At 72.0% G+C, this 55,937-nt stretch carries 51 protein-coding genes and 1 pseudogene (2 of these 52 only partly in view); 16 read left to right on the plus strand and 36 right to left on the minus strand.

What is annotated here, in order from left to right; genetic code table 11:
* The 7 genes and pseudogenes from ACFQ53_RS06110 to gatC form a co-directional block, all read right to left on the minus strand.
* On the minus strand, window positions 1–673 hold the 5' portion of the coding sequence (locus tag ACFQ53_RS06110; protein ID WP_377856830.1) for a pyridoxal phosphate-dependent decarboxylase family protein. It extends 941 nt beyond the left edge of the window; only the first 673 of its 1,614 coding nucleotides appear in the window; the start codon lies at window positions 671–673; its stop codon lies beyond the left edge, outside the window.
* Window positions 674–863: 190 nt separating this feature from the next.
* Window positions 864–1,397, minus strand: a complete 534-nt coding sequence (locus ACFQ53_RS06115; RefSeq protein WP_377856833.1) for a DUF664 domain-containing protein — start codon at window positions 1,395–1,397, stop codon at window positions 864–866.
* An 82-nt stretch (window positions 1,398–1,479) separates the two neighbouring features.
* Window positions 1,480–1,770: pseudogene (locus tag ACFQ53_RS06120) on the minus strand (type II toxin-antitoxin system RelE/ParE family toxin).
* Window positions 1,767–2,000: a type II toxin-antitoxin system ParD family antitoxin gene (locus ACFQ53_RS06125; protein ID WP_377856836.1), complete on the minus strand. Its 234-nt coding sequence runs from the start codon at window positions 1,998–2,000 to the stop codon at window positions 1,767–1,769. Before ACFQ53_RS06125 ends, ACFQ53_RS06120 begins: the two are co-directional and overlap by 4 nt.
* A gap of 144 nt (window positions 2,001–2,144) precedes the next feature.
* The gene (gene gatB / locus ACFQ53_RS06130) at window positions 2,145–3,656 is read right to left on the minus strand and encodes an Asp-tRNA(Asn)/Glu-tRNA(Gln) amidotransferase subunit GatB (RefSeq protein ID WP_377856839.1); all 1,512 of its coding nucleotides are present in this window, start codon (window positions 3,654–3,656) and stop codon (window positions 2,145–2,147) included.
* Window positions 3,656–5,209: an Asp-tRNA(Asn)/Glu-tRNA(Gln) amidotransferase subunit GatA gene (gatA, locus tag ACFQ53_RS06135; RefSeq protein WP_377856842.1), complete on the minus strand. Its 1,554-nt coding sequence runs from the start codon at window positions 5,207–5,209 to the stop codon at window positions 3,656–3,658. The genes gatB and gatA overlap by 1 nt, the downstream gene beginning before the upstream one ends.
* A 2-nt stretch (window positions 5,210–5,211) precedes the next feature.
* Window positions 5,212–5,508 (minus strand): Asp-tRNA(Asn)/Glu-tRNA(Gln) amidotransferase subunit GatC, encoded by a 297-nt coding sequence (gene gatC, locus ACFQ53_RS06140; protein ID WP_377856845.1) that lies wholly within the window; start codon window positions 5,506–5,508, stop codon window positions 5,212–5,214.
* Window positions 5,509–5,567: 59 nt separating this feature from the next.
* Between gatC and ACFQ53_RS06145 the strand changes: the two genes are divergently transcribed.
* A complete protein-coding gene (locus tag ACFQ53_RS06145) occupies window positions 5,568–6,428 on the plus strand; it encodes a class I SAM-dependent methyltransferase (protein WP_377856848.1) in 861 nt (286 codons plus the stop codon).
* Between the two features lie 48 nt (window positions 6,429–6,476).
* Here the strand turns inward: ACFQ53_RS06145 and ACFQ53_RS06150 are convergent, their stop codons facing one another.
* Window positions 6,477–7,367: a GNAT family N-acetyltransferase gene (locus ACFQ53_RS06150; RefSeq protein WP_377856850.1), complete on the minus strand. Its 891-nt coding sequence runs from the start codon at window positions 7,365–7,367 to the stop codon at window positions 6,477–6,479.
* A 110-nt stretch (window positions 7,368–7,477) separates the two neighbouring features.
* Here ACFQ53_RS06150 and ACFQ53_RS06155 point away from each other — a divergent pair, with 110 nt between their 5' ends.
* The 4 genes from ACFQ53_RS06155 (at window position 7,478) to ACFQ53_RS06170 (ending at window position 10,987) form a co-directional block, all read left to right on the plus strand.
* Complete coding sequence (locus tag ACFQ53_RS06155; RefSeq protein ID WP_239201423.1) at window positions 7,478–7,663, plus strand: hypothetical protein; 186 nt, start codon at window positions 7,478–7,480, stop codon at window positions 7,661–7,663.
* Between the two features lie 141 nt (window positions 7,664–7,804).
* Entirely contained in the window at window positions 7,805–10,060 is a 2,256-nt protein-coding gene (locus ACFQ53_RS06160) for a RecQ family ATP-dependent DNA helicase (RefSeq protein WP_377856854.1), read from the plus strand.
* A 58-nt stretch (window positions 10,061–10,118) separates the two neighbouring features.
* Window positions 10,119–10,406 (plus strand): hypothetical protein, encoded by a 288-nt coding sequence (locus ACFQ53_RS06165; RefSeq protein WP_377856857.1) that lies wholly within the window; start codon window positions 10,119–10,121, stop codon window positions 10,404–10,406.
* Between the two features lie 29 nt (window positions 10,407–10,435).
* The gene (locus ACFQ53_RS06170; RefSeq protein ID WP_377856860.1) at window positions 10,436–10,987 is read left to right on the plus strand and encodes a GNAT family N-acetyltransferase; all 552 of its coding nucleotides are present in this window, start codon (window positions 10,436–10,438) and stop codon (window positions 10,985–10,987) included.
* A gap of 18 nt (window positions 10,988–11,005) precedes the next feature.
* On the opposite strand, the gene ACFQ53_RS06175 is transcribed toward ACFQ53_RS06170, so the two are convergent.
* Both ACFQ53_RS06175 and ligA read right to left on the minus strand, forming a co-directional pair.
* Window positions 11,006–11,872: an RCC1 domain-containing protein gene (locus ACFQ53_RS06175; RefSeq protein ID WP_377856863.1), complete on the minus strand. Its 867-nt coding sequence runs from the start codon at window positions 11,870–11,872 to the stop codon at window positions 11,006–11,008.
* A 12-nt stretch (window positions 11,873–11,884) separates the two neighbouring features.
* A complete protein-coding gene (gene ligA / locus ACFQ53_RS06180) occupies window positions 11,885–14,368 on the minus strand; it encodes an NAD-dependent DNA ligase LigA (RefSeq protein ID WP_377856866.1) in 2,484 nt (827 codons plus the stop codon).
* A gap of 163 nt (window positions 14,369–14,531) precedes the next feature.
* Between ligA and ACFQ53_RS06185 the strand changes: the two genes are divergently transcribed.
* The gene (locus ACFQ53_RS06185) at window positions 14,532–15,185 is read left to right on the plus strand and encodes a GNAT family N-acetyltransferase (RefSeq protein WP_377856869.1); all 654 of its coding nucleotides are present in this window, start codon (window positions 14,532–14,534) and stop codon (window positions 15,183–15,185) included.
* A gap of 582 nt (window positions 15,186–15,767) precedes the next feature.
* Window positions 15,768–17,390 (plus strand): DUF222 domain-containing protein, encoded by a 1,623-nt coding sequence (locus ACFQ53_RS06190; RefSeq protein ID WP_377856872.1) that lies wholly within the window; start codon window positions 15,768–15,770, stop codon window positions 17,388–17,390.
* A 236-nt stretch (window positions 17,391–17,626) separates the two neighbouring features.
* On the opposite strand, the gene ACFQ53_RS06195 is transcribed toward ACFQ53_RS06190, so the two are convergent.
* On the minus strand, window positions 17,627–18,544 hold the full coding sequence (locus tag ACFQ53_RS06195; protein ID WP_377856875.1) for a LysR family transcriptional regulator: 918 nt from the start codon (window positions 18,542–18,544) through the stop codon (window positions 17,627–17,629).
* Window positions 18,545–18,615: 71 nt separating this feature from the next.
* Between ACFQ53_RS06195 and ACFQ53_RS06200 the strand changes: the two genes are divergently transcribed.
* From ACFQ53_RS06200 to ACFQ53_RS06215, 4 genes are all read left to right on the plus strand, one after another.
* Complete coding sequence (locus ACFQ53_RS06200; protein ID WP_377856878.1) at window positions 18,616–19,779, plus strand: YeiH family protein; 1,164 nt, start codon at window positions 18,616–18,618, stop codon at window positions 19,777–19,779.
* A 105-nt stretch (window positions 19,780–19,884) separates the two neighbouring features.
* Complete coding sequence (locus ACFQ53_RS06205) at window positions 19,885–20,820, plus strand: alpha/beta hydrolase (protein WP_377856881.1); 936 nt, start codon at window positions 19,885–19,887, stop codon at window positions 20,818–20,820.
* The gene (locus ACFQ53_RS06210) at window positions 20,817–22,316 is read left to right on the plus strand and encodes an alcohol acetyltransferase (protein WP_377856884.1); all 1,500 of its coding nucleotides are present in this window, start codon (window positions 20,817–20,819) and stop codon (window positions 22,314–22,316) included. Before ACFQ53_RS06205 ends, ACFQ53_RS06210 begins: the two co-directional genes overlap by 4 nt.
* A complete protein-coding gene (locus tag ACFQ53_RS06215) occupies window positions 22,313–22,978 on the plus strand; it encodes a DUF6320 domain-containing protein (RefSeq protein ID WP_249479405.1) in 666 nt (221 codons plus the stop codon). Before ACFQ53_RS06210 ends, ACFQ53_RS06215 begins: the two co-directional genes overlap by 4 nt.
* Window positions 22,979–23,034: 56 nt before the next feature.
* Here the strand turns inward: ACFQ53_RS06215 and ACFQ53_RS06220 are convergent, their stop codons facing one another.
* From ACFQ53_RS06220 to ACFQ53_RS06260, 9 genes are all read right to left on the minus strand, one after another.
* The gene (locus ACFQ53_RS06220) at window positions 23,035–24,162 is read right to left on the minus strand and encodes a hypothetical protein (RefSeq protein ID WP_377856888.1); all 1,128 of its coding nucleotides are present in this window, start codon (window positions 24,160–24,162) and stop codon (window positions 23,035–23,037) included.
* Between the two features lie 32 nt (window positions 24,163–24,194).
* On the minus strand, window positions 24,195–25,274 hold the full coding sequence (mnmA, locus tag ACFQ53_RS06225) for a tRNA 2-thiouridine(34) synthase MnmA (RefSeq protein WP_377856890.1): 1,080 nt from the start codon (window positions 25,272–25,274) through the stop codon (window positions 24,195–24,197).
* Window positions 25,275–25,405: 131 nt separating this feature from the next.
* Window positions 25,406–26,596 (minus strand): cysteine desulfurase family protein, encoded by a 1,191-nt coding sequence (locus ACFQ53_RS06230; RefSeq protein WP_377856893.1) that lies wholly within the window; start codon window positions 26,594–26,596, stop codon window positions 25,406–25,408.
* Window positions 26,574–27,620, minus strand: a complete 1,047-nt coding sequence (locus ACFQ53_RS06235) for a hypothetical protein (RefSeq protein ID WP_377856896.1) — start codon at window positions 27,618–27,620, stop codon at window positions 26,574–26,576. Before ACFQ53_RS06235 ends, ACFQ53_RS06230 begins: the two co-directional genes overlap by 23 nt.
* Window positions 27,617–28,660 (minus strand): VWA domain-containing protein, encoded by a 1,044-nt coding sequence (locus ACFQ53_RS06240; protein WP_377856899.1) that lies wholly within the window; start codon window positions 28,658–28,660, stop codon window positions 27,617–27,619. Before ACFQ53_RS06240 ends, ACFQ53_RS06235 begins: the two co-directional genes overlap by 4 nt.
* Window positions 28,661–28,675: 15 nt before the next feature.
* Window positions 28,676–29,698 (minus strand): hypothetical protein, encoded by a 1,023-nt coding sequence (locus tag ACFQ53_RS06245; protein ID WP_377856902.1) that lies wholly within the window; start codon window positions 29,696–29,698, stop codon window positions 28,676–28,678.
* On the minus strand, window positions 29,689–30,198 hold the full coding sequence (locus tag ACFQ53_RS06250) for a hypothetical protein (protein ID WP_249479398.1): 510 nt from the start codon (window positions 30,196–30,198) through the stop codon (window positions 29,689–29,691). The genes ACFQ53_RS06245 and ACFQ53_RS06250 overlap by 10 nt, the downstream gene beginning before the upstream one ends.
* The gene (locus ACFQ53_RS06255; RefSeq protein ID WP_249479397.1) at window positions 30,185–31,081 is read right to left on the minus strand and encodes a DUF58 domain-containing protein; all 897 of its coding nucleotides are present in this window, start codon (window positions 31,079–31,081) and stop codon (window positions 30,185–30,187) included. Before ACFQ53_RS06255 ends, ACFQ53_RS06250 begins: the two co-directional genes overlap by 14 nt.
* Window positions 31,082–31,094: 13 nt before the next feature.
* Window positions 31,095–32,156, minus strand: coding sequence for an AAA family ATPase (locus ACFQ53_RS06260; protein WP_377856906.1), 1,062 nt, complete (start codon window positions 32,154–32,156; stop codon window positions 31,095–31,097).
* Between the two features lie 238 nt (window positions 32,157–32,394).
* Between ACFQ53_RS06260 and glgX the strand changes: the two genes are divergently transcribed.
* The 3 genes from glgX (at window position 32,395) to glgB (ending at window position 39,156) form a co-directional block, all read left to right on the plus strand.
* Window positions 32,395–34,743, plus strand: a complete 2,349-nt coding sequence (glgX, locus tag ACFQ53_RS06265; RefSeq protein WP_377856909.1) for a glycogen debranching protein GlgX — start codon at window positions 32,395–32,397, stop codon at window positions 34,741–34,743.
* A gap of 73 nt (window positions 34,744–34,816) precedes the next feature.
* Complete coding sequence (locus tag ACFQ53_RS06270; protein WP_377856911.1) at window positions 34,817–36,862, plus strand: alpha-1,4-glucan--maltose-1-phosphate maltosyltransferase; 2,046 nt, start codon at window positions 34,817–34,819, stop codon at window positions 36,860–36,862.
* A 131-nt stretch (window positions 36,863–36,993) separates the two neighbouring features.
* Window positions 36,994–39,156, plus strand: a complete 2,163-nt coding sequence (glgB, locus tag ACFQ53_RS06275; protein ID WP_377857055.1) for a 1,4-alpha-glucan branching protein GlgB — start codon at window positions 36,994–36,996, stop codon at window positions 39,154–39,156.
* 32 nt (window positions 39,157–39,188) lie between these two features.
* On the opposite strand, the gene ACFQ53_RS06280 is transcribed toward glgB, so the two are convergent.
* The 3 genes from ACFQ53_RS06280 to ACFQ53_RS06290 form a co-directional block, all read right to left on the minus strand.
* Window positions 39,189–40,109: a tetratricopeptide repeat protein gene (locus ACFQ53_RS06280; protein ID WP_377856914.1), complete on the minus strand. Its 921-nt coding sequence runs from the start codon at window positions 40,107–40,109 to the stop codon at window positions 39,189–39,191.
* 148 nt (window positions 40,110–40,257) lie between these two features.
* The gene (locus ACFQ53_RS06285) at window positions 40,258–41,325 is read right to left on the minus strand and encodes a twin-arginine translocation signal domain-containing protein (RefSeq protein ID WP_377856917.1); all 1,068 of its coding nucleotides are present in this window, start codon (window positions 41,323–41,325) and stop codon (window positions 40,258–40,260) included.
* On the minus strand, window positions 41,322–42,791 hold the full coding sequence (locus tag ACFQ53_RS06290; protein WP_377856920.1) for a hypothetical protein: 1,470 nt from the start codon (window positions 42,789–42,791) through the stop codon (window positions 41,322–41,324). The genes ACFQ53_RS06285 and ACFQ53_RS06290 overlap by 4 nt, the downstream gene beginning before the upstream one ends.
* Before the next feature lie 212 nt (window positions 42,792–43,003).
* Between ACFQ53_RS06290 and nucS the strand changes: the two genes are divergently transcribed.
* Both nucS and ACFQ53_RS06300 read left to right on the plus strand, forming a co-directional pair.
* Window positions 43,004–43,726: an endonuclease NucS gene (nucS, locus tag ACFQ53_RS06295; protein ID WP_377856923.1), complete on the plus strand. Its 723-nt coding sequence runs from the start codon at window positions 43,004–43,006 to the stop codon at window positions 43,724–43,726.
* A gap of 23 nt (window positions 43,727–43,749) precedes the next feature.
* On the plus strand, window positions 43,750–45,003 hold the full coding sequence (locus tag ACFQ53_RS06300) for an N-acetylglucosamine-6-phosphate deacetylase (RefSeq protein ID WP_377856926.1): 1,254 nt from the start codon (window positions 43,750–43,752) through the stop codon (window positions 45,001–45,003).
* Window positions 45,004–45,075: 72 nt separating this feature from the next.
* Here ACFQ53_RS06300 and ACFQ53_RS06305 read toward each other — a convergent pair whose 3' ends face one another.
* From ACFQ53_RS06305 to prmC, 13 genes are all read right to left on the minus strand, one after another.
* Window positions 45,076–45,624: a DUF2550 family protein gene (locus tag ACFQ53_RS06305; protein WP_377856929.1), complete on the minus strand. Its 549-nt coding sequence runs from the start codon at window positions 45,622–45,624 to the stop codon at window positions 45,076–45,078.
* A 15-nt stretch (window positions 45,625–45,639) separates the two neighbouring features.
* Window positions 45,640–45,912, minus strand: a complete 273-nt coding sequence (locus ACFQ53_RS06310; protein WP_249479388.1) for a F0F1 ATP synthase subunit epsilon — start codon at window positions 45,910–45,912, stop codon at window positions 45,640–45,642.
* Window positions 45,909–47,384, minus strand: coding sequence for a F0F1 ATP synthase subunit beta (atpD, locus tag ACFQ53_RS06315; protein ID WP_377856932.1), 1,476 nt, complete (start codon window positions 47,382–47,384; stop codon window positions 45,909–45,911). The genes ACFQ53_RS06310 and atpD overlap by 4 nt, the downstream gene beginning before the upstream one ends.
* A gap of 49 nt (window positions 47,385–47,433) precedes the next feature.
* Complete coding sequence (locus tag ACFQ53_RS06320) at window positions 47,434–48,348, minus strand: F0F1 ATP synthase subunit gamma (protein WP_377856934.1); 915 nt, start codon at window positions 48,346–48,348, stop codon at window positions 47,434–47,436.
* 86 nt (window positions 48,349–48,434) lie between these two features.
* On the minus strand, window positions 48,435–50,060 hold the full coding sequence (atpA, locus tag ACFQ53_RS06325) for a F0F1 ATP synthase subunit alpha (RefSeq protein WP_377856935.1): 1,626 nt from the start codon (window positions 50,058–50,060) through the stop codon (window positions 48,435–48,437).
* Between the two features lie 111 nt (window positions 50,061–50,171).
* Window positions 50,172–50,987 (minus strand): F0F1 ATP synthase subunit delta, encoded by an 816-nt coding sequence (locus ACFQ53_RS06330; protein WP_377856937.1) that lies wholly within the window; start codon window positions 50,985–50,987, stop codon window positions 50,172–50,174.
* A 9-nt stretch (window positions 50,988–50,996) separates the two neighbouring features.
* Window positions 50,997–51,545: a F0F1 ATP synthase subunit B gene (locus ACFQ53_RS06335; protein ID WP_249479385.1), complete on the minus strand. Its 549-nt coding sequence runs from the start codon at window positions 51,543–51,545 to the stop codon at window positions 50,997–50,999.
* Between the two features lie 10 nt (window positions 51,546–51,555).
* The gene (atpE, locus tag ACFQ53_RS06340) at window positions 51,556–51,789 is read right to left on the minus strand and encodes an ATP synthase F0 subunit C (RefSeq protein ID WP_152352683.1); all 234 of its coding nucleotides are present in this window, start codon (window positions 51,787–51,789) and stop codon (window positions 51,556–51,558) included.
* A gap of 65 nt (window positions 51,790–51,854) precedes the next feature.
* A complete protein-coding gene (gene atpB / locus ACFQ53_RS06345; protein WP_152352682.1) occupies window positions 51,855–52,691 on the minus strand; it encodes a F0F1 ATP synthase subunit A in 837 nt (278 codons plus the stop codon).
* A 281-nt stretch (window positions 52,692–52,972) separates the two neighbouring features.
* Window positions 52,973–53,452, minus strand: a complete 480-nt coding sequence (locus ACFQ53_RS06350; RefSeq protein ID WP_377856942.1) for a hypothetical protein — start codon at window positions 53,450–53,452, stop codon at window positions 52,973–52,975.
* 57 nt (window positions 53,453–53,509) lie between these two features.
* A complete protein-coding gene (locus ACFQ53_RS06355) occupies window positions 53,510–54,643 on the minus strand; it encodes an MraY family glycosyltransferase (protein ID WP_152352680.1) in 1,134 nt (377 codons plus the stop codon).
* Window positions 54,640–55,686 (minus strand): L-threonylcarbamoyladenylate synthase, encoded by a 1,047-nt coding sequence (locus tag ACFQ53_RS06360; RefSeq protein WP_377856947.1) that lies wholly within the window; start codon window positions 55,684–55,686, stop codon window positions 54,640–54,642. The genes ACFQ53_RS06355 and ACFQ53_RS06360 overlap by 4 nt, the downstream gene beginning before the upstream one ends.
* Window positions 55,687–55,699: 13 nt before the next feature.
* Window positions 55,700–55,937, minus strand: the 3' end of a protein-coding gene (gene prmC, locus ACFQ53_RS06365; RefSeq protein ID WP_377856950.1) for a peptide chain release factor N(5)-glutamine methyltransferase. The gene runs 674 nt beyond the window's last position; 238 of the gene's 912 nt are visible here — the last part of the coding sequence; its start codon lies off the right edge, out of view; it ends in the stop codon at window positions 55,700–55,702.

The raw sequence follows: 55,937 nt of genomic DNA on the forward strand, positions 1-55,937 counted from the left end.
TGGTGAGCACGCGCAGGCGCGGCAGCACGTCGGTCCGCTCGCGGAGATCCGCACGCAGAGCCCGCTCGCGCGCCAGGAACAGCGCCTGCAGGTTGGACTGCGTCCCGCCCGAGGTGAAGACGCCGTCCCCGCTCGCGAATCCGGCGAGGCCCGCGGCCCACTGCACGAGGCGCCGCTCCATGTGCGTCGCGACGAGCGACTGGTCGAAGGTGTCCACGGACGTGTTCACCGCGGCGAGCATCGCCTCGGCCGCGACCGCGGGGAGGACCACGGGGCAGTTCAGGTGCGCGAGGTACGAGGGGTGGTGGAACCAGACGGCGTTCCTCGCATAGAGCGCGTCGGCCTCGGCGAGGGCCGCGCGGTCGCCGATGCCGGAGCCGTCGAGGTCCACGTCCTCGACGAGGCGCTCGAGGGCGTGCCGGTCGGGGCCGACGGAGGGGGCGTCGACGGTGCGGAAGCGTTCCGCGACGGTGTCGACGACCTCGTGGAGGAGGTCGGCGTAGGCGTCGGCCGAGGATTCGTTGAGCAGTGCGGTCGTCGAGGCGGTGGTCGCGGTGGCCGTTGCGGTCGACGCCGCGGGGGCAGTCGCCGCGGAGGGCTGGGCGGGGGGCGCGTCGGCGCCGGCGGAGGCCGGGAGCTCGTGCGCAGAGGTCTGCGGGAGCAGCTGGGACATGGGGGTCGGAACCTTCCTGCCGGTGGGGCGGAAGCTCGCCCCACGGTCGTTGAGGGTTGCCTACCCTAAGCGTGCTCGAGCGACGCCGCGCAAGCAGGCTTCCGGCCCGGATGAGATAGCCGACAGTTCCCGAGCATTGCTCGCCTGGCGAGACGAAAGCGCAGGCAGGGCGGATATTCGCGGTGCCCAATCACGGCGGGTCGTTGCCGACCAGCCCGTCGATCGCTTCACGGACGATCGACGTCTGCCCGGTGTGCAGGAGATTCTCCTCGAGGATGTCCACGAGCCGCCGACGCCGACCGACCTGGTACTCCGGGTCGTCCTGGACCAGCACGTCGAGGCCGCCGTCCCGGACCAGCTCGCTCCACTCCCGGCGGCAGCGTCCGATCGTGCCGTACCAGAGGGCGTAGAGCTCCTCGGGCGGGCTCTCAGCAGCCGTGGTCCATTCCGCGTCGTAAGCCGTCCACGGCTCGGGGCCGGTGGTGGGCGAGCCGGGTGCGCGCCCGGCCGCCGAGGCGGTCCACATCTCCTCGACCTTCGCGAGATGGACGATCGTGCCGGCGATCGTCACCCCCGAGGGCGGGTGGCGCGTGCCCAGCTGCTCCTGCGTGAGACCGCCGGACTTCCAGGCGAACTGGCGGTGCACGCGATCCAGGGCGAAGAGGAGCATCTCCCCCTCACCGCCGCGCAGACAGTCCTCGATGGGTACGTCGTTGTAGTCCATGCCGCGAGGGTAGACCTCGCGAGAATGGCGATCTGGTCGACACCGGATCCGCGCGCGATTTCCGAGTGCCACAGGCCCGCGCTCACAGATGCCGCCCCGGATCCATCCGCTGGTGGAGGATACGGATCACGTCGATGCGATCTCCGCGCTGGACGTAGAAGACGAGGTGGCTGCCGATCCCGTATCGACGGTAGCCCTGGGGGATGTCGTCGACGGGGCGACCCCGATCCGGGTCTGCGGCAAGGCGCTCGATGGCGTTCTAGATGTCGCGCAGGTAGGACTCCGCCTGCGCGGCGCTCCAGCGGCCTTCCGTGAAGTCCCAGATATCCGAGAGATCCCTCTGCGCTGCCGGAGTGAGGCGGAAGCGGTTCATGCCTGCTTCGACGCGATGAAGGCGTCGAAGTCGAACGGCTGGGCCTCACCGCTCTCCTCACCGACGACGAGCGCCTCGCGCAGTGCCGCCATCTGCGTCTCCCGATCCTCGAGGAGACGCAGCCCGGCACGGATCACCTCGCTGGACGATCGATAGCGCCCCGAGGCGACCTGCTCTGCAAGGAAGCCGGTGTAGTGGTCGTCGAGGCTGATGGACGTGTTCTGAGCCATGACGCCAGAGTACCAAGAATGGGTAATTCTTTGCCTCGACCATTGCACCGACTCTCCCGGGGTGCACTCCAGGGGGCCCGTGAGCACGGGAGCGCCGCACCCGACGAGGGGTGCGGCGCTCCGGCGCAGAGCTGCGAAGGGCGGTCAGCCCTGGACGCCCAGCTTCTCCATGATGATCTCGCGCACGCGGCCGGCATCGGCCTGACCGCGGGTGGCCTTCATGATGGGGCCGATGAGCGCGCCGATCGCCTGGACCTTGCCGCCCTGGATCTTGGCGACCACGTCGGGGTTGTCGGCGATCGCCTGGTCCACGGCGCCGGTGAGCACCGAGTCGTCGGAGACGACCGCGAGGCCCTCCTTCTCGACGATCGCACCGGGGTCACCCTCGCCCGCGAGCACCTTGCCGAGCACCTGTCGGGCGATCTTGTCGTTGATCTTCTTGTCGTCGATGAGATTCTGGAGCTCGGCGACCTGCGCCGGGGTGGCCGCGAGCTCCTCGAGCTCCACACCCTGCTCGCCGGCGGTGCGGGCGAGCTCGCCCATCCACCACTTGCGGGCGGACTGGGCGCTCGCGCCCGCGACCACGGTCGCCTCGATGGCCTCGAGAGCGCCGGCGTTGATGACGTCGCGCATCTCGAGATCGCTGAAGCCCCACTCCTCGCGCAGACGACGGCGGCGCGCCGCCGGCAGCTCGGGAAGGTTCGCCCGCAGCTCCTCGACCCACTCGCGGCTCGGCGCGACGGGCACCAGGTCGGGCTCGGGGAAGTAGCGGTAGTCCTCGGCGTCGGACTTCACGCGCCCGGCGCTCGTGTGGCCGTCCTCCTCGTGGAAGTGGCGGGTCTCCTGGACCACCGACCCACCGGCGTCGAGGATCCCCGCCTGGCGGGAGATCTCGTAGCGCACCGTGCGATCGATCGAGCGGAACGAGTTCACGTTCTTCGTCTCGGTCCGGGTGCCCAGCGGCGCATCGGCCGACGGGCGCAGGGAGACGTTCACGTCGGCCCGGACGTTGCCGCGCTCCATGCGCGCCTCGGAGACGTCGAGGGCTCGGAAGATGTCCCGCAGGGTCCGCACGTAGGCGGCGGCGACCTCCGGGGCCCGCTCGCCCACGTTCGGGATCGGACGGGTCACGATCTCCACGAGCGGCACGCCCGCGCGGTTGTAGTCCACGAGGGAGTGGGTCGCGCCCTGGATGCGGCCGCTGCCGCCCACGTGCGTGGACTTGCCGGCGTCCTCCTCCATGTGGGCGCGCTCGATCTCGACGCGCACGATCTCGCCGTCTTCGAGCTCCACGTCCACCCAGCCGTCGTGCGCGATCGGCTCGTCGTACTGGGAGGTCTGGAAGTTCTTCGTGAGGTCGGGGTAGAAGTACTGCTTGCGCGCGAAGCGGCACGACTCGGCGATCTCGCAGTTCAGCGCGAGGCCGATGGTGATCGCGTACTCGACGGCCTTCTCGTTGACCACGGGCAGCGTGCCGGGCAGGCCCAGGCTCACCGGGGTGATCGCGGTGTTCGGGTCGGCCGCGAAGATGTTCGGCGCACCGTCGAACATCTTGGTCGCGGTGCCCAGCTCCACGTGCACCTCGATGCCGAGCACCGGGTCGTAGCGGTCCGTCGCGTCCTCGAAGTCGACGAGGTCGGTATCGATGGTCGTCATCACTTCACCTCTCCGGTCCGAGCGCCCGTCGGCGCACCGGTCAGCGCGGGGGCGCGGTCCAGCAGGGGGCCGTCCCAGGAGTCTTCGAGCAGCGCCTCGAGAGCGCCGCCCACCCGGTACAGGCGCTCGTCGGCCCGCGCGGGGGCGAGGAACTGGATGCCCGCGGGCAGCCCGTCCTCCGCGAGTCCGCTGGGCAGGGACAGCCCGGGCACGCCCGCGAGGTTCGCGGGGATCGTGGCGATGTCGTTCATGTACATCGCCAGCGGGTCGTCGGTCTTCTCGCCGAGGCGGAAGGCGACGGTGGGTGACGTCGGCGAGGCGAGCACGTCGACCTGCTCGAAGGCGCCGGCGAAGTCGCGCTGCACGAGCGTGCGGACCTTCTGGGCGCTGCCGTAGTAGGCGTCGTAGTAGCCCGCCGAGAGCGCGTAGGTGCCCAGCAGGATGCGGCGCTTGACCTCGTCGCCGAAGCCGGCGCCGCGGCTGGCCTTCATGACCGACTCGGCCGTCGGATGATCTTCGGGGACCACGCGCAGCCCGTAGCGCATGCCGTCGAACTTCGCGAGGTTCGAGGACGCCTCCGAGGGCATGATCAGGTAGTACGCGCCGAGCGCGTACTCGAAGTTCGGGCAGGAGACGCGGACGATCTCCGCGCCGGCCTGCTCGAGGGCCGCGAGGGACTCCTCGAAGCGGGCGCGCACCTCGGGAGCGAAGCCGTCGCCCTCGAGCTGCTCGATGACGCCCACGCGCAGGCCCTTGACGTCCTTGCGTCGCGCGGCCTCGCCGAAGGCGGGGACGGCCTCGGGCAGGGAGGTCGAGTCGCGCGCGTCGTGTCCGGCGATGAGCTCGTGCAGCAGCGCGGCGTCCTCGACGGTGCGGGTCACGGGCCCGGCCTGGTCGAGCGAGCTCGCCATCGCGATCAGCCCGTAGCGGGAGACGGACCCATAGGTCGGCTTCACGCCGACGGTCCCGGTGACCGACGCGGGCTGGCGGATCGAGCCGCCGGTGTCGGTGCCGATCGCGAGCGGCGCCTCGTAGGCGCCCACGGCCGCAGCGCTGCCGCCGCCGGAGCCGCCGGGGATCCGGTCGCGGTCCCAGGGGTTGCGCGTCGGTCCGAAGGCGCTGTTCTCGGTGGAGGACCCCATGGCGAACTCGTCCATGTTGGTCTTGCCGAGGATCGGCAGGCGCGCCGCACGCAGCTTCTCGACGAGCGTCGCGTCGTACGGGGGCACCCAGCCCTCGAGGATCTTCGAGGCGGCCGTCGTGGGCGTGCCCTTGGTGACCACGACGTCCTTGACGGCGATCGGCACGCCGGCGAGCGCGTGCAGCTGCTCGCCCGCCGCGCGCCGCTCATCGACGCCGCGCGCGACCTCGAGGGCCGCGTCCTCGCTCACGTGGAGGAAGGCGTTGAGGTCGCCGTCCACGGCCGCGATGCGGTCGAGGTGGGCGCGGGTGAGCTCCTCGGAGGAGAAGTCGCCGGATGCGAGGCCCTGGGCCTGCGCCGCGGCGGAGAGGCGCGTGGGATCCGCGCCCGGGTGGTTCTGGGTGCTGCTCATGCTCACTCCTCCCCCAGGATCTGCGGGACCTCGAAACGACCTTCCTCCGCCTCGGGGGCGCCGGAGAGCGCCTCCTCCTGCGTGAGGGTCGCGGTGACGACGTCCTCGCGGAACACGTTCGTCATGGGAATGGGGTGGCTGGTCGCGGGCACGTCCTCCGTGGCGACCTCGGAGACGGATGCGACAGCGTCCATGATGGCGTCGAACTCGCCCGCATAGCGGGTGATCTCGTCATCACTGAGCTGGATCCGTGCGAGGTCGGCGAGGCGTGCGACGTCTTCTCGTCCGATCGCTGGCATGCCATCCATCCTAGAGGCGATCGCGCGGTGGGTGGACCGACCCCATCTACGATGCGCAGATGACACAGCGACCCGATCAGCGACGGATCGACGCACGGCTCCACGAGTACTACGGGAGCGGGCACGAGGGGCAGAGGCTACGCTCCTCGGCCGGAGGCGTGCTCGAGTTCCGGCGCACGCAGGAGATCGTCGCGGCGCAGATCGATCGCATCGCGAGCGAGACCGGACGCTCGACCCTTCGCATCGCCGACGTGGGCGGCGCGACCGGTGCCCATGCGGCGCCCCTGGCGGCACTCGGCCACGTCGTCACTCTTGTGGATCCGGTGCCGGCCCAGGTCCGTGAGGCGAAGACCATCAGCGAAGTGACGGCTCTCGTCGGGGATGCGCGCGACCTCCCCCTCGACGACTCCGCGCACGATGTGGTGCTGCTCCTCGGCCCGCTCTACCACCTGGCGGAGGCGGTCGACCGGGCTCGGGCCCTCACCGAGGCACGGCGCACGCTCCGCCCGGGAGGAATCCTCATCGCCGCGGGGATCTCGCGGCTCTCCTCGTTCACGGACACCTATCTGAGCGCCGCGGCCGACGGGGCCGACGAGGGCGGGGACGTCGCCGTCTGGGACGACGCGTGGCAGGGGATCCTGGCCGACGGCTGGGCCGACATCCCCGAGGCCCCGTTCCCCTTCGGCCACTTCCACACCTCCGCCGAGCTCGCCGCTGAACTGCGCGATGCCGGCTTCGCGGGCGTCACGGTGCACGGCGTCGAGGGCCCGATCGGCGTGGCGGCGGAGCTTCTCGGCACCGAGGACCGAGCGCTCGAGGCACTCATGGGCCTCGCGTGCCGCAGCAGCGAGCACCCCCTGCTGCGCGACATTTCGCCGCACCTTCTCGCCGTCGGACGGGCACCCGTCCCCTCTGCCTGAGCGCCGTTGCCAGGGGGCATCTCCTCGACGATCCGGAGGGGACGCCGCTCAGTCCCCGACGCGGTAGTGGTAGGCGCCGATGCGCCGGAAGCCGAGCTTCCGGTACAGGGCGAGGGCCGCGGGATTGTCCGTCTCGACCTCGAGCAGGGCGCGCTCGGCACCCTGCACCTGGGCGGCGGCGAGCAGGGTGCGCACGACCGCGGTGCCCAGCCCCTCGCGTCGGCGAGCGGGATCGGTGGCGATCTGGTTGAGCACGGCGGAACGGTTGCGCCCGTGGTCGACGAGGGCCGCTCGGCCGACGGCCACGGCCTCCACAGGGACCCCGTCGGGCCCGCTCCGCCCAGTCGCCGGAATCGTCCCGTCGGCCGACGTGCCCGTCCCCTCGCCCGTGATGGCGACGTGCACGGCGGGGGTCCCGGCGAGGATGTCGTGCATAGTCTCGCGGGCGCCCTCGCCCTCGCGCGGCGACAGGCGCCAGGACGCGGCGAACCAGTCCTCGGGCAGCGGGCCACTGCTGATCATTGCCCGGGGATCGGGCGCAGGAGTCCTCGGACCGAGCGGCAGTTCGAGGATCTCGCAGGGCGCCTCGACCGTGAGACCGCGCCGCGCGAGGGCCTCGTCGACCGCGGCGTGCCCTTGCTCCGGATACGTGCGGAACAGGACGGGCTCCCCGGACGCTCGGACCAGGCCGCTGACGCGGTCCAGTGCCGGGTCGAGCGCCTGCGGGTCCGACGGCGGATCGATGGGGACGATGCTGTTCGCACGCCGGGTGACGCCGCGCGAGCGCAGGATCGCGAAGCCGTCGACCTCCATCCGCGAGAGCGGGCGCCATCCGCCCATCAGGGTCTCGACGAGGGCCGCCGGCCCCAGGGGCTTCGGCCCCTTGCACGCCGTCGCGGAGCTCTTCGAGGATCGGTTCTTCGCACTCTTCCTGGCCACCGCTCGATCGTAGTGGGGCCGCGTCCTCCGGTGCCGATGCGAGCGTGTGCGTAGGATCAGGCATCTCGCCCCCGAGAGCCCGATACCTCTTCAGCGCTGAAGGTGATCGCATGTCCGTGGACCCCCACATCGACTTCCACTCCCATGATCCGGAGGACGGCGAGGAGCTGTCCGACAACCCCGCGATCCGGGAGGCACAGATCCTCGAGGCGCGCATGCGCAAGGCGCTCGCCACCAAGGAGGACCCGCTGCGCGAGGGCGAGAGCACGTCGGACCGCATGCACCGGGGCGAGTGACGCGCAAGGGACGAATGCTCCGGCGTGCGCGAGGTGCGGCGTGGGCGGCGCGTCGGCCGCCGTTCCTCCCCAGCGGCCCTCCATGCACATCGCTCCTGATCTCCCACCCGGATGTCATGGCCCGATGACACACTGACGCCCATGACCGCGAGCGCCGCCGAGACCCACCCGCAGCTCCACGCCGAGGCCCTCGAGGCCCTGCGCGACCTCACCGGCAGGGCCGACGCCGCCTTCCATCCCGGCCAGTTCGAGGCGATCGCCGCCCTCGTGGACGAGCATCGCCGAGCGCTCGTCGTCCAGCGCACGGGCTGGGGCAAGTCCGCCGTCTACTTCCTGGCCGCTCTGCTGCAGCGCAGGCGCGGCGCGGGCCCGGCTCTCATCGTCTCCCCGCTGATCGCCCTCATGCGCGACCAGGTCGCCGCGGCGGCCCGCGCCGGCGTGCGCGCCGAGGCGATCAGCTCGGCGAACCCGACGGCCTGGACGCAGATCGAGCAGTCACTCGCGGCCGACGAGATCGACGTGCTCCTGGTCTCGCCCGAGCGCCTGGTCAATCCCCGTTTCCGCGACGAGCAGCTCCCCCGCCTGATCGAGCGCTGCGGGCTCCTGGTGATCGACGAGGCGCACTGCATCTCCGACTGGGGCCACGACTTCCGTCCCGACTACCGGCGGCTGCGCGATCTCGTCGCCCAGCTCGGCCCGCAGGTGCCCGTGCTCGCGACGACCGCGACGGCGAACTCCCGCGTCGTCGCCGACGTCGAGGAGCAGCTGGGGGTGGCGGCGCAGGGAGGGCCGACGGCAGACGCGGCACCGACAGACAAGCATCCCGGAGTGCTCACGCTGCGCGGTCCGCTCACCAGGGACTCGCTGCGCCTGGGCAGCCTCACCCTGCCCGACGACCGCGCCCGCCTCGACTACCTGGTGCGCCACCTCGACGCCTTCGAGGGCTCCGGCATCATCTACACGCTCACGGTCTCCGCGGCCGAGGATCTCGCCGCCCTGCTGAACACCCCCGAACGGCCCGTGCGCGCCTACACGGGGCGCACCGACGCCGAGGACCGGGCACAGCTCGAGGCGGACCTCAAGGACAACCGGATCAAGGCGCTCGCCGCGACCAGCGCCCTGGGCATGGGCTTCGACAAGCCGGACCTCGGCTTCGTCATCCACCTGGGCGCCCCGAGCTCCCCCGTCGCCTACTACCAGCAGGTGGGCCGCGCGGGCCGTGCCACCGACAGCGCCGACGTGCTGCTGCTCCCCGGCCGCGAGGACCGCGCGATCTGGGAGTACTTCGCGACCGCCTCGATGCCCTCGCAGGATTCCGCCTCCCAGGTCCTCACCGCCCTCGCCGAGGCCGGTACCCCGCTCAACACCGCGGCCATCGAGGCGCGCGTCGACGTGCGCCGCGCCGCCCTCGAGCTGCTCCTGAAGGTCCTCGCCGTCGACGGCGCCGTCGAGGCGGTCAAGGGCGGCTGGATCGCGACGGGCCGCCCCTGGGAGTACGACGCGGAGCGCTACGAGAACGTGGCCCGCACCCGCCGCGAGGAGCAGCAGGCAATGCTCGCCTACGAGCGCGTGGGGTCCGACGGGACGGGCACCGACGTCGTCGCCTCGGACCCCGCGCAGTGCCGCATGGTGTTCCTGGCCCGCCAGCTCGACGACAACACGGCCGTCCCCTGCGGCCGCTGCGACGTGTGCGCGGGATCCTGGTTCCCGTCGGCCGACGCCCCGGCGGGATCGGCGGACGCGCAGGTCTCGGCCCTCCTGGACCGCGTCGGCGTGCCCGTCGAGCCGCGCAAGCAGTGGCCGCAGGGGCTCGATCAGCTGCACATGCGCGGGCTCCAAGGCGCCGCTCCCAAGGGGAAGATCGCGGAGGGCGAGCGCTGCGAGGAGGGCCGTGTGATCGCCCGCATGTCCGACCTGGGCTGGGCGGTCCCCCTGCGCAGCCTTCTGCGCACCGACGAGGACGGTCGGCGCATCGACTCCCCCGTCCCCCAGAACATCGGCTCGCGGATCATCGAGGTCCTGAAGGAGTGGGACTGGCAGCAGCGCCCAGTGGGCGTCGTCGCGATCCCCTCCACGACTCGACCACAGCTCGTCGGCTCGCTCGCCTCGGGTATCGCCTCCATCGGACGGCTGCAGGACCTCGGCCAGCTCGGCCTCGCCGCAGACGCTGCTCCCCTCAGTGGTGCCCGCAACAGCGCCTTCCGCGTCGCCGCCCTCTGGGACCGCTTCGTGATCACCCCCGAGCTGCAGCAGCAGATCGACGCCCTGGCCGGTGCCCCGATCCTGCTCGTGGACGACGTGATCGACACCCGCTGGACGATGACGATCGCCGCCCGGCTGCTGCGCCGCGCGGGCTCCGGGCCGGTGCTGCCGCTCGCGCTCGCACAGGAGGCGTGAGGGCACTACCGTGCACTCCAACCCCACGGACCCGACGAGGCAAGACGAGGCGAGAGGCATGGCATCAGACGTCGAGGTGAACGCGCTGGCGATCAACATCGCCGTCCCTGAGGTCCTGCAGTGGACCGACACCCGTCGCGGTCAGGAGTTCCGGCTCACGAGCGTCACCGTGCGCCTGCTCCCCGATTCCACGCTCGCTGCCAAGGCCTACGGGCGTCCCGTCGAGGGAGGTCGCGGAGGCTACGTGTCCTTCCCTGTGCCCGAGACACCGGAGATCCGCGCGCTGATCGAGGCCGGTGCTCGCGAGGCGGCGGCGCGCTGGTCGGGACAGAGGGGGCTGGGCTGACGAGCTCCTGCGCATGATGGGATGCGGGAATGTCCTCGATCTCCCGACCCGCGCTCTCCGACGGCGTGATCCGGCTGCGCGCCGAGCATGCTGACGACGCGGCTGCCCATGCGGCGGCCTTCGCCGATCCTGAGTTCCTCCGGTTCTCCGACTGGCACCCGCTGCTCCACGGCGAGATCGTGGAACGCATCCGTGGCTACGAGGTCCAGCGTGAAGAGGGCGTGGGCATCGCCTTCGCGATCACCGCCGCGGCGGACGGCTCTGTGCTCGGCGAGATCACGGTGAACGGCATCGACAAGAGCCGGTCCGTCGCCAGCATCGGCTACTGGCTCACCCCCGATGCGCGAGGACGAGGAGCATCCACGCGCGCAGTTCGTCTTGTCACCACGTGGGCGCTCGGCGATCTAGGCCTCGAGCGACTGGAGATCACGTGCGGTCCGGACAACGTCGGGTCCCGTCGGGTGGCCGAACGCAGTGGCTTCCGCTTCGAGGGCAGACTGCGCTCGCACATCCCGTTCAAGGGGCATCGCCGCGACAGTCTCCTGTTCAGCCTCATCCGGCAGGACCTCGCCGCGGGCTGACCGGCGGGCGCGCACCCCCTACTTCGTGGTCACCACCCATTCGCCCACATCCATCTGTCCCCACGCATCATCCCCCGCCGCGAGCACGCTGCCGTCCGCGCGCAGCGCCAGGGAGTGACGCGGGCCGGCGGCGAGGTCGACGACGTCGTCCCACTTCTCGGTCTCCGCCCGGCCCGGCGTGCTGTCTCCGGCGACGAGCACCCGACCGTCGGCCCGCAGTCCGAGGATGTGGTGACTGCCGGAGGCGATCGCGACGACGTCCGACCACCCGCTGACGGCATCCCTGCCGTCGGTCGTGCCCCCGGCGATGAGTACACAACCGGTCGAGGTGAGGCCCACGGTGTGCAGGTGGCCGGCGTCGACGGCGACGAGATCGCGCCAGCCGCCCACGGCGCTCTGGCCCCTGGTGTTGTTCCCCGTCGCCCGGGCAGTGCCGTCAGCGGTCAGGCCCACCGTGTGCCAGTCCCCGCAGGCGACGTCGACGATGCCGCGCCATGCGCTCACGTCGCACGCGCCCTCGTCCCGGCGTCCGACGGCGAGCACCGTGCCGTCCTCCCGCACGCCAACGGTCCTGCGCCAGCCCGCGGCGATCGCCGAGACTCCGCTCCACCCCGCGACGTCGCACTGGCCATGGGTGTTCCAGCCGACCGCGGCGACGCTGCCGTCCGACCGGAGCGCGACGGAGTGCGCGCGGCCGGTGTTCGCGGCGACGTGGACGCTCCCCACCGCCACCGAGACGATGCCCGTCCAGTCCTGCACGCGCTCGGCGCCCGACGGGTCACGGCCGGCGGCGACCACGGTCCCGTCGGCGCGGATCCCGAGGGAGTGCCGTGGGCCCGCAGCCAGGACGCGGCGGGGTGCGCGCGGGCGCTGGGGCAGGTTCACGAGATCACGGGGTCACTCGGTCTGATCTGCGGCGCCGTAGGAGCCGTCCGCGGCATCCGAGGGGCCGGACTCCTCGTCGGCTGCCTCACCGTGATCCGCCGGACCGTTCTCCAGCAGGTCCTTGAACCCCGCCTCGTCGAGGATGGTGAGGCCGAGGTCGCGGGCCTTGTCCTCCTTGGACCCGGCGTTCTCGCCCACCACCACGAAATCCGTCTTCTTGGAGACCGAGCCGGAGGCCTTGCCGCCGCGGGAGATGATCGCCTCCTTGGCGCCGTCCCGCGTGAAGTCCTCGAGGCCACCGGTGACCACGACCGTGAGCCCCTCGAGGGTCTTCACGAAGCCCTCCTCGACGTCGTCGGCCATGCGCACCCCGGAGGCCGCCCATGCCTCGACGAGCTCGCGGTGCCAGTCCACGGCGAACCACTCGTGGACGCTCTCGGCGATGATGCCGCCCACGCCGTCGGTCTCGGTGAGCTGCGCCAGGTCGGCCTCGCGGATCGCGTCCATGGACCCGTAGGCGGTCGCCAGGGAGCGTGCGGCCGTCGGCCCCACGTGCCGGATGGAGAGCGCGACCAGCACCCGCCACAGCGGCTGGGATCTGGCCTTCTCGAGCTCGTCCGCCAGCAGCTCCGTGTTCTTCAGGACGGTCGAGGACTTCTGCTGCTTCCACGCGTTCTCGCGCTTGTAGTGGCGGAACGTGGGCCGCGACCAGAACGTCGGCTGTACGCGCCAGTCCCCCGTCACCTCGCCGTCGCGCCGCTCGGGCTGCCACACGAACACGTCGCGCAGGTCCTCGGCGGTGAGATCGAAGAGGTTCGCGCCCGTCGTCACCACGGGCGTCTGCAGCGCAGGCAGCAGCGGGTCGTCCTCGCGCGTGATCCGCAGCAGCGGAACGCCGTCGGCCCCCTGGACCTCCTGCCCGTTCTTGAGCACCACGAAGTTCTCGAGCTCGGCGTCCTCGGCCGAGCGGATCGGCAGGTAGACCACGTGACCGCCGCGCAGAGCGGCGAGCGCCTCGGCCCGCCGCTTGTCGGGGTCCGTGAGCGCGATCGCGCTCTCCTCGCCGAGGGACTCGATATCGAACGCGCCACGCGACGCGGCGTGCTCGATGCGGCCCGTGACCTGGCTGGGGCACGACTTCGTGTTCGGGCAGCGCCAGTCCTTGTCGCCCTCCTTCGACGGTCCGATGGGCGTGCCGCAGGCTGGGCACTCCTTGGGCATCTCGAACGCGTGCTCGCTGCCGTCGCGCAGCGCCTCGACCGGACCCAGGATCTCGGGGATCACGTCTCCGGCCTTTCGCAGCACCACGGTGTCGCCGATCAGCACGCCCTTGCGCTCGACCTCGAACTGGTTGTGCAGCGTCGCCATCTGCACGGTCGACCCGGCGACCTTCACCGGCTCCATGACGCCGAAGGGCGTCACGCGCCCGGTCCTTCCCACGTTGACCTGGATGTCCAGGAGCTTCGTGGTGACCTCCTCCGGCGGGTACTTGAAGGCGATCGCCCACCGGGGCGCGCGCGAGGTCGAGCCCAGCCGGCGCTGCTGCGCGAAGGAGTCGATCTTCAGCACGATCCCGTCGATCTCGTGCTCGACGTCATGGCGGTGCTCGCCGTGGTGCTCGATGAACTCGTGGACGTCGGCGAGCGCGTCCAGCACCCGCCAGTGCGGCGAGGTGGGCAGACCCCAAGCCTTCAGCTGCTCGTACACCTCGGACTGGGAGGCGAGGGTGACGCCCTCGTGCACGCCGATCCCGTGGACGTAGACGGCGAGATCGCGCGAGGCCGTCACGTTCGGGTCCTTCTGGCGCAGGGAGCCCGCCGCCGTGTTCCTCGGGTTCGCGAACTCCGGCAGACCCGCCTCGCGCCGCTGCTCGTTGAGCTCCTCGAACGCGGCCGTCGGGTAGAAGACCTCGCCCCGGACCTCGAGCACCGCAGGCGGGTCGTCCGTCTCCAGACGATCGGGCACGTTGTCGATCGTGCGCACGTTCGCCGTGACATCCTCGCCGACGCGGCCGTCGCCGCGGGTGACGCCTCGCGTGAGCACGCCGTCCTCGTAGACCAGGTCGATCGCGAGCCCGTCGATCTTCAGCTCGCACAGGTACTGGACGTCGGCGCCCGACCCCAGGCCCTCGCCGGCCCGGACCGCCCAGGCGTCGACCTCCTCGAGGCTGAACGCGTTGTCCAGGCTCAGCATCCGCTCCAGGTGCTCGACGGGCGCGAAGCCCGCCGCGACGTCGCCGTGCACGGTCTGGGTGGGCGAGTCCGCCTTCGCCAGCTGCGGGTTCTTCGCCTCGAGCTCCTTGAGCTCGCGTTCGAGCTCGTCGTACTGCGCGTCGGCCATCGTGGGCGCGTCGTGGACGTAGTAGTCCTCGATGGCCTGCTCGATCTGTGCGGTCAGCTCCGCGATGCGCTCCTGCGCGCTGCGCGGGTCCTCGACGGACTCGGTCGAGGAGTCCGTGTCCGAGTTCTGGGGTGCGGGGGTGTCGTGTCCACTCACCCGTCCATTCTCCCCCATGGGTCCGACGGCTCAATGGCCGGACGGGGCGTGGATGGCCGGGCGGCGCGACGAGGGCGCAAGGGGCCGGGGCTGGTGGAGGGTGCAGATGGAGGGCGCGGGAAACGGCGTGTCAGCCGCCGGCCTCGACACCTATCGTGCGGGCATGGACGAGACGGTGCGGATCCGAGAGGCGAGGCGGGAGGACCTCGCTCGCCTCCAGGCGATCGAGGCCGCGGGCGATGCCATGTTCGCCGATCTCTTCGGTCCGGAGCCCTTCGGTCCGGACTCGGCCGAGAGAGGGGAGGCGCGGGCGGCGGAGCCGGGGGTCCTGCTGGTCGCCGTCGTCGGGGGCGGAGCGGGGGCCGACGAGCGGGTCGTCGGCTTCGCGCACGTGCTCGAGATCGACGGGGCCGCCGCTCGCGAGGACAGGCCGGAGGCGCACCTCGAGCAGCTGGCGGTGCTGCCCGCCTACGGCCGCCGCGGCATCGGCCGAGCGCTCGTGGAGGCGTCGTGCGCATGGGCTGCGGGACGGGACCACATGCGGATCACCCTTCGCACCTATGCCGAGGTGCCGTGGAACGCGCCCTTCTACGCCCGCTGCGGGTTCCGGGTCGTCGACTCGACGGTCGGGGGCGGAGAGTTCGACACGGCGTTCCAGCAAGGGCTCGTCGAGACCGAGCGCGGGGCGGGCCTCGAGAGGCATGGACGACGGGTTCTCATGGTGCGGGACGTCGGCCCCGGCGTCGGTCACGACGTCGGCCCCGGGGTTTCACCCGCGACGCACGCATGCTCCTGCGCACCTGGTCCGTGCCGATGAGCACCATCGACAAGCACAGCGCAGCCGCCCCGCACGCGTACCACAGAGGCGCCGACGACGGGCGGGGCTCCCATCCGTACTCCCCTGACCCATAGCGGTAGATCGTGATGTGTTCGCCGACGTCCGCGGATCCTCCGGAGACCGTGTCCTCGACTCCCTGGTCCGTGCGGAAGACGACGACCGTTCCACGCCTGAAATGAGTCACCTCCGTCGCGGTGGCATGGACTTCCACAGGCTCAGCCGCGCGGTTCCCGCAGTAGATCGATATGGCGACCACGGCCGCCGCTCCGATCATCAGGGCTGCCACTGCGAACGTGACGGAGAGTAAGGCTGTGCGCACGGAGTCGGAGCCTAGACGGGCAGCGCGCGCACGCGCCGCCGGGCGCGTCGAGCCTGGACGACGGACGGCCCGGGGACCTCCCGCAGTGTCCTGCATCCGCCCCGCAGAGTTCTCCACAGTGCCCGATTCGTACTGGTTTTCGAAGACCGCACCGACTAGGCTCGACCTATCGAACACAGTTCCGGTTCACGCTCTCACGGGCACCCCGCTGCAGCACTCGCGATCACGAGGAGGTGAGCACGATGACGATGACCGATCCCGGCATCCACCAGGGCGTTCTGGGCGGCGCCGACTTCTTCGAGCCTCTCCCCTCGGGCGATGCGGTCGTGCTCGAGCCCCTTCTCCCGGCACGGACGAAGACCCCGGTGAACCGTGAGAACGCCTCCCGCCACGTCCAGGTCAGCCCCACCTTCGAGGTCGACGAACTGGTGCACACGACCTGGGACCAGGGCGTCCACGAAGCACGCGAGCTGGCGCGCTCCCTTCTCCTCCTCGCACCGAAGTGGGAGGCCCGTCATCTCCCGGATGCGGATCGCGACAGGGTCCGCGTCGCCGACCTCGCGGTCGCGACCGCTCTGCGCTGCACCATCGACGCGGCACAGCGCCGCATCCGCGATGCGCACCGCGCCGTCGATCTCCTTCCCCATGTGCACGCCCTCCTCGAGACGGGCGCCTTCCCGGCGGCCTGGTTCACCGAGCTCCTCTCACGCACCAGTGGCCTCACCGATGACGAGATGGCCGTCGTCGACCTCACCGTGCGCTTCTGGGAGGTCGGCATCGCGCCCGAGCAGTTCACGCGAAGCCTGAGCTCGGTGATCGCACGGCTGCTCTCCCGCCGCGAGCTGCCGCCGCACCTCGCGCCCGAGAACCGTCGGCGCGTCGAACTCCTCCCGGACGACACCCCTGGGATCGCCCGCATCGAAGTGCAGGGGCCGGCGCACGAAGTCGTCTCCTTCGCTCGACGTCTGGACGCGAGCGCCCGCGCGGTCCAGACGGCCCAGCGCCACGCTCTCGAGGACGGCTCCCCGATCCCCTGGGATCCCGAGGGCGAGGTCCTCGCCACCGGCATGCCCCTCTCGCTCGGTCACATCCGCTATCTGCTCACCACCCTCACCACGCCCGACACCCAGGGTGTGCACGTGCCTGCGGAGCGCTTCCGGCTCGGCGTGCTGGTGCCGATGATGACGATGCTCGGCCAGGACGACGCCCCCGGCATGCTCGACGGGCGCATCCCCATCCCGGCGGACATGGCCCGTGACATCGCCGCCGGCCAGAGCGACTGGGTGCGGATCCTCACCGACCCCAGCAGCGGCGAGTTCCTCCCGCTGCCCGCAGACCGCTACCGGCCCACGCAGTCCATGCTCGAGCACCTGTGCGATCGCATGACCACGTGCGGCCTGCCCGGATGCACGCGCCCCGCGACCACGGCCACCGAGGCCGACCACATCGTCGAGTACGACCACGAGGATCCCGCGAGCGGCGGCGCGACCTCGGTCGACAACCTGCACATGCTCTGCTGGCAGCACCACGCGATGAAGACCGAGGGGCTCATCGACCCCGTGCGCATCGAGCCCGAGGACTCCCCCAGCGGCCGACGGGGCACGCTCTGGGACGTGGCGGACAGGTTCCGCGTCTTCCTCGAGGACAACGCGGACATGGCCACTGCCGAGACGGTCGCCGACCTCGAAGAGGCCTGGGACCAGCTGTGCGATGCCCGCGCCAAGCATCGGCGGGCGCGCGACGGGCTCCCCTCGCTCACCGATCACCCGCCGAGTGCTGACCCGCCGTCCGGGTCCGGCTCCCCACCACCAGCGGGCTCACCGCCGCCGGCACCACGCGCACCCTCGCCGCCTCCACCGTTCTGATTCGACGGCACCCGAAGCACAGCCCCTCATCCGACCGGCTGCGTCCCATCATCCGGTCACCGCACCACCGGCATCTCACCGACCGCACCCGGTCGCGCTGCACCCGCTGATTCTTCGGCGAAGGCATGCGCGCCGGGTACGAGTCGTGCCCGAGGCACGTGTGTCCTCGGCCTGCACCTCACACGCTTGGTTCACGCGTCGCACGCACGTCCCATGCCATCCACGCTCGACGCGCGTCACTCGCGCTCAGCCCCGTCGGCTATCAGTGCCTGGAGCGCGCCCTCGAGCCGTCCCGGCCTCACGCCCGACCACACGGCCCGCAGTGAGCGCTCCAGCTCGACGTCTCTCACCGGCACCTCCACGAGCCGCCCCTCGCGCAGATCCCCGGCGACCACCAGTCGGCTCAGCAGGGCGCAGCCCGCACCGCCCGCCACGGCCGTGCGCACCGCGGCGTTCGAGTGCAGCTCGAGCGCGGGCGCCGCTACCTCGCGCGGCGCGAGCGCCCGGGTGAGCACGTCGCGCGTCCCCGACCCCTCCTCGCGTACCACCAGCGGCGTGCCGGCGAGCAGATCGGCATCGATCCCGTGCTCGAGCACATCCCGATCCTGCGCCCATGGATGCCTCGGAGCGACCACTGCGACCAGTCGGTCCCGCGCGACCTCGAGCGTGGTGAGCTCGTGCGGCACCTCGAGGCCCTCCACGAACCCGAGGTCGCCGCGTCCGCGGCGGAGCGCGGCGATCACCCCGGCCGTGTTCTCGACCTCGAAGGAGACCGGCACACCCGGCTGGTCCGCGGCGAGAGCGGCGAGGAACGTGGGCATCAGATGCTCGGCGATCGTCTGCGAGGCGAGGATCCGGATCCGCCCGGCGCCAGCGGCCGAGCGGACCTGCTCGACGAGCCCGTCGGCCGCGTCGAGCACTCGCCGGGCGTGCTCCACGGCGACACGGCCCGCGGCCGTCGGCTCGGAGCCCCGCGCGCCCCGATCCACGAGGCGAGCACCCAGGCGTCGCTCGAGACGGGAGAGCTGTCGCGAGGCATTGGGCTGGGCGAGGCCCAGGGCCGAGGCCGCGGCGGAGACGCTGCCCAGGTCGATCACGGCGACCAGCAGCTCGAGGGAGGCCAGGTCTGGCCTCGACGCATCATGCAACGGCATATCGACGATGATATGCGCCCGATCAGATCGACCACTACCGGGGACTGCCCTCAGCCGTGAGGCTGGATCCCATGCCCGAACCCCGCCCAGACACTTCCCCGCGCACCTCGACCGCGACGGCGACGACGCCCGCGCCGTCGACCGGTCCGACGACACCGTCCGCCCCCGCCCCGAGCTCCCCACTCCTCCGCGTCCTGCCCGGGCTGCTGCTCACGTTCGCCGTCGCCGGTCTCGCCTACGGCCTGGGCATGCTCGTCCCCGTGGCGTCCCCGGCGCTCGCCGCGATCCTCGTCGGCGCGCTCGCCGCGAACCTGGGACTGCTGCCGCCGGGGCTGAAGCCCGGACTGGACCTGGCCGCGAAGCCCGTGCTGAGGATCGGGATCGTGCTTCTCGGTCTGCAGCTCGCGATCGGCGACGTGATCGCCCTCGGACCGCTGACCATCGTGGTGATCGTGGCGATCGTCGGCATCGGGATGGTGAGCGGCCTGCTGATCGGCCGGGCGCTGCATCTGCCGCCCACGCAGGCCCTGCTCATCGCGTGCGGGTTCTCGATCTGCGGCGCCGCGGCTGTGGCGGCGGCCGGCGGGGCGATCACGCCGCGGCGTCGCGAGGGCGAGAGCGCCGAGGAGGCGACCGAGCGCCTCGAGACCCAGATCGCGACCGCCGTGGCGCTCGTGGTCGTGTTCGGGACGCTGATGATCCCGCTGCTGCCGCTCGCGGCCCGCGCCCTGGGCCTGGGCACGGACGTATCCGGGACCTGGGCCGGGGCGTCGATCCACGAGGTCGCGCAGGTCGTCGCCGCCGGCAGCATCCTGGGCGGCGGGGCGCTCGGCATCGCCGTGCTGGTGAAGCTGGGCCGCGTGCTGATGCTCGCACCGGTGATCGCGATCCTCACCGCCGTGGAGAGGCGGCAGGCGGAGACCGACCGGACGTCCGCCGACTCACGCGCCGGCGCTCCCGCTCCCGCCGCCAAGCGCCCGCCGCTCATCCCCTTCTTCGTGCTCGCGTTCATCGTCGCGGTATGCATCCGTTCGACCGGCCTGCTGCCCGAGGCTGTCGTCGACGTCTCGAAGCCCGTGCAGTCGCTGTGCCTCGCAGCGGCGATGTTCGCGCTCGGCACCGGGGTGCGCGTGCGGCTGCTCAAGCAGGTCGGCGGACGTCCCGTGGTGCAGGCCGCGCTGGTCACGCTCGTGGTCGCGGTCGTCGGCCTCGGAGGGGCGCTCCTGGCCGCCTGATCCGTCGACACCGGACCGCATGGTCTCTCGCCTGGCGATCCCGCCCAGCCGGCCCGCATACCCTGGCCCCATGGAGGACCCGACTCGACGCGAGGGCGAGCGCCCGTGAATCCGCTGATGCGGGCGGTGCTGCGCCTGTTCGCCGCACCGCGCATCGACATGCGCCAGGACTACGCGAAGGTGCGTCGGCTGCAGCGGCAGCTGGCCGCACGGCCGATCCCCCGTTTCCGGTCCCTGGATCGGCGGATCATGTCCGCCGACGGCGGGCACCAGATCCCCGTGCGCGTGTTCTCCCCCAAGGAGCGCCGACGCGAGGACGTGCTGCTCTTCTTCCACGGCGGCGGCTGGGTCACGGGCGACATCGAGAGCTACACCCCGGCGTGCGCGACGATGGCCGACCTCACCGGCTGCGTCGTCGCCTCCGTCGACTACCGCCTCGCGCCGGAGCATCCCTTCCCGGCGGGGCTCGAGGACTGCGCGCGCGTCGCACGGCTGCTGCTCGAGGATCCGCAGCGCGCGGGCATCAGCGACCCGCGGCGCATCGTGCTGGTGGGCGATTCGGCGGGCGGGAACCTCGCCGCCGTGCTCTCCCTGATGCTGAGGGACGAGGGCGGTCCGGCCCCCGTGCGCCAGACCCTGCTGTACCCGGTGACGCACTGGGACCACGACCCCGAGACCGCGCCGTTCGCCTCGGTGCGCCGGCACGGCAGCGACTACCGCCTCACCGACACCGAGGTCCAGGACTACATGGAGCTCTACGTCCCGGACCGGGGACGCCGGCAGGACCCGCTGGTCGCGCCGCTGATGTCGAAGGATCTGCGCGGACAGCCCGAGACGCTGCTGATCACGGCCGAACTCGACCTGCTGTGCGACGAGGGCGAGGCCTACGGCGCCGCGCTCGCGGAGGCGGGGAACGACGTGGAGGTGCACAGGGTCGACGGCGCCCTGCACGGCTTCATCACCCTGCCCCGCTTCGCGCGCCCCCTGCGCGAGGCCTACCAGCACATCGACGCGTTCCTCGAACGGACCGCGCCCACATGACCCGCAGGACCTGGGTGCGGCTGGACAACGCCTCGAACATCTTCCTCGCCGCGCGCACCGAGTCGGACACCAAGGTGTTCCGCCTGAGCGCCGAGATGGATGCCGAGGTGGATCCGGGCATGCTCCAGGAGGCGCTCGACGCGGTCTTCGCGCGCTATCCGCTCTACCGCGCGGTGCTGCGCCGCGGTGTGTTCTGGTACTACCTGCAGGACAGCGACCTGCGCCCCGTGGTCGAGCCCGAGCGCCGCCCCACCTGCGCGGCGATCTACCAGGACGGCAGGCGCACCCTGCTGTTCCGTGTGATCCACCATCGCCGGCGGATCTCCCTGGAGGTCTTCCACGCGCTCTCGGACGGGACCGGGGCCATGTGGTTCCTCTCCGACCTGCTCGTCGAGTACGCACGGCGGCGGCACCCGGCGGGTGCGACGGACGAGTCGGGTCGGCCGGGGGAACAGGGCGACCCGAGCGCGCCGAGCGCAGCGGACGACGCGACCTCGCCGGACACGCCGGATGCGGCAGCCGCGGGCGCCGCGCCGCCCTCCCACGCGCTGGAGACCGACAGCTTCGCCCACTACTTCCGACGCCGTCGGCCCACCGCCTTCGAGGAGGCGTTCGCCGAGGCCGCCGCGCCGGCCGCCCTCACCCTCGCCGAGAAGGCCGTGCGCGCCGAGGCCTCCGCCGACGGAGACACGGCGGGCGCCTCCCGCACGCCGTCCGATGCCGTCCCTGACCGGCCGTCGCGCCGTGCCCGCATCCACCGCGTCCGCGGCACCCGCACGCCGGACGGCCGGACCCGCGCCGTCGAGCTGACGATGCCGGCGTACCAGCTGCTGGCGGCCTCGAAGGCTTCCGGGGCGAGCCCGACCATGTACCTCACCGCGCTGTTCATGGACGCGGTGCGCGAGTCCTCGGGGGGCCTGGGCGGGGCCCGCACGATGAGCGCCTCGGTGCCGGTGAACCTGCGCCAGTTCTTCCCCTCCACGAGCGCCCGCAACTTCTTCGCGACCATCCGCGTCGAGCACGCCTTCTCCCCCGACGGCGCCGAGGCCCCCGAGGCGGTCGCCCGCGCGCTCGAGGCCGAGTTCCGCCCGCAGGCATCGGCCGCGGCCCTCGCGCCGAAGGTCGCACGGTTCATCCGCGTCGAGCGCTCCCCGCTGCTGCGCATCGTGCCGCGTCCGCTCAAGGACCTCATCCTGGGCTGGCTGAACGCCGCCTCGAACCGGAAGCTGAGCCTCGCGGTCTCGAACCTGGGACGCCTGCGCCTGCCGGAGCCGGCCGCCTCGCACGTGCGCCGGGTGCTCTTCCAGGTCTCGGCCGCGCGCCCGCAGTTCTGCGCGATCTCCCACGGCGATCAGATGACCGTCACCTTCACCTCGCCGTTCACGCAGACCGGTCACGTGCGCGCCTTCGCGCGCTCGCTCAGCGCACGCGGCATCGACGTGTCCGTCACCGCCGCGCGGGTCACCGAGGCCGAGCTCGAGGAGGTCGCGCCATGAGGCGGTGCACCGAGTGCGCGGTGCGGATCGAGGGGAACTGGTCGCGCTGCCCCTTGTGCGGATCGCACCTGGTGGGGCACCCCTCCCCCGATCCGCTGCCCAGCGTGCCGCTGCGCTTCTCCCGCCGTCGCCTGCTGCGGATCCTCACGGTGATCTCGCTCGTGCTCGTCGCGCTCTCGTTCGTCGTCCAGCTGTGGCTGGGGCATCGGCCGTCCGAGTTCGGCGCGGTCCGCTCGGTGTGGCTGGGCGTGTGCACCATGTGGCTGGTGGCCCTGATGGCCCTGCGCGGCCGACGCGACCTCGCCAGGTCCACGCTGACGCTGCTGGTCCTGGCCGCCCTCGTGTGCACGTACTGGGACTATCTGACCGGCTGGCACCGCTGGTCACTGACCTTCGCGGTGCCGATCATGTGCGGCTGCGCGATCATCGCCCTGGTGATCCTCGAGCACGTCATGCGCCTCGAGGTCGGCGAGCACGCCCTCTACAGCGCGCTCACGGTGCTGCTGGGGATCGTCCCCATCCTGTTCCTGCTGCTGGGCTGGGTGACCACGCCCGTGCCCTCGGCGATCTGCGTGGTGCTCGCGCTGCTCTCTCTCGCGCTGCTGCAGCTCGAGCGCGCGGCGGACGTCCGCGACGAGCTCGCCAAGAAGCTCCACGTCTGAGTCGCGCTCCTCGGGGCGGCCGGTGGCGCGTCCTTCGCACTCGGCTCTCGATGCGCTCAGCTCTCGACGCGCTCGGCCCAGGCCGGCGCCGCGCGCAGCAGGGCCTGCAGATCGGACACGCCCAGGAGGGACTCCCGGGAGGGCTCGGCCGACGGGTCGGTGCCGCCCCCGGAAAGGGCGGGGCCGACGGTCCGATCCGGCCGATGAGCGAGCCACGTGAAGCCGACGAGGTCGCGCGGGCCGTAGCCGAGCTCGCACCAGCTGCGGGCGACGGACTCGAGCTGCGCCTCGAGGTGCTGCGGGCCGGCGGGGTCCACGACGAGCTCGATGCCGGTCCCGGCCTCGCGCAGCTCGGCGAGCAGCTCCCAGGCGGCGAAGCCCGCCGGGGAGAGGGCGAGGCGCGAGGCGCCGGCGGTGCGGGCGGCGCGCAGCAGCGCCGTGTCGCTGCTCGGCGCGAGGGTGACGTCCTGCGCGGTGAGGCCGGCGTGCGCGAGGAGGTCCTCGAGCAGGCTGCGCCAGATCTCCCCGATGTCCGGGACGGGCAGCGCCGGGTAGCGCCGGTACTCCGAGGGCGTGGGGATCGCGCCGCGGGCCAGGGCGAGGGCGGCGCCGTCGCGGATCAGCAGACGGGGTCGCGCACCGGGCACATGGCTGCGCACCGCGTCGAGGTGCTCGGCGATGCCCTCGCCGAGCAGGTGCGGAAGGTCGCGCAGGGCGCCGCGGTCGGCGAGGGTGCGCTCGCCCGAGCCCAGGAACGTCGCGGCCGCGAGGGTGAGCGGGCCGAGCGTGGTGACGACGAGGTCGCCCTCGTAGCCGTGCAGGGCGATGCGGGCGGCCTCGAGGAGTCGCTCGCGCAGCTCCTGGGCGCGGCGCCAGGTGCGCGAGCTGCCGGGCCCGATCCGCCAGCCGAAGCTCGCGAGGTCGCCCGTGGTGCCGGCGAGCAGGGTGAGCGACTGCGGAAGCAGCTGATCGGCGCCCTCGGTGCCGAGCGCCGCGGGCAGGAACAGGCGCGTGGCGATCTGGTCCTCGAGGTCGTCGCCGAGCAGGCCACGCAGGCGGGCGAGGGCGAGCAGACGGTCCGCGTCGGCGTCCGCGAGGTCGGCGGCGCCTCCGGAGGCGCCCTCGTCCCGGTCGCCGGTCGTCGTGGTCGGCACCCGCCACGTCCCGTCGCCCGTGATCGTCACGAGCGGATCGGCGCCTTCCCTCCGGTCGTCCGTCATGCGGCGCGGCGCTCGAGGGTCGCCGAGGCGATCACGCGGTCCCCGTCGTACAGCACGAGGGTCTGCCCGGGGGCGACGCCGCGCACCGGGGAGCTGAGCCGCACCCGCAGCACGTCGTCGGCCTGCTCGATGATGCCGGGCAGCGCCTCGCCGTGGGCGCGGATCTGGGCGCTCACCTCGCGTCCCGGCGCGAGCGGCTCGAAGGGGATCGGCGCGGAGGCCTCGAGCAGCGTGGTCGAGAGCAGCTCGGCCGCGCCGACGACGACCTGCCGGGTCTCGGGCTTCACGTCGAGGACGTAGCGCGGCGCGCCGTCGGCCGCGGGGCGGTCCAGGCCCAGTCCCTTGCGCTGGCCCACGGTGAACCCGAAGGTGCCGCGATGGGTGCCCAGCACGGTGCCGTCGGCGTCGACCATCTCGCCGGGGGCTTCGCCGAGGCTGCGCTCGAGGAAGCCGCGGGTGTCGCCGTCGGCGATGAAGCAGATGTCGTAGCTGTCGGGCTTCGTGGAGACGCCCAGTCGGCGCGCGCGGGCCTCGGCGCGCACGGCCTCCTTGTCCTCGAAGACGCCCAGGGGGAACACGGCGCGGGAGACGGCCTCGGGGCCCATCACGGCGAGCACGTAGGACTGGTCCTTGGGGAGGTTGCGGGCGCGGTGCAGCGACGGGGCGCCGTCCGGGCCGTCCGCGCGCACGTCCGCGTAGTGGCCCGTGCACACGGCGTCGAAGCCGAGGGCCCGGGCGCGCTCCATGAGGGTCGCGAACTTGATGTGCTCGTTGCAGCGCACGCACGGGTTCGGGGTGCGTCCGGCCGCGTACTCGGCCAGGAAGTCCGAGACGACGAGGTCGTGGAAGTCGTCGGAGAGGTCCCAGACGTAGAAGGGGATGCCGATGCGCTCGGCGGCGCGGCGGGCGTCGGCCGCGTCCTCGACGGTGCAGCACCCGCGCGACCCGCTGCGGGTCTCGGCCCGGTTCTTGGACAGCGCCATGTGGACGCCGACCACGTCGTGGCCGGCCTCGTGGGCACGCGCGGCCGCGACGGCGGAATCGACGCCGCCGCTCATCGCTGCCAGCACCTTCATGGGGACCTCGCCTCCTGCTCGGATGCCGCGCGGATGCGGGACGCGCGGCCGGTCCAGTCTACGAAGCGCCGGAGGCGGACAGGGGCCCGCCCGACGAGCGCTTGCTCACCGGCTTCCTCGTCGCGACCGGCTCACCGCACGAGCGCGCCGACGGCCCGCGCCCGCTCGATGGCCTCGGGCAGGGCGGCGAGCACGCGGTCCACGTCCTCATCGCGGCTCGACCAGCCCAGCGACAGCCGCAGGGCGCCGCGGGCGAGATCGGGCTCGACGCCCATCGCGGTGAGCACGTGGCTGGCCTGCGTGACGCCCGCCGAGCACGCGGAGCCCGCCGAGGCGTCGATCCCCTGCTGGTCGAGCATGAGGAGCAGGGCGTCCTGGTCGCAGCCCGGCAGCAGCACGTGCGCCACGTGCGGGCTGCGCGGGGCGGCCTCCGCGGTGAGCACGGCGTCCGGGGCGATCTCCCGGATGCCCGCGCGCAGGCGCTGGGCCATCTCCCCCAGTCGCGCCGACTCCGCCTCCCGGTCCGCGAGGGTGCGTGCGAGGGCGGCCGCGAGCGACGCGGTGTGCGGGGCGTCGAGGGTGCCGGGGCGCACGCCGCGCTGCTGCCCGCCGCCGGTGAGCCCCGCGACGAAGGGGATGTCGGGGCGCACGACCAGCAGGCCCACGCCCACCGGGGCGCCGATCTTGTGGCCGGTCAGGCTCAGCATGTCGACCGTGCGCACGGGCAGCTCGACATGGCTCGTGGCCTGCACGGCATCGGTGTGGACGAGGGCGCCCGCGGCGCGGGCGATCTCGGTGACCGCCGCGAGGTCCTGGATCACGCCGGTCTCGTTGTTCACGAGCGCGACGCTCACCACGCTCACGTCTCCCGGGGCGAGGGCCGCGCGCAGGGCGTCGATATCCAGCAGACCGTCGCCGTCCACAGGGATCTCGCGGGACTCGATGCCGGGGGCGAGGGAGCGCGCGGTCTCGAGCACCGCCGGATGGTCGGTCGCGCAGACCGCGACGGCCCGGCGTGACGGGTCGGCCGCCTGGGCGGCGAGGGCCGCGCCGCGCACGGCGAGGTTGTCGGCCTCGGTCCCGCCGGAGGTCAGGGTCAGCCAGGAGACCGGGACGTCGAGCGAGGCCGCGAGCGAGTCGAGGGCGTCGTCGAGGACGCCGCGGGCGCGGCGGCCGGAGCCGTGGCGCGACGTCGGGTTCCCCGGCAGGGCCGAGGCGTCGAGGAAGGCGTCGCGGGCCTCGGGCCGCAGGGGCGCCGTGGCGGCATGGTCGATGTAGACGCGCGGCGCCCTGCCGTGCTCACCAGGGCTGACTGGGGTCACTGCTCGCTCCGTCGTCCGAGTCCTCGCCGTCGCCCGAGTTCGCGTCGCCGTTGCGCTTCTCGAGGTCCTCGGCCTTCTTCTGGTCCTCCGCGTCGCCCTGCGTGGGCGCCTCCTCGTCGGGCCCGTCGCCCTTCGGGTCCTCCTTCTTGGGATCGCCCGGGTCCTTGGGGGCATCGCCCTTGCCGTCCTGATCGCCCTGGTCCTCGCCCTGGCCCTGGTCGTCGCCGTCCTGGCCCTCGTCGCGGGCGTCCGGGTCGTTGCCGGCCTCCTTGTCGGACGAGCGGCGCTCCTCCTCGATGCGCTTGCCGTTGTCGCCGGTGGTGCCCTCGTCCTCGTTACCCGAGCCCTCGCCCTCGCCCTGCTGGTCCTCGCCCTGGCCTCCGCCGCCCTGGCCCTCGCCGTCGCCGCCTCCCCCGCCGCCGGCGCAGGGGGCGAGCAGCTGCTCGGCCTCGTAGAGGCGGTCGGCGCGGTCGCCGGCGTCGTCGATCTCGTTCGCCTGGCGCTCGATGGAGATCGCGAGGTTGTTGAGGATCTTGCACTGGGCGTGCGGCGGCTGGTTGAGGTCCTTGCCCTCCTGCCAGTCCTTCAGGGCCAGGCGCAGCTCGGTCTCGGCCTCGGCGTTCTGGTCCTGCTGCAGCAGGTCCGTGCCCTTGGTGAGGTGCGGGAGATACGGCTCGAACCAGTTGGCCTTCTGCACGGGCCAGAGCCGTTCGCTCGCCCGGGCGTACTCGCCGTCGCCGTAGGCGCCGCCGTGCCATGCCTGCGTGAGGGGCATGGAGACGAAGCGGACGGCGAGCAGCGCGAGGATCAGCAGCGGGATCGCGAGGACCGCGAAGGCGATCAGCCGGATCCGGCGCAGCAGCCTCACGTCGAGGCCGAAGTCCCGGGGCCGACGGGGCTCGTCCGCGGCGAGGGGCCGCGCGGCGTCGTCGGCCGATCCTCCCTGCGGGGAGGGGCTCGCGGGGCCCGACGGACCGGAGGCGCCGGGCGGCGCGGGCGGAGGTGGGGTGAGGGTCGAGCTCATGACCTGCCTCCTTCGTCCGAGGAACCGCCCGGACCGGGGGATCCCGCACCGGTCGCGGAGAGCAGCTCGCCGCGGTCGCGCCGACGCGGCAGACGATACGTCATCTCCCCCAGCTCCCAGATGAACAGGGCGGCCAGCGGGATCGCCGCCACCCAGTACCAGTCGCGGAAGCTCGCCACGTCACGGCGGGACTCGATGGGCACGGGCTTGAGGGTGATGCCCTCCATCGTGCCCTCGATCGGGGCCTCGGGATCGGTGCGGTGCAGATACGGGACGCCCATCTGCTGCGCGATGGTCTTCAGCTGGTCCTCGTCGATGCGGGAGATGCCCTTGGCGCCCGAGGAGTCGGTGATGTACTCGCCGTGCGTGCCGGCACCCGAGGCCTTCATCGGCCCGCCCTCGCTGGTGCCGTAGCCGAGCACCCCGCCGCCGTCGATCAGCGGTTTCAGCTGGTCGAAGGGCTCCGCGTCGCGGTCATCGGTGTTCTCGCCGTCGCTGAGGAAGTAGACGAGGGAGTACGAGTCCGGGTCGTCGGTCTGCGCGTCGGAGAGGGCCTTCGTGAGGGTCGCGAGCGGACGGTCCACGTTCGAGCCCTTGGACTGGGCGGTGGACTCGGTGGCGAGGGTGTTGATCCAGGCCTTCGCGGCGCCGGCATCGGTGGTCAGCGGCAGCTGGGAGGCGGCGGTCGAGTCGAAGGAGATGATCGAGTAGCGGGACCCCTGGGTCTCGGACATGATCTGCTCCATGTCGTGCTTGACGCCGTCGAGGCGGGGCTGCCCATCCGCATAGTCCTCGGCGTTCATGGAGCCGGTGCGATCCACGACGAAGAACACGTTCGCGTTCATGCGCTGGGTCTGCTCGGCCTCCGTGTACGTCGCGGGGCGCAGGGCGACCACTGCGAGCAGCGCGACCATCAGCGCGCGACGCAGCCATGCCCAGCGCTGTCGCGGCCGGCGCACCATCATCACGACCGCGAGCGCGAGCAGCGGGACGAAGACGAGGATCGTGGCCCACAGCGGGATCAGATGCTCCAGATGCATGCTCTCCTCCGTCTCTCAGCGGTTGCGCCAGCCCACGATCAGCACCCCGGCGAGGGCGATGAGCGTGAGCACGAAGGCGAACAGCGGATGATCGGTGCGGATGAGGGTGGGCTCGGCTCCCATCTTCTGGGCCTGGGTCTGCTGGATCTCCCGGATGATCGAGGGGATCGCGTTCGGGTCCGAGGACTGGTAGAGCGTGCCGCCGTGGTCCTCGGTGACCTTCTGGAGCTCGTCGAAGCACTCCTCGGAGCACTCGTAGGCGCCCGGGTAGAAGGTGTACAGGTCGATGTCGCGGTCCTCGATGGTCTTGGCGGCCTCGTCGAGGGAGTAGATCGGGTCGCCGTTGACCTCGTTGTCGGTCGCGAAGATGATCGAGCGGCTGCGATCGGTCTCGGCGTGGTCGAACAGCTGACCGCACGAGGCGAGGCCGTCGGGCACGATCGAGGCCTGGTCGTCCAGGCCCCGGGTGCCCTCGACGAAGTCCGCGTACTTCTCGACCTTGTCATGCGGGTAGTCGCGGCTGCCCAGCCGGTAGCCGAACTCGTCGAAGTCGATCGCCTCGGCCCCCTCGCTGAGCTCGCGCTCGACGAGGTCGTAGTCGTCGGTGAGCGGGAAGACGGTGCGGGACGTCGAGTTGAAGATCGACAGCGCGATCCGCTCGCCGTGGAAGTCGTCGACCATGGAGGCGAAGGTCTGCAGGATCTCCGTGTCGTACTCGTACATCGAGCCGGAGACGTCGAGGCACAGCACGATGTCGCGATCGGCGAACTCAGGGGTCTGCACCCGTTCGGTGGCGATCCTGCCGGAGAGCAGGGCGGCGGCGAGCAGGCCCAGCACGGCGATGCCCACCTGCACCACCCGCAGCACCCGCGCCAGGCGCTGGCTGCGCACGAAGCTCGGGATCCGTTCGAGGAACGAGGAGTTCGCGACGAGCACGGGCGCGCGGTGCATCGAGCGGCGGTTCCAGAAGGTGATCGCCCAGACCACGATCCCGGCGACCAGGAGCAGGCAGGCCACCCACCACAGCGTCATGACCATCGGCGGATCACCTCCCTCGCACGGTGCACGGAGCCCTCGAGGTCGACGTCGCTCGCCGGCGCGAAGTCCGGCTCGTAGAGGCGGGCGATGAGCTCGCCGACGTCGCGGGTCCGGGGGTCGGCGATGAGGGTGCCCACGTCCTGGCTGGTGACGTCGTGCCCGGTGGTGCGGCGCACGAAGCGGCGCATCACGGCGGTGAGCTCGAGGTGGCCGGTGCGCTCGTCGATCGCGCCGTCCTCGTGGCGCGCCGCGATGTCGTTGACGGAGCGCAGGAACTCGGCCTTGAGCGACTCGGGCTCGTCGGGCCGCTCGCGGTAGGCGCGGCGGGAGACGACGGCGCGGGAGATCCGCAGAACGCCCACGATGATCGCGACGATGACGATCACGCACAGGACGGCGAGGATCAGCCAGGCGATCGAGTACTGGGGCGGATCGATGATCGTCGCGGGCGAGGGGCTCGGCGTGGGATCGGCGAGCACCGTGGACTCATGCACGGGCATGGCGGTACTCCCTCTCGCGCAGCATGGCGATCATGTCGTCCACCACGGTGCTGTCGCCGGCCGTGAGCAGGTGGGTGATGTGCAGGCTGTCGAGCATCTCCGTGGTCGCCTCGCGGCGGGCCCGACGGTAGTTCTCGACATCGCGGGCGACCTTCGTGGAGACGCGGGCGAGCTCGGAGATCTCCCGGGGAGACTCGACGTCGACGACCTCGTGGTCGAGGTCGCCCGCCTGCAGCGGGTCGGCGTCGCCGATGCGGATGACCATGACGTCGTGCCGCGTCGCCAGGCGCCGCAGCAGGGAGTGGTCCTCGGGGCCCGGGTGCGCCTCGTCGGTGATGATCGTCATCAGCGTCGAGCGGCGGGTGACGCGGAAGGCCCGCTCGAGCAGCCAGGAGACGTCCGACGGGCGGGAGGCGGCGGTCGTGGACTGCTGGACGGTGCGCAGGAGCAGTTCGAGGTGCCCGTCGCTCGAGCGCGAGGGCAGCTGCACCGGCCGGGACTCGGAGCCGCCGACCAGTCCCACGAGGTCGCCGTTGTTCTGGGCGAGGAAGCACACGAGGCCGGCGGCGGTGACCATGGCGTCGCGCTTGGAGGTGCCGTCGGCTGCGAGGGTCGACATCGCCGAGGAGGTGTCGGCGACGATCGAGAGGTGCCGCACCCGCTCCTCGTTGAACTGGCGGATCAGCGGCTCGCCCGAGCGGGCCGTCGCCTTCCAGTCGATGTCGGAGATGCGGTCGCCCGGCTGGTAGTACTTCAGGTCGTCGAAGTCCTCGCCGCTGCCCTTGAACACCGACCGCCCGCGCCCCTGGACGATGCCGCGGGCGCGGCGTCCGGTGTGCAGGTCCACGCGCGCCTTGACGCGTGTGAGCAGGGAGGTCGCCATCAGCGGATCCCGCTCAGGGCATCGGCACGGCGTGGAAGACCGCGTCGATGATCTGCTCGGGGGTCACGCCGCCCGCGAGGGCGTCGAAGGTGAGCACCAGGCGGTGGCGCAGCACCGCGTAGCGCATGGCGCGCACGTCGTCCGGGGTGACGTAGTCGCGGCCGTGCAGGAGGGCGTTCGCCTGGGCGACGCGCATCAGCGCGAGGGAGCCGCGGGGGCTCGCCCCCACCCGGACGCTCTGGGTGAGGTTCGCGACCGGACGCGGACCGGAGCCGCGGGTCGTGAAGACGAGGTCGATGATGTAGCGCTTGACGCTCTGATCGACGTACACCTGGTCGACCATCTCCTGGAGGAACCGGATGTCCTCGAGACCCACGGTCTGCGCCGCCCGGCGGGGCGCGGTGAGGGTGCCGCTCGTGGAGCGGTCGAGGATCTCGTGCTCCTCGGCGGGGCGCGGGTAGGTGAGGACCTCCTTCATGAGGAAGCGGTCCATCTGCGCCTCGGGGAGGACGTACGTGCCCTCCTCCTCGATGGGGTTCTGGGTCGCGAGCACCATGAACGGCTCGGGCAGCGGGTAGACCTCGCCGCCGATGGAGGTCTGACGCTCCTGCATCGCCTCGAGCATGGCCGACTGGGTCTTGGCGCTCGAGCGGTTGATCTCGTCCAGCAGGACCACGTTCGCGTGGACCGGGCCCAGCTGGGTGGTGAAGGTGCCCGAGCCGTAGTTGAAGATCTGGGTGCCGATGATGTCGTTGGGCATCAGGTCCGGCGTGCACTGGATGCGGGAGAAGGATCCGGAGATGCCGGAGGCGAGCGCGGAGGCCGCGGTCGTCTTCGCGAGGCCCGGCACGGACTCGAGCAGCACGTGGCCGCCCGCGGCGAGCGCCGCCAGCAGGGTGCGGCGCAGGTTCTCCTGGCCCACCACGCGCGACTGGAACACCTGGGTGATGCTGCGGACGATGCTCCCCGCACGCTCCATGCTCGCCGGAGGGATCGCGGGCTGCGCAGGGGCGAAGGCGGCGCCCGAGCGGCCGGGGGCGGGACGCCCGGGGGATTCCTGAGGCTGCTGGGTCATCTGCAGGGGTGCTCCCGTCGCGTGGTGCTGCGTGCGGATCGTGCGGCAGTCGTGACGCCCGGTGCGGCCGACGCGCTGCTGGTGCTGCGTGGGGGACGACGGGCCGCGCCCGGCGCCCCGACGATCCTAACCTCTCCGGGCCCCGCGGCCCGGTCCTGTTCGCGGGGCGTCCCGGACGGGTGCGCAGGCCGCTCGTGTCATGCCCGGCGCGGCGTGCGCCCGGTGGAAGAATGCGGCGATGCCCCATCCTCCGATCACCGGTCCCGGCGCTCCCGGCGCCGTCCGCGCACCGCGCCGCGCGCCGTCCCCGCCCACACGCCCCGGCCTGCAGGTCGACCCGTCCGGTCGCGGGACCTTCGCGGTGGCGGCGCCGCGCGCCGAGAGGATCGAGCTGTGCGTGCGCCGCGACCTCGGCGGCGGACGCTTCCGCGAGGAGCGCACGACGCTGCGCCACGTCGACGGCGGCCTGCACTGGGACGAGGTCGAGGCGATGGTGCCCGGCACCCTGTACGGCCTGCGCGCGCACGGCCCGTGGGATCCCGAGCGCGGCGCCTGGTTCAACCCCGCGAAGCTGCTCGTGGATCCGCGCGCCCGCGCCGTCTCGCACGCCTCCCCGCTCGCCTCCGGGATGTTCCCCCACGAGGTCGACGCGATGCTCGACCCGATCTCGCCCCTGCGCCGCAGCGAGGACGACGACGCCGACGTGGCCGTGTGGTCCGTCGTCGCGGGCGCCCCGGAGCCGATGGCCGCCGGTGGCGCCGGCTCGTCGGCCGCCCCGCCCCGCACCCCCTGGCCGGACACGGTCGTCTGCGAGCTGCACGTCAAAGGGTTCACCCAGCTGCATCCCGACGTCCCGCCCGAGCTGCGCGGCACCTTTGCGGGCCTCGGGCACCCCTCCGTCACCTCGTACCTGAGCGGCCTGGGCGTCACCGCGGTGGAGCTGCTGCCGATCCACGCGGCCATGGACGAACCGCACCTCACGCGGCGCGGCCTCACCAACTACTGGGGCTACTCGACGCTCTCCTACTTCGCGCCGAATCCCGCGTACGCGAGCGCCGCCGCCCGCCACGAAGGGCCGCTCGCGGTGCTCGAGGAGGTGCGCGGGATGATCCGCGCCCTCCACGCCGGCGGCCTCGAGGTCATCCTCGACGTCGTCTTCAACCACACCGCCGAGGGCGGCCCCGGCGGGCCCTCGCTGAGCCTGCGCGGGCTCGATGCGAGCGAGCACTACTGGATGGACGGCGGCGCCTTCGTGGACGTCACCGGCACCGGGGCGACCCTCGACCCGCGCTCCCCCGCCGTCGTGGACCTGGTGCTCGAGTCCCTGCGGCACTGGGTCCTCGACATGGGGGTCGACGGCTTCCGCTTCGACCTCGCGGCGACCCTGGGGCGCGACTCCGGCGGCTTCCGGCCCGACCACGCCCTGCTGCGGGCGATCACCCTGGATCCCGTGCTGCGCGACGTCAAGCTCATCGCCGAGCCCTGGGACGTGGGAGGAGGGGGCTGGCAGACCGGCGCCTTCCCCGCCCCCTTCACCGAATGGAACGACGCCTTCCGCGATGACCTGCGGTCCTTCTGGCTCACGGACAGGGCGGCGCGCGAGCGAGAGGGCGAGGTCGGCGGCAGCGGCGTGCGCGACCTCGCGAGCCGGCTGGCCGGCTCCCGCGACGTGATGGCCGCACGGGACCCCGAAGACCTGCCCGCGGGCCGCAGCCTGCGCGCCCCCTGGGCCTCGGTCAACTACGTCACCGCGCACGACGGCTTCACCCTCCAGGACCTCGTGAGCTTCGACGAACGGCACAACGAGGCCAACGGCGAGGCCGGCCGCGACGGCACCGCCGACAATCGCTCCTGGAACCATGGCCACGAGGGCGCGCCGCCCGCCGACGACCCCGGCGCAGCGGCCCTCGAGGCGCGTCGTGAGCGCACGGCGCGCGCGCTGCTGTCGAGCCTGCTGCTGGCCGCGGGGACGCCCATGCTCACCGCCGGCGACGAGTTCGGCCGCACCCAGCGCGGCAACAACAACGCCTACTGCCAGGACAACGAGATCTCCTGGGTCGACTGGTCGCTGGCCGCGCAGCGCCCGGGCCGGATCGAGGCGGTGCGCGCGCTGCTCGCGATCCGTGCCTGCTTCCCGCAGCTGCGCTCGGCCCGCTACCTGCGCCCGCTGGACCCGAGCGGTCCGGGATCCGGGCAGGCCGGCTGGTACGACGAGCACGGCGAGGGCATGGACCACGAGCCCTGGCAGGATCCGGGCCGGCACGTGCTGCAGATGCTGCTCCCCGGCGGGACGGGCACGACCGACGGGATCGACGGTGCCGAGGGGACCGATGGGACCGACGGTGCCGATCATCTGCTGGTGATCCTCTCCGCCGACGAGGTCGATCTCGAGGTCACCCTCCCCCGTGAGCCGTGGCTGGACGGGGCCGTCCGGGTGCTGTTCGACAGCGCGAGCGAGGACCCCGCGGCCCTGCTCGCCGCCGGTGAGGACGGGCGGGTGCGCGAGGGCCGCACGCACGTGCGCGCGGCCTCCGTCCTGGTCCTCGCGATCGCGGGAGACGGGCATCCCGACGAGCGGCTATCGTGAGTCCACCGGCGGCCCTGTGAGACCGCCGTCACCTCGCGAGACCCCGTGCACGACCGAGCGATCAGGAGCGTCCATGGCTTCCCTCCCCCCGTCCTCCGCCGCCGCGCAGCCGACGGGCCTCGACGCGGGCATCGGCCGGATCCCGGTGATGGCCGCCGGCCCCGTGGTGGACGCCGACCGCTTCCCCGCCTCGTGCGCCGAGGGCGAGAGCGTCCGCATCACCGCGAACGCCTTCCGCGAGGGGCACGACGCGATGGGCGTGCAGGTGGTCCTGCGCGATCCGGAGGGGAATGAGACCCGGCAGTCCCTGGTCAGCACGAACCCCGGGCTCGACCTCTGGGAGACCCGCATCCGCCCGCGGGCGACCGGTCACTGGCAGTTCACGATCGAGGCCTTCGGCGACGTGTACGCGACGTGGGCGCACGTCGCCGAGGTGAAGATCCCCGCCGAGATCGACGTCGACCTCGTCATCGCCGAGGGCGCCGAGGTGCTGGGACGCGTGCTCGCCGAGATCGAGGCCGGCGAGCGCCCCGCCTCCGACGGGCCCGTCGTCCGCGCCGCGATCGACGCCCTGCGCAACCACGCTCTCTCCCCGTCGGCCCGGGTCGCCCCGGCGCTCGCCGCCGACCTGCGGGCGATCCTCTCCGCGCGACCGCTGCGCGAGGGAGTGACCTCCGACGGCCCGCACGAGCTCGTCGTCCACCGGCGCCTCGCACTCTTCGGCTCCTGGTACGAGTTCTTCCCGCGCTCGATCGGCGCGCGCTTCAGCGCCGAGGACGGCGGCTGGAGGAGCGGCACCCTGCGCAGTGCGGCCGGGGAGCTGGACCGGGTCGCCGCGATGGGCTTCGACGTCGCCTACCTGACGCCGATCCATCCGATCGGCGAGACCTTCCGCAAGGGCCGCAACAACACCCTGGACCCCCGGCCCGGGGATCCGGGGTCGCCCTATGCGATCGGCGGGGCCGAGGGCGGGCACGACGCGATCCACCCCGACCTGGGGACGATGGAGGACTTCGAGGCGTTCGTGGGCCGCGCCCACGACCTCGGACTCGAGGTCGCCCTCGACGTGGCGCTGCAGTGCTCCCCCGACCACCCGTGGGTGAAGGAGCATCCCGAGTGGTTCGTGGTGCGGCCCGACGGCACCATCGCCTACGCGGAGAACCCGCCCAAGAAGTACCAGGACATCTACCCGCTGAGCTTCGACACCGACTACGAGGGGCTGTACGCGGCGATCCGCGACGTCCTCGAGGGCTGGGTCGAGCGCGGTGTCACGCTGTTCCGCATCGACAACCCGCACACCAAACCCGTGCGCTTCTGGCAGGAGCTGCTCGCCGAGTTCGACGAGAAGCACCCCGAGGTCATCTTCCTCGCCGAGGCATTCACCCGGCCCACGATGATGCACACGCTCGGCAAGGTCGGGTTCCACCAGTCCTACACGTACTTCACGTGGCGCCACACCCCGGAGGAGCTCGAGGAGTACCTGCTCGAGCTCGTGGACTCGGCGCCCTTCATGACGCCGAGCTTCTGGCCGACGACCCACGACATCCTCACGCCCTTCATGTCCCAGGGCGGCCGCCCTGCGTTCCGGCTGCGCGCGGTCCTCGCCGCGACCCTCGTGCCCACCTGGGGCGTCTACTCGGGGTACGAGCTCGTCGAGGACGTGCCGCGACCCGGCGCCGAGGAGCAGATCGACAACGAGAAGTACGAGTACCGGCCCCGTGACTTCGCCGGGGCCCTGCAGCGCGGACAGAGCCTCGAGCCGCTGCTCACGCAGCTCAACCTGATCCGGCGCGAGCACCCCGCGCTGCAGACGCTCACCGAGATCGTCTTCCACGAGGCGGACGACCCCCAGGTGGTCGTCTTCTCCAAGCACCTGCCGGGCTCGCAGACCGATTCCGGCCGCGCCGACACCGTCATCGTGGTGTCCCTGACCCGGTACGACGAGGGAACGGGCTCCACCATCCACCTGGACACCGGGGCCCTCGACGTCGAGCGGAGCTTCGAGGTCGAGGACCTGCTGACCGGCGAGCGCTTCACATGGGACGAGAACCCCTTCGTGATCCTCTCGCCCACCGACCGCCCCGCGCACGTGCTGCGCGTGGTCCGCAGCGAGGAGTGAGCACCATGGACGAGAACATGTCGAACACCGGATCCGGCGCGGCCCCGGGCGGCCCGTCGTCCGTCCCTCCGTCGTCCCGGCCCGCGTCGACCCCCACCCCGTCCACGGGCGGCACCCCGGCCCCGCGGGTGATGCCCGTGGGCACGCACGAGCTGGGGGCGGCGGCGACCGGCAGCTACCACGACCCGCACTCGGTGCTGGGCGTGCACTCCTACGACGGCGGCGTCACCGTGCGCACCCTCAAGCCCCTCGCGCACGAGGTCTCGCTCGTCCTCCCCGACGGCACCGTCCACCCGATGCGCCACGAGTACGACGGCATCTGGGTGGTCGCGGTGCCCCGCGCGCACCTGGACTCCTACCGGATCCGCGTGCAGTGGGCGCCCGAGGGCGGGAGCGTCGAGCTCGAGGAGCCCTATCGCTTCCTCCCCACACTCGGCGAACTCGACCTGCACCTCCTCCGCGAGGGACGCCACGAGGAGCTGTGGCAGGTGCTCGGAGCGCATGTGCGCGTGGTCGACGGCGTGCCCGGCACCTCCTTCGCCCTCTGGGCGCCGAACGCCCGCGCCGTCCAGGTCGTCGGCGACTTCAACGGCTGGGACGGCCGCGGGCACGCCCTGCGCTCCCTGGGCTCCGCAGGGGTGTGGGAGATCTTCGTGCCCGGCGTCGGCGACGGGGCGGTGTTCAAGTTCCGCATCCTCGACGCGACCTCGCAGTGGCGCGACAAGGCCGACCCGATGGCGCGGCGCACCGAGGTGCCGCCGGCGACCGGCTCGATCGTCACCACGAGCGACTACGAGTGGTCCGACGACGCGTGGCTCGCCGCGCGCGCCCAGCACGACGCGCTGGCCGCCCCGATGTCGGTCTACGAGGTCCACCTGGGCAGCTGGAAGCCGGGGCTCGGCTACCGCGAGCTCGCCACCGAGCTCGTCGAGTACGTGCAGGCGATGGGGTTCACGCACGTCGAGTTCATGCCCGTGGCCGAGCATCCCTTCGGCGGCTCCTGGGGGTACCAGGTCACCGGCTACTACGCGCCGACGTCGCGCTGGGGCACGCCCGACGAACTGCGAGCGCTGATTGACGCCCTGCACGCGGCCGGCATCGGCGTGATCATGGACTGGGTGCCCGCCCACTTCCCGAAGGACGAGTGGGCGCTCGCGCGCTTCGACGGCACCCCGCTGTACGAGCACGCGGACCCCCGACGGGCCGAGCACCCCGACTGGGGCACGCTGATCTTCGACACCGGCCGCAGCGAGGTGCGCAACTTCCTGGTCGCCAACGCCTGCTACTGGCTCGAGGAGTTCCATGTCGACGGCCTGCGCGTGGACGCCGTCGCCTCGATGCTCTACCTCGACTACTCCAGGGACGACGGCGAATGGGTGCCCAACCGCGAGGGCGGTCGGGAGGACCTGGAGTCCATCGCCTTCCTCCAGGAGGCGAACGCCACCGCCTACAAGCGCGCGCCCGGCATCGTCATGATCGCCGAGGAGTCCACGTCCTTCCCCGGCGTCACCCGTCCCACGGACGCGGGCGGCCTGGGCTTCGGCTTCAAGTGGAACATGGGGTGGATGCACGACACCCTCGAGTACGTCGGCGAGGACCCGATCAACCGCCAGTACCACCACGGCGAGCTGACGTTCTCGATGGTCTACCAGTACTCCGAGAACTTCGTGCTGCCGATCTCCCACGACGAGGTCGTCCATGGCAAGAAGCCCCTGCTGCGCAAGGCCCCGGGCGACGACTGGCAGCAGGCGGCGACGCTGCGCGCCTACCTCGCCCTGCAGTGGACCCATCCGGGCAAGCAGCTGCTGTTCATGGGCAGCGAGTTCGGGCAGTCCTCGGAGTGGAACGAGTCGACGGGCCTGGACTGGTGGCTGCTCGAGTTCGACATGCACCGGGGCATCCAGCGCTACGTCCGGGACCTCAACGCCCTGCTGCGCGAGCACCCTGCGCTCTCCGAGCTCGACCAGGATCCCGACGGCTTCGAATGGCTGCTGGCCGACGACGCCTCCCACGACACCATCGCGTTCCTGCGCCGCGACCGCGCCGGCCGCGAGCTCGTGGTGGTCCTGAACTTCTCGCCCGAGCCCTGGCACGAGCACCGCATCCCCATGCCCTCGGGCGGGTCCTGGAGCGAGGTTCTGAACTCCGACGCGCCGGTGTACGGCGGCGGCGGGGTCGGGAACCTGGGCCGCGTGGACGTGGAGCAGGTCCCCGCCGGCGGACGCTCCCACTCCGTGCGGCTCTCGGTGCCGCCGCTCGGGGCCCTGGTGCTCCGCCCCGACGGACGCGGCTGAGGGGTCTCGGGGCGCGCCCGCCGCGGCGCGGATCAGAAGAGCAGGTTCGCCAGGCGCTTGCGGGCGGGTCCGACGCGCGGGTCCTCGGGGCCGGCGACCTCGAAGAGATCGAGCAGGCGCGCGCGCACGCGGTCCTTGGTGTCCTGGTTGGCGCCGCGCAGCAGGTCGAGCAGACGGCCGAAGGCGTCGTCGACGTGGCCGCCGAGCATGTCGAGGTCGGCGACGAGCAGCTGCGCGTCGAGGTCCTGCGGCGCGTCGGCCGCTGCCTGGCGGGCGGCGTCGAGCTGGGCGTCCCGGGTGCGCTCCATGAGGTGCACGGTCGCCAGGCCCGCCTTCGCCTCGGCGTCGGCCGGGTTCTGGTTCAGGTGCTCCTCGAAGGCGGTCTGCGCGCCGGAGAGATCGCCCGCCTCGATCGCGTCGTAGGCGGTCTGCAGCAGGGGCGGCAGCTCGGGCTGCGCAGGGGCCCCGCCGTCCGCGTCGTCCGCGCCGGAGCCGTCGGTCCCCTGCCCGTCGCCCGCACCGCTCACGTCCAGACCGGTCTGCTGCGCGACCTGCACGATCTGGTCGAGCAGTCCGGGGATCTGGTCGGCGGGGACCATGGACTCGGCGATCGGCTGCAGCTGCCCCTGGAGGAGCAGCATGAGGGTGGGCAGCTGCTGCACACGCAGGGCGCCCGCCACGCGCGGCTGGGTGTCCGCGTCGACGACGGCGAGCCGCAGCGCGCCGCCCTTCGCGTCGACGCCCGAGCGCAGCGCGCCCAGCAGCTCGTCGATGCCGGGGACGCGCGAGCTCGTGACCAGCAGGAGCGTCGCGACGCTCGCGGAGTCCTGGATCATCTGCTCGAGGTTCGCCTCGTCGACGGTCACCTCGTGCTCGCCGACGGTCCCCGCCCCCTCGGAGCCCTCGGGCTTCTTGAGCGATGCGAGGTCGATGACGCCGTAGGGATCGGTCATGGGATGCTCCTTCGCGTTGCGGGACTGCTGGGGTTCTCGAAGTGGTCGCCGGCCGCTCACCCGTCGAACGGGTCGGGCGGGTCAGCCTGGTCAGGCGGGTCCAGCGGGTCGGGCGGGTCGGTCAGCCCGGCCGGACCCGCGGGGCCGATCACTCGCCGCTGGCGCCGATCACGGCGCGCGTCGCCCCGATGGGCTGGACCTTCGCGTCGGACCCCTTCGGGGGGATGTAGAGGGCGACGGTCGTGCCGTACTCGCGCACGTACTCCTTGGTGAAGGTGCGGCTGCCGATGATCGTGGTGAAGATGTTGTCCTTGCCGTAGCTGACCTTCGAGCCGTCGGTGACCTTCAGGGTGCGCTTCGAGGTCATGGTGCCCAGCACGATCGCGCCGCCGTCCTCCGTGCGCAGGCCGGCGATCTCCTCCTTCACGGGCGTGTAGATCTCGCGGATCGTCCCCACCTCGTCCTTCTCGACGCCCTCGTTGAGCTGCTTGCGCTCCTCCTGGATGTCCTTGTGGGTCCGGGTGGTGAAGGGATCGCTCGCGAGCTGCTTCTTCGAGTCCTTGCCGCCGCCCCAGGCGAGCACCTCGGAGTAGAGGGTCATGGCGTCGGCAGGGCTCATCAGCAGGTCGTCGGCCTTGCCGTCGACCGCCTCGCTGCCCACCTTCGCCGAGGGCACCGTCGGCATGTCCACGCCCACGGCCTGCTGCGCCCAGCCCCAGGTCGCGTACGGGGAGTGCGCGTCCTTCTGCTGCAGGATCATGAAGTACGGGGCGGCGTCGTCATCACCGTCGGCCTCGACGAGAGCGATGGCGGTGCGCGGGAAGTCCGAGGTGGTCGAGGTGATCGGCACGACGGCCTTCTCGCCGGGCCGGTCGAGGGCGCTGGCGCGGAAGTCCTCGGCGTTCTTCGCGATCCAGTCCTTGTTCTTCGTCAGGATCGAGTAGGTGTCCTTGCGGAAGGAGGCGGCCGAGCCGATCACGCGGGGCGCGAGGGCCTTCGCGTCGAGGTCGTCGTCCGCCTTCTCCACCGCGGAGTGCACCGCCTTGAGGTAGGAGGCCATCTGATCGCTGGTCACCGCGGGGGTCGGCCCCTCGGCCTCGGGTCCCGTGGGCACCGCGGGCGGGGTCGAGTCGTCGGATCCGCAGGCTGCCAGCAGGCCGCCGACGGCGAGCACGCCGACGCCGCCCAGGAACCCGCGCCTGTTCCACGCGCTCATCGCTGCTCCTCCTCGGTGTCGGGCCCGTGCTCGGGGCCCGTGTGCTGTGCGTCGTCATGGGGGGTCTCGCCGTGCTCCGCCTCCGGCGTCGCGGCGCGGTGGCGGTGCGAGCGACGCGGCAGGGCGGCCGACGCATCCTCGCCGGGTCCCGCGATCGGCTCCTCGATGCGGTCGATGACCTCCGTGGGATCCTCGGAGCCCTCGGCGTCGTCATGGCCGGCGGCCGCTCCCTCCGCGCCGCCGACGGGGATCGGCGCGGTCACCGGACGCTGCTCGCCGGGGTCCGCATCGGCGGCACCGGGCTCCTCGTCGATCCGGTCGAGGACGTCCGTCGAGGGCTCGGCCGACGGGTCGTTCGCCGCACCGTCTTCGGCCGCAGACTGCTCCGGCCCTTCGTGCGCGCGCGACGCCGTGTCCGCCGCCGCGGCGTCGGCCGTGGGTGCGGCCTGCGCCTGCTCGTCGCCGAGCTGCCACGCGTCGATGCTCTCGTGCTCGCGCGTCGGGGCCTCGTCGGCTACGTGAGCCCCCTCGGCTTCATGGGTCTCGTCGGCTTCGTGGGTCTCGTCGGCTTCGTGGCCCTCGTCGACCCTGTCGGTCTCGTCGGCCCGGTGGGGCTCGTCGGACTCGTCGGACTCGTCGGCCGCGGAGCCGCCGGCGAGATGCGCCGCGCCCGCGCCCGCGGCGCCGAGCCCAGCGGCCCCGCCGAGGACGGCGCCGGTGGGCGCACCCGCGGACGCGTCCGCGGAGCTCGCGCCCGCAGAGGCCGACGCGGGTGCGGATGCCGGCGCGGACTCGGGCTCCGGCTCCCGGGCGTCGTCCGCCCCGAGCTCCTCGGAGTCCTCACCGGCGCCGACCCGCTCGCGCTCGCGCCGCGAGGAGCCGAAGGAGACCACGAGCATCACGAGGCCCACGATGATGAGGGTCGCGCCCGCGGCGTACGCGAAGGGGACCCACTCGTTCTTCTCGTCGACCGGCCAGGTGATCGAGATGCTGTCGGCGCCGGGCTCGCTGCCGTCGGTGACGAGCAGGATCGCGCGGTAGGGCTGCGGATCCGTCGAGGTCTCCTCGGCGTAGAAGTCGCCGACGTCGATCGTCGTCGGGCTCTTCGAGGTCTTGACGCTGCGCCACAGGTCGGAGGAGGTGGGATCGGAGATCGAGTCCTCGCCGTCGTCGTCGACCGTCTCGGTCTTCAGCGTGCTCCAGTCGCTCAGCCCCGTGACCTGCGTGTGCTTCACGCCGTCGAGGTAGGCGTCGATGTCGTCGTTGGAGGCGGTGATCACGGAGACGTCGGAGTCCGCGGTGATCTTCACGTCCCCCTGGGTCCCGCCCACGTACAGCACGCCCGGGTCGATGACGACGGCCGGGCCGGGGTCGGACAGGTCCACGGTCGCGGTGCGCTCGGTCTCGGGAGCCCACGTGGTCTCCCCCAGGCGCCCGATGAGGAGCCCCACCAGTCCCAGCACCACCAGGACGGTTGCAATGATCTTGTAGATGATGACGATCTCCTCGTTCGCACCGAATCCCTGCCACGATACGAGAATCGAACGACGAGCACACCCCCTTCGCGCGCGAGCGTGAGAGGCCGCACGCGTGGCGCGCGCCTCTCTCAGACCGTGCGCGGCACGGGCAGGGGCGGCGCACGGCGCAGGCCCCGTCCGTCCTGCCGTACCCTGGCCGGGTGCGTCTCGTCGTTGCTCAGTGCTCGGTCGACTACACCGGTCGGCTCACCGCCCATCTGCCCCTGGCCACCCGCCTGCTCATCGTCAAGGCCGACGGCAGCGTGCTCGTCCATTCCGATGGCGGCAGCTACAAGCCGCTGAACTGGATGAGTCCGCCGTGCCAGCTGAAGGTCGTGGACCGGGCCGATGTCGAGGACGCGGCGGACGATCCCGCTCCCCTGCCCGAGGAGGACTGGGTGCAGCAGTGGGACGTGGTCCATGCGAAGACCGGTGACCGCCTCCGCGTGCGCCTGCACGAGATCCTCGAGGACACCAGCGTCGAGCTCGGCGTCGATCCGGGCCTGCAGAAGGACGGCGTCGAGGCGCATCTGCAGGCGCTGCTCGCCCAGAACATCGAGACCCTCGGGACCGACTGGTCGCTCGTGCGCCGGGAGTACCCGACCGCCATCGGACCGGTCGACATCCTGGCCCGCGACGCCGACGGCGCGACCGTCGCCATCGAGATCAAGCGGCGCGGCGAGATCGACGGCGTCGAGCAGCTCACCCGCTACCTCGACCTGCTCAACCGCGATCCGCTGCTCGCGCCGGTGCGCGGCATGTTCGCCGCCCAGGCCATCAAGCCCCAGGCCAAGGTCCTCGCCCACGACCGCGGCATCGACTGCGTGACCCTGGACTACGACGCCCTGCGCGGCATCGACGACGCCGAGAGCCGCCTCTTCTGATCCCGCACGCACCAGGAGCACCGATGCCCCCGACCGACGCCCACGTCGACCCGCAGCACGCAGTGCCCCTGCATGCCGATCTCGCCCTCCGCGGCACGGCAGTGCTCGAGCGGGGCGTGCTCCCGGGGTCGCTGGTCCTCCTCGCAGGAGGCCGCATCCAGTGGGCGGGCCCCGAGGAGAAGGCGCCTGCCCACCGCGCCGAGCGCACCCTCGAGCATCCCGGGCTGATCCTTCCCGGCCTCATCGACCTGCACTGCCACGGCGGAGGCGGGGCCTCGTTCCCGGACTGCGCGGACGCCCAGGAGGCCATGGTCGCCGTGCGCGAGCACCGTCGCCACGGCACCACCTCGCTCGTCGCCTCGCTCGTGACCGCCTCGGCCGAGGAGCTCGGCCGGCGCGTGCGCATGCTCGCCGGGCTCGTCGAGGACGGGGAGGTCGAGGCGATCCACCTCGAGGGCCCCTTCATCTCCGAGGCGCGCAAGGGCGCCCAGAACCCCGCGCACATCACCGGCGGCGATGCGGCGCTCGTCGGCGCGCTGTGCGCGGAGGGCCGCGGCGCCGTCGCGACCATGACGATGGCGCCGGAGACGGCCGACGCCACCGCCGTCATCGACGCCCTCGCCGCGGGCGGCGCCCTCCCCTCGCTCGGGCACACCGACTGCGACAGCGCGCAGATGGACGCGGCGATCACCGCCTCCCGCGACGCCCTGCGACGTCACCACGGCCGCTCCGCGCTGCCCACCGCGACGCACCTGTTCAACGGCATGCGGCCCATCCACCACCGCGATCCGGGGCCGGCCCTCGCGGCGCTCGATGCGGCCGGCCGCGGGGAGATCGTCGCCGAGGTCATCGCCGACGGGGTCCACCTCGCCGCCGAGACCGTCGCCCACGTGTTCTCCCTCGCGGCCGACGACTGCGTCGTGCTCATCACCGATGCCATGGCCGCCGCCGGCATGGCCGACGGCAGCTACCGCCTCGGCGCGCTGGACGTGGACGTGCAGGACGGCGTCGCGACCCTCGCCGACGGCGGCTCGATCGCCGGCGGCACCGCGCATCTGATCGACGTCGTGCGCTTCGCCGTGCGCGAGGCCGGCGTGGATCTGGCCGCCGCCGTGCGCGCGGCCACCGTGGTCCCGGCGCGCGTCCTCGGACGCGAGGACGAGATCGGGGCGCTGCGGGCGGGACTCGCGGCCGACGCGCTGCTGGTCGACTCGGAGCTGCGTCCCGTCCAAGTCATCCGTCGCGGCGAGCTCGTCGGCACCGCGCAGCCGGACTGAGCTCGCAGCACCCGACCGGCACCACGCCGTCGGTTCGACCTCGCGGCACGCTGCCGGCACCGCGCGCACTGCTCAGTCGGCGTCCCCGCGCACCGAGCCCGTCGGCGCCGCCTCGTACCAGGCGATGACCGCCGAGGAGGTCGTGAAGGGCAGCATGAGCCACAGCGGCTCGCCCTCCCCGCGGACGAACTCGATCTCGGTGTCCAGGACGATGCGCGCCCCTCCGGACCCGTCATTCCCGTCCTCGCCGCCTGCACGGTCACCGCCATTCGCCCTGTCGACGCCGGCCGCGCCCTCAGCACCACCCGCGTCCTCACCGCCGTCCGAGCCGCCGGCGACGTTCCGCCGCTGGACGTCGAGGATCTCGCTGCGGCGCAGCAGCACCTCGCCGCCGGCGAGCAGGGCGTCGGTGCGGTGCCAGAGCAGCCCCTGGGAGGTGAAGCGCAGGCGTCCGCCGCGCCAGGCCCCGCGTCCGCCGCGGGCACCGGGGCGCCACAGGAAGCAGTCGAGCGCTCCCCCGCGGCGCGCGACCAGCGCGGAGCGCACGAGCACCGCGATCGCCAGCAGAACGACCAACGTCCCGACCACCACGAGGGTGATCGGGACGTTGACGTGCATCATCGGTGCGCGTGCGCCTCAGCGGGCGGCCGTGGCGCGATCGGCATGATCGACGGCGATCGTCACCACGTCGCGATCCATGGAGACGAAGCCCCCGTCGACCGCCCGCTCTGTGACCTCGCCGTCCTCGCCGATGATCCGCACCGCGCCGCGCTCGAGGATCGCGAGCGTGGGCTGCATGCGCGGCAGGATGCCCATCGAGCCGTCGGCGGCGGGGACCACGACCTGGGCGGCATGGCCGCTCCAGACCGTCCGGTCCGCGGAGACGAAGGTGACCTCGAGGGTGCTCACTCTCCGAGCTCCTTCTGGATCCGGTGCCAGTTCTCCATGACCATGTCGATCCCGCCGACGTTGAAGAACGCCTGCTCGGGGATGTGGTCGAACTCGCCGTCGCAGATGCCCTTGAAGGACTCGATGGTGTCCTTGAGCGGCACGTCCGAGCCGTCCACGCCGGTGAACTGCTTGGCCAGGTGCGTGTTCTGCGAGAGGAACTGCTGGATGCGGCGGGCGCGGCCGACGATGACCTTGTCCTCCTCGGACAGCTCGTCGACGCCGAGCATCGCGATGATGTCCTGCAGCTCCTTGTTGCGCTGGAGGATCTGCTTCACGCGGTTGGCGACGTCGTAGTGCTCCTGGCCCACGTAGCGCGGGTCGAGGATGCGCGAGGTCGAGGTCAGCGGATCGATCGCCGGGTACAGGCCGCGCGAGGCGATCTCGCGGGAGAGCTCGGTGGTCGCGTCCAGGTGGGCGAAGGTGGTCGCCGGGGCCGGGTCCGTGTAGTCGTCGGCCGGGACGTAGATCGCCTGCATCGAGGTGATCGAGTGGCCGCGCGTCGAGGTGATGCGCTCCTGGAGCTGCCCCATCTCGTCGGCCAGGTTCGGCTGGTAGCCCACGGCCGAGGGCATGCGGCCCAGCAGCGTGGAGACCTCGGAACCCGCCTGCGTGAAGCGGAAGATGTTGTCGATGAACAGCAGCACGTCCTGGCTCTGCACATCGCGGAAGTACTCCGCCATGGTCAGGGCCGAGAGGGCCACGCGCAGACGCGTGCCCGGCGGCTCGTCCATCTGGCCGAAGACCAGGGCGGTCTTCTCGATGACGCCGGACTCGGTCATCTCCTCGATGAGGTCCCAGCCCTCACGGGTGCGCTCGCCGACGCCGGCGAACACGGAGACGCCGTCGTGGTTGTTGGCCACGCGGTAGATCATCTCCTGGATGAGGACCGTCTTGCCCACGCCCGCGCCGCCGAACAGGCCGATCTTGCCGCCCTGCACGTACGGGGTGAGCAGGTCGATCGACTTGATGCCGGTCTCGAACATCTCGGTCTTGGACTCGAGCTGGTCGAAGCTGGGGGCGGTGCGGTGGATGGGCCAGCGCTCGGAGACCTCGAAGGTCTGGCCCTCCTCGACGTTCAGCGGGTTGCCGACGACGTCGAAGACGGTGCCGAGGGTGACGTCGCCGACCGGCACGGAGATCGGGGCGCCGGTGTCGGTCACGGACTGCCCGCGCACGAGGCCGTCGGTCGGCTTGAGCGCGATCGCGCGGACCATGCCGTCGCCGAGGTGCTGAGCCGTCTCGAGCGTGAGGACCGAAGGCAGGAGGCCCGCGCCCTCGGCGCTGATCTCGGTGGTCAGAGCGTTGTAGAGACCGGGGATGTTGCCCGGGGGGAACTCGATGTCGACGACCGCGCCCGTGACACGGGCGATGCGGCCGGTGCCCTGCTGCGCGGAGGCAGCGGGGGCGTCGGTGGTGACTGGGGTGCTCATTCGTTTCTCTCCAATGGGTCAGGCCGGCGCGCGGAGCGCTCGCGGCGGCTCAGCGTTCGGTGCGACCGGATCCCGAGAGGGCGTCGGCGCCGCCGACGATCTCCGAGATCTCCTGGGTGATCTCCGCCTGGCGCGCCGAGTTGGCCAGCCGGGTGAACTTGCGGATCTGCTGTTCGGCGTTGTCCGTGGCCGTCTTCATCGCGCGCTGCGTCGCCGCGTGCTCGGAGGCCATCGACTGCATGAGCAGGTTGACGATGCGCGACTCGAGGTAGCGCGGGATCAGCTCGTCCATGACCGTCTCGGCGTCGGGCGCGAACTCGTACAGCGGGTACGAGGGCGCTTCGGCGCCCGCCTCGGCGTCGACGACCTCGAGCGGGACCAGGCGGGTCGCCCGGGCCACCTGCCGGAACCGGCTGAGGAAGCGGGTGCCCACGAGGTACGCCTCGTCGAGATGCACCTCCGGGTCCTCGCTGAGCAGGTCGCCGGTGAGACGCTGCGCGATCTCGTGGCCGAGCGCAGGGATCTCGCTCTCCTGGAACGGGGTCCAGGCCGTGACCGGCGGACGGTTGCGGAACGTGTAGTAGGTCTCGCCCTTGCGGCCGACGATGTACAGCACGGGCGTCTTGCCCTCGTCGATCAGGTGGTTGGCGAGCTCCTCCGCGGCGCGGATCGCGTTGTGCGAGTACGAGCCCGTCATCCCGCGGTCGGCCGTGATGAGCAGGATGCCGGCGCGGCCGGTCTCGCTGCGCTCCTGGTCGAGGAACGGATGCTCGACGTCGGTCGAATGGGTCGCGACGGCGCCGATCGCCCGAGTGATCGCCTCGGCGTACGGCGTGGTCGCGAGCACCCGGGCGTGGGCCTTGGCGATGCGCGAGGCCGCGACCATCTCCTTGGCCTTGAAGATCTTCTTCATGCCCTGAGCGGAGGTGATCCGCTTCTTGTACTCCCTCTGCTGTGCTCCCATGTCTCTCCTTCGCGGGATGCTCCGGCTGGTCCCGGCGCCGCCCTCCCTTGCAGGGTCTCCCCTGCCCGATCGGACGGCGCACCGGATCATCCGCGGACGATGCGCTCCTGGTCGATGTCCTCGTCCTCCGCGCTCTCGTGCACGTCGGTGCGCGCCTCGCTCTGGCCCTTGCCGGCCAGGAAGTCGCGCTTGACCTGCTCGAGCAGCTCGGTGGCCTGCTGCTCGGTCTCCTCGGAGAACTTCTTCGAGGTGCGGATGTCCTCGAGCACGGTGCCGTTGTGGCGCAGGTGCTCGAGCAGCAGGGACTCGAACTCGCGGACGTCCTCGACCTCGATGTCGTCGAACTTGCCGGTGGTGCCGCCCCAGATCGAGATGACCTCCTCCTCGACCGGGTAGGGCGAGGACTGGGGCTGCTTGAGCAGCTCCATGAGGCGCGCGCCGCGGTTCAGCTGCTGCTTCGAGGCGGCGTCGAGGTCCGAGGCGAACATCGCGAAGGACTCGAGGTCGCGGTACTGCGCGAGCGAGATCTTCAGCGTGCCGGAGACGCCCTTCATCGCCTTGATCTGCGCGGAGCCGCCGACGCGGGAGACCGAGATGCCGACGTCGACAGCGGGGCGCTGATCGGCGTTGAACAGGTCGGACTGCAGGAAGACCTGGCCGTCGGTGATCGAGATGACGTTGGTCGGGATGTACGCCGAGACGTCGTTGGCCTTGGTCTCGATGATCGGCAGGCCGGTCATCGAGCCGCCGCCCATCTCGTCGCTGAGCTTCGCGCAGCGCTCGAGGAGGCGGGAGTGCAGGTAGAACACGTCACCGGGGTAGGCCTCGCGGCCCGGCGGGCGGCGCAGCAGCAGCGACACGGCGCGGTAGGCCTCGGCCTGCTTGGTGAGGTCGTCGAAGACGATGAGGACGTGCTTGCCCTCGTACATCCAGTGCTGGCCGATGGCCGAGCCCGCGTACGGGGCGATGTACTTGAAGCCCGCGGGATCGGAGGCGGGGGCCGCCACGATCGTCGTGTAGTCGAGGGCGCCGGCCTCCTCGAGGGTGGCGCGGACCGACGCGATGGTCGAGCCCTTCTGGCCGACGGCCACGTAGATGCAGCGCACCTGCTGGCTCGGGTCGCCCGACTCCCAGTTCGCCTTCTGGTTCAGGATCGTGTCCAGGGCGATGGTCGTCTTGCCGGTCTGGCGGTCGCCGATGATCAGCTGGCGCTGACCGCGGCCGATCGGGGTCATCGAGTCGATGGCCTTGATGCCGGTCTGCATCGGCTCCTTGACGCTCTTGCGCTGCATGACCGTGGGGGCCTGCAGCTCGAGGGCGCGGCGCTCGGTGCTGGCGATCTCGCCGAGACCGTCGATGGGGGCGCCGGTGGGGTCGACCACGCGGCCGAGGAAGTCGTCGCCGACGGGCACGGAGAGCACCTCGCCGGTGCGGCGCACCTCCTGGCCCTCCTCGATGCCGGAGAACTCGCCGAGGACGACGACGCCGACCTCGCGCAGCTCGAGGTTCAGGGCCAGACCGAGAGTGCCGTCCTCGAAGCGGACGAGCTCGTTGGCCATGACGCCGGGGAGACCCTCGACGCGGGCGATGCCGTCGGCCGACTCGGTGACGCGGCCGATCTCCTCGCGCTCGGGCGTGCCGGCCTGGTAGGTGGACACTGCGGTGTCCAGGGCGTTCCGGATGTCCTCCGGGCGGATCGTGAGCTCAGCCATCGCGGTGCTTCGCTTCCTTCTCTGCCCCGCGAGCGGGGCGGTGGTCGTACCAGCTGTGGTCGTCAGATGGGAGGTCCCGGGGGATCTCCGGTGGATCTCGCCGCGCGGCCGTCAGGCCACCAGGCGGGAGCGCGCCTGGGCCAGGCGCGCGAGGACTGTCGCGTCGTAGAGGTCGTCCCCGACCTGGACGCGCAGGCCGCCGACGACGTCCTCGTCCAGCTCGAAGTTGGTCTGGACCTCGCGGCCGTAGATCCGGGTGAGGATCGAGGACAGGCGCGACTGCTGCTCGGGGGTGAGCTGTCGCGCGCTGCGCACGATCGCCAGCAGACGGCGGCGCCGCGCCGAGGCGAACTCGGCGAAGCCCAGGAGGCGGCGTGCGGGCTTGACGTCCGTGCGCCGACCCACCGCACGGCGGGCGAGCGCGAGGGTCAGCGGGTGCACGCGGCCCTCGAGCAGTCGCGAGATGATCCCCGCGCGCTGCTCGGGATGCTCGCGGGCATCGTCCAGGCCGCCGGTGAGCTCGCCGCTCTCGTCGATCACGCGGGAGATCTGGAAGAGCTCCTCCTCGACCTGCTCGAGCACGCCCTCGCGGGCCGACTGCTCGAGGAGGGCCTCGACGCCGAGCTGCTCGAGGGCGTCCAGGACGTCCTCCTGCTCGGACCAGCGGCGACCGACGATCTCGAGGATCACGGAGAGCGCCCCGGGGCTGACGCGCCCTTCGAAGAGCGAGCGCGCCACGGACTGCTTGACCTCGGCGGGTCGACCGCCGTCGCTCAGCATCCGCACCAGCTGGTTGCTGGAGTCGATCGCGTCGGCGGCCCCGAAGAGGTCCTCGGCGACCTGCGTCAGCGACACGCCGTCGCCGCGCAGGAGGTCCTGGGACCGCTGGGTCACCTCACGCAGGGAGGTGGAGGAGGTTCCTCGCATCTGGTGTCCTTATCGGGTCGCGGTCTGCGACGACTCGAGGTCGTCCAGGAACCGGTCGATCACGCGGCGGGAGCGCTCGTCGTCGGTGAGGGACTCCCCGACGATCTTGGAGGCGAGGTCGCTCGCGAGCGTGCCGACCTCTCCCTTGAGCTGGGCCGCGGCGGTGGTGCGCTCGGCCGAGAGCTGCTGACGGCCGGCGCTGAGGATGCGGTCGTTCTCGGCCTCGGCGCGAGCCTTGGCCTCCTCGACGATCGCGGCGCCGTCCGCACGGGCCTTCTCGCGGATGGAGGCGGCCTCCTGGCGTGCCGCCGCGAGCTCCTGCTCCTGCTCGTCCTTCAGCTGGTCCGCCTGCTGCTGGACCTCCTCGGCCTTCTTCAGACCGCCTTCGATCTTCTCGCTGCGCTCATCGAGCACGGCGTTGAGCCGCGGCAGGATGAACTTGATGAAGACGACGGCGAAGATGACCAGGAAGATCAGCGACCAGACGATCTCCTGGGGCTCGGGCACCAGGATCTTCCAGCCCTCGACCTCTTCCGAGGTGCCTTCGGCAAGAATCATGGTGGGGTCCTCAGCTGTTGAAGAGGAAGCCGGTGACGATCGCCAGCAGCGTCAGGATCTCGGTGAAGGCGATACCGATGAACATGGTCGACTGCAGGGCGCCGCGCAGCTCGGGCTGGCGGGCGGTCGCCTCGGCGGTCTTGCCCACGATGATGCCGATGCCGATGCCGGGGCCGATCGCCGCGAGGCCGTAGCCGATCGAGGCGACGTTGCCGGAGAGCTCTGCGAGAGTGGTGGCGTCCACAGGGTTTCCTTTCGTTGTGCCGACCGGGTGGACGGCGCGTTCTGGGGAGGGTGCGACGGAGCGGGTCAGTGCTCGTCCGACGTCGCCATGTTGATGTACACGGCGGTCAGGATGGTGAAGATGAAGGCCTGCAGGGCGGCCACGAAGATCTCGAAGCCGTAGATGCCGATCGCGAGGGCCCCGGAGAAGGGCGCGACGGCGATGAGCGCGGAGCCCGAGAACAGCAGACCCTGGGTGAGCCCGATGAAGACCACGAGCATGATGTGCCCGGCGACCATGTTGGCGAGCAGTCGGATCGTCAGCGAGGCCCAGCGGATCACGGCGAGCTGGAGGAACTCGATCGGGATCAGGAGGATGTAGATCGGCTTCGGCACGCCGGGGGGCATCGTCTCGTGCTTGAGGTAGCCGCCCAGGCCGTGCTTCTTGATGCCGAAGGAGATGTAGACGATGAACGTCCACAGCGCCGCGAGCAGCGGCAGGCCGATCACGGAGGTGCCCGCGAGGTTCAGCCCGGGGATCACGCCCGCGAGGTTCATCGTGAGGATGAAGAAGAACATCGTCACGAGCATGGGGGCGTACTTCTTGCCCTCGCGCATGCCCAGGGTGTTCTCGATGATCGAGTGATCGACGAACTCGATGATCATCTCGACGATGCTCTGCGCGCGACCGGGCACGAGCTTGGCGCGGGAGGCGATGACCGCCATCACCGTCAGCACGACGACGAGGATGATGAGGCGCACGAGCTGGACGCGGTTGAACTCGAACCACGTGCCGCCGAAGAGGATGGCGTCCGGGAAGAACTCGGAGATGCTCGGCGTGTGGAACTCGAAGCCCTCGGCGAGGAGGTTCGGAGTGGCGTCGGCGGTGTTCAGCGCGATCTCCCGTGGTCGTCGTGTCGGCATCCGCCCCGCCGGTTCCGGCGGACGGGTGACGAGGCCCTGGGGCCTCGGCCGTCGCTGGCGTCAGCAGTCTGGATGGTCGTGCATGTCCTCTGATCCCCCACCGGGGTCGGGGATGCCGCGGGGCGGTGCCGCCGGACCGCGGACGAGCCGAGGTCGGGGAGGCGGCGTCGGGAACGATCCGGGACCCACCGAACCCACGGCTCACCCCGGAGGGGCGGCGTGGAGGAGTGTCACGGGGGCCGTTCCAGGCCACGCGAAGACACCCCGAGCATATCAGAGCGTCACTGCTCCCGAGGGGGTTCGGCGACCTCCAGACGGGCACGTGAGCGCACCATCCCGACCGCCTCGGTGACGGCTGCCACGACCGCTCCCGCGAGCAGGGCGACACCGAGCCACGGCCGCGAGAGCCAGGTCGCCTCGCCGAGCAGCAAGAGCGCGATGACCAGCACGAACATCTTCACGAGCCAGCTCCCCATGAGCACCATCGCGTAGGAGGTGCCGGGCAGCGGACGGGCGATGCGCGCGCTCGCCACTGTGGGCAGGGTCACCACGAGAGCGAGGCCACTCCCGACCAGCGCGCCGGGCAGCGCGCCCGCGCCGCCGAGCAGCGCGGCGAGCACAATGACGACGGCGTCGACGACGATCCCCGCGAGGATCGCGAGCAGCAGGGCCCGCATCAGCAGGCGGTCGTTGTGGCGGCGGGCGCGCGCGATCCCCTCGTCGCTCGGGGCGGCGGGATCGGGTCGGTCGGCGGAGGGCATCGGCGTCTCGGATTCCTCGGTGTTCTCGGGTCGGGTCAGGGGCGGCGGCCGACGGCGTCAGCCGGCCTCGCGCTCGTGGGCGGGGTGGCGCCTCCCGGAGCGGCGGCGCAGCCGGGCGATCGGATCGATCGTCACCACGAAGGCGACGAGCAGCCCGATCCCCCAGAAGATCACGACGGTGCGCATGTCCACGAGGGCCGGCAGCAGCATCCCCACCGAGATCACGATCGCCCACATGTACATGATGAGGACGGCGCCGAGCTGCGAGTGGCCGATCGCGAGCAGGCGGTGGTGGAGGTGGAGCTTGTCGGCGTGGAAGGGCGAGTGGCCCGAGCCGATGCGGCGGACGACGGCGAGCACGAAGTCGAGGAACGGGATGAACATGACGCCGATGGGCAGCAGGATCGGCAGGAACTGTCCGATGACCTTCGCGTCGGACAGCTGCGCGGTGTCGATCTGGCCGGTCACCGTGATGGTGCTCGCGGCGAGCAGCAGGCCCAGCAGCATGGAGCCCGAATCGCCCATGAAGATCTTCGCGCGCGGCAGGTTGTGCGGGAGGAACCCCAGACAGGCGCCCACCATCGCGGCGGTGATCAGGGCGGCGAGCGAGGAGTAGTCCGTGGTCGAGGCGCTGCGGGTGAGCATGTAGGCGTAGGCGAAGAACGCCGTGCCGCCGATCGCCATCACCCCCGCGGCCAGTCCGTCCAGGCCGTCCACGAAGTTCACGGCGTTCATCGAGACCACCACGACGAGCACCGTGAGGATGATGGCGCTGCGCGAGGAGAGCAGGGTGACGCCGCCGATCGGGAGCGACACCAGGCGCACGCCCTCGGCGGCCAGCAGCACGGCGGCGAGCACCTGGCCCGCGAGCTTGGTGACCCAGTCGAGATCCCATTTGTCGTCGGCGGCGCCCAGGAGGGCGACGATCCCGGCGGCGGCGAGGATCGCCCAGGGCTGGCTGCTCTCGTGGAACAGTCCGTGGAGGAAGGGGATGCGGCTGGCGATGAGCATCGCCGCGGCGACCCCCACCAGGATCCCCAGTCCCCCGAGGCGCGGGGTCACGACCGTGTGCACGTCGCGCGAGCGGACCGCCGTCATCGCCCCGATCCTGCGCGCCATGAGGCGCACCGCGGGTGTGACCAGGAAGGTCACCGCCGCCGCGAGGAGCAGGACGAACAGGTAGATCCTCACGCGGGGCGGCTCCCGCTCCCGGTCTCCCCGGGTCCGTCGGCGGAGAAGTCGGGCTCGGCGGCGTCGGCGGGCGCGTCGGCCAGGACGGGCTCGGCGGTGTCGACGGGCGCGTCCTCGGCGTCGGCGTCCGCGGCCGCCCCGTTCCCGCCGGGCGCGGGCAGCGGCGTGGAGCCGGCGGCGGCGAAGGCAACGGCGCCGATGTCCTCGACGTTCTCCTCGCCCTCCACATCGGCGGGCTCGTCGGCCTCGGTCGCCGTAACCGTCGTCGCGTCGGCCGACGCGCCCTCGGCAGTCGCCTCGTCGACGTCGGCGTCGGCTGCGACCTCGGCGTCACCGTCGGTCTCGGCCCCGGCGTCGGTCTCGGCGTCGGCGTCGGCGTCGGCGTCGGGCTCCTCCTGCTCGGGGGCGGTGAAGATGTCGCCGACGGCCTCGACGATCTGCTCGCGGGTGAGCGCGCCCTCGCGGACGATCTCAGCGGGCTCGACCGTGGTGTCGATGATCGTGGAGGCGGTGCCCAGGCGTGCGGGGCCCCCGTCGAGGTAGACCTCGACGCGGTCGCCGAGCTGGGTCGCGGCGTCCATGACGCTGAGCGCTGCGGGCTTTCCGTGGCGGTTCGCGCTCGAGACGGCGAGCGGCCCGGTGCGGCGCAGCAGCTCGAGGGTGACCTCGTCGTCGGGCATGCGCAGGGCGACGGTGCCCCGGGTCTCCCCGAGGTCCCAGTTCAGCGAGGGCTGCGCGGTGAGGATCAGGGTGAGCGCGCCGGGCCAGAAGGCCTCCGTGAGGCGCTCGGCGTACTCGGGCACGTCGACCGCGAGTCCCAGCAGCACGGCGGGATCCCCGACGAGCACCGGCGGTGGGGCGTCGCGCCCGCGGTCCTTGGCGTCCAGCAGCGCCTGCACGGCGTCCGGGGTGAAGGCGTCCGCGCCGATGCCGTAGACGGTGTCGGTGGGGAGCACGATCAGGCCGCCGTCGGACAGGGCGTCCTGTGCGGCCTGGAGGCCCTCGTCGCGGGTGGCTTCGTTCGTGGTGTCGTACACGCTCACGGCGCTCAGTCTCTCATCTCGTGCTGGGGGTGGACGGGTGGGCGCGGAGGGCGACCAGGAAGCGGTCGCGGCCGGTGAGGTCGCGGACCGTGCGGATGTCGACGAAGGACCCCGTGTCCTCGGCGAGGGCGCGCGTCGACGAGCCCTGCACGTCGGCGTGCTCCATCACGAGCAGACCGCCGGGCCGCAGCAGGCGCCCGGCGAGGGCGACGACGGAGCGGGGCACGTCGAGTCCGTCCGCTCCCCCGCCG

Origin of the sequence: Brachybacterium sp. NPDC056505 (genome assembly GCF_042794925.1) — a bacterium.
Lineage (GTDB): Bacteria > Actinomycetota > Actinomycetes > Actinomycetales > Dermabacteraceae > Brachybacterium > Brachybacterium kimchii.

What these genes read in the sequence shown, in the direction of transcription:
- ACFQ53_RS06160 (WP_377856854.1), top strand. Translation starts at nt 7,805, where the DNA reads ATGACCGCGAGCGCCGCCGAGACCCACCCGCAGCTCCACGCCGAGGCC.
- ACFQ53_RS06240 (WP_377856899.1), bottom strand. Translation starts at nt 28,660, where the DNA reads ATGCATCTGGAGCATCTGATCCCGCTGTGGGCCACGATCCTCGTCTTC.
- ACFQ53_RS06190 (WP_377856872.1), top strand. Translation starts at nt 15,768, where the DNA reads ATGACGATGACCGATCCCGGCATCCACCAGGGCGTTCTGGGCGGCGCC.
- glgX (WP_377856909.1), top strand. Translation starts at nt 32,395, where the DNA reads ATGCCCCATCCTCCGATCACCGGTCCCGGCGCTCCCGGCGCCGTCCGC.
- ACFQ53_RS06165 (WP_377856857.1), top strand. Translation starts at nt 10,119, where the DNA reads ATGGCATCAGACGTCGAGGTGAACGCGCTGGCGATCAACATCGCCGTC.
- ACFQ53_RS06145 (WP_377856848.1), top strand. Translation starts at nt 5,568, where the DNA reads ATGACACAGCGACCCGATCAGCGACGGATCGACGCACGGCTCCACGAG.
- ACFQ53_RS06215 (WP_249479405.1), top strand. Translation starts at nt 22,313, where the DNA reads ATGAGGCGGTGCACCGAGTGCGCGGTGCGGATCGAGGGGAACTGGTCG.
- ACFQ53_RS06260 (WP_377856906.1), bottom strand. Translation starts at nt 32,156, where the DNA reads ATGACCCAGCAGCCTCAGGAATCCCCCGGGCGTCCCGCCCCCGGCCGC.
- atpD (WP_377856932.1), bottom strand. Translation starts at nt 47,384, where the DNA reads ATGAGCACCCCAGTCACCACCGACGCCCCCGCTGCCTCCGCGCAGCAG.
- gatC (WP_377856845.1), bottom strand. Translation starts at nt 5,508, where the DNA reads ATGCCAGCGATCGGACGAGAAGACGTCGCACGCCTCGCCGACCTCGCA.
- ACFQ53_RS06330 (WP_377856937.1), bottom strand. Translation starts at nt 50,987, where the DNA reads ATGCGAGGAACCTCCTCCACCTCCCTGCGTGAGGTGACCCAGCGGTCC.
- atpA (WP_377856935.1), bottom strand. Translation starts at nt 50,060, where the DNA reads ATGGCTGAGCTCACGATCCGCCCGGAGGACATCCGGAACGCCCTGGAC.
- atpB (WP_152352682.1), bottom strand. Translation starts at nt 52,691, where the DNA reads ATGCCGACACGACGACCACGGGAGATCGCGCTGAACACCGCCGACGCC.
- glgB (WP_377857055.1), top strand. Translation starts at nt 36,994, where the DNA reads ATGCCCGTGGGCACGCACGAGCTGGGGGCGGCGGCGACCGGCAGCTAC.
- ACFQ53_RS06170 (WP_377856860.1), top strand. Translation starts at nt 10,436, where the DNA reads ATGTCCTCGATCTCCCGACCCGCGCTCTCCGACGGCGTGATCCGGCTG.
- ACFQ53_RS06305 (WP_377856929.1), bottom strand. Translation starts at nt 45,624, where the DNA reads ATGATGCACGTCAACGTCCCGATCACCCTCGTGGTGGTCGGGACGTTG.
- ACFQ53_RS06185 (WP_377856869.1), top strand. Translation starts at nt 14,532, where the DNA reads ATGGACGAGACGGTGCGGATCCGAGAGGCGAGGCGGGAGGACCTCGCT.
- ACFQ53_RS06210 (WP_377856884.1), top strand. Translation starts at nt 20,817, where the DNA reads ATGACCCGCAGGACCTGGGTGCGGCTGGACAACGCCTCGAACATCTTC.
- ACFQ53_RS06235 (WP_377856896.1), bottom strand. Translation starts at nt 27,620, where the DNA reads ATGAGCTCGACCCTCACCCCACCTCCGCCCGCGCCGCCCGGCGCCTCC.
- ACFQ53_RS06125 (WP_377856836.1), bottom strand. Translation starts at nt 2,000, where the DNA reads ATGGCTCAGAACACGTCCATCAGCCTCGACGACCACTACACCGGCTTC.
- ACFQ53_RS06350 (WP_377856942.1), bottom strand. Translation starts at nt 53,452, where the DNA reads ATGCCCTCCGCCGACCGACCCGATCCCGCCGCCCCGAGCGACGAGGGG.
- ACFQ53_RS06280 (WP_377856914.1), bottom strand. Translation starts at nt 40,109, where the DNA reads ATGACCGATCCCTACGGCGTCATCGACCTCGCATCGCTCAAGAAGCCC.
- ACFQ53_RS06270 (WP_377856911.1), top strand. Translation starts at nt 34,817, where the DNA reads ATGGCTTCCCTCCCCCCGTCCTCCGCCGCCGCGCAGCCGACGGGCCTC.
- ACFQ53_RS06245 (WP_377856902.1), bottom strand. Translation starts at nt 29,698, where the DNA reads ATGGTCATGACGCTGTGGTGGGTGGCCTGCCTGCTCCTGGTCGCCGGG.
- ACFQ53_RS06300 (WP_377856926.1), top strand. Translation starts at nt 43,750, where the DNA reads ATGCCCCCGACCGACGCCCACGTCGACCCGCAGCACGCAGTGCCCCTG.
- gatA (WP_377856842.1), bottom strand. Translation starts at nt 5,209, where the DNA reads ATGAGCAGCACCCAGAACCACCCGGGCGCGGATCCCACGCGCCTCTCC.
- ACFQ53_RS06195 (WP_377856875.1), bottom strand. Translation starts at nt 18,544, where the DNA reads ATGCCGTTGCATGATGCGTCGAGGCCAGACCTGGCCTCCCTCGAGCTG.
- ACFQ53_RS06335 (WP_249479385.1), bottom strand. Translation starts at nt 51,545, where the DNA reads ATGATTCTTGCCGAAGGCACCTCGGAAGAGGTCGAGGGCTGGAAGATC.
- ACFQ53_RS06285 (WP_377856917.1), bottom strand. Translation starts at nt 41,325, where the DNA reads ATGAGCGCGTGGAACAGGCGCGGGTTCCTGGGCGGCGTCGGCGTGCTC.
- gatB (WP_377856839.1), bottom strand. Translation starts at nt 3,656, where the DNA reads ATGACGACCATCGATACCGACCTCGTCGACTTCGAGGACGCGACGGAC.
- ACFQ53_RS06250 (WP_249479398.1), bottom strand. Translation starts at nt 30,198, where the DNA reads ATGCCCGTGCATGAGTCCACGGTGCTCGCCGATCCCACGCCGAGCCCC.
- ACFQ53_RS06320 (WP_377856934.1), bottom strand. Translation starts at nt 48,348, where the DNA reads ATGGGAGCACAGCAGAGGGAGTACAAGAAGCGGATCACCTCCGCTCAG.
- ACFQ53_RS06255 (WP_249479397.1), bottom strand. Translation starts at nt 31,081, where the DNA reads ATGGCGACCTCCCTGCTCACACGCGTCAAGGCGCGCGTGGACCTGCAC.
- mnmA (WP_377856890.1), bottom strand. Translation starts at nt 25,274, where the DNA reads ATGAAGGTGCTGGCAGCGATGAGCGGCGGCGTCGATTCCGCCGTCGCG.
- ACFQ53_RS06115 (WP_377856833.1), bottom strand. Translation starts at nt 1,397, where the DNA reads ATGGACTACAACGACGTACCCATCGAGGACTGTCTGCGCGGCGGTGAG.
- ACFQ53_RS06200 (WP_377856878.1), top strand. Translation starts at nt 18,616, where the DNA reads ATGCCCGAACCCCGCCCAGACACTTCCCCGCGCACCTCGACCGCGACG.
- ACFQ53_RS06155 (WP_239201423.1), top strand. Translation starts at nt 7,478, where the DNA reads ATGTCCGTGGACCCCCACATCGACTTCCACTCCCATGATCCGGAGGAC.